Below are 57,671 nucleotides of genomic sequence, written 5' to 3' on the forward strand. Positions count from 1 at the left end.
ATAGAGTCCTTTATCCGCTTCAATCGTGAATTCTTGCGAACTATCTACAATAAGTCCAACCATTCCCTGAGTGTCGTATGTTCCATTTAAGTTTATATTGTTTTGAATATGGACAATAGAAGCACCGTCAGGGTTATTTTGCTTAGACATGATGTCCCATTCACTTCCATTTAACCAATTTGTTGGATTTGTCCAATCTCCATCAGATACAGTTTCATAGGGTAATGGAGCTCTTTGAAAATAAATATCCTTAAAATTATACATTTTAGCCCCTGTTACATCTAAAGCCACTGTTTTTTTGTCATCAAGAATATCATCTTGATACCCATCCATTTTATAGTATTTTACTAGGTTACTTCCTATAGTGGCAGAAATATCTGTTGGAATAATTTTACCGCTATTAAAATTATTGGCTTCATCAAGTTCTTGATATACCATTCTTTTTACTTCATTGGCAGTTAAAGCTTCATTAAAAATTCTAACTTCATCTATTTCGCCTTTAAAAAAGTTATTGTTTATTGACGATCTACCTATATTAAAATTTGATGCATCTGTAATTCCTCCTGAATTATCTCTTGCTTCTTCAACACCATTTATATATAAAATGGTTTCTCCTCCAGATGCTAAGGTTGTTGTAACAGTTATATGAGCCCAAATGCCATCGGTTAATGCTGTTGTTGATGAAATGGTTGTGCCTTCTACCACAGCGCTAACTATATTGGTAGCATCATTAACGATAATATATAAATCGTCTTGACCAGCAACTATTTGATTATTACTATTTGTATTAGTGCCATCCGTTTTAACAAACGCCATTAATGTAGCATCGCCAGTTGCTATGAGGTTATTGTCTTCAACATAATCATTTCGACCATCAAAATACAGACTATAACTATTGTCTAAATTTCTTGGAGTTCCAATAACGGTATCGTCACCATCCCTTGAAGCCATGATTCCATCACCATCTGCATCTATTGTGCTATCTAAAACACCTGCTGTATTTGGTAATCCTGCATAAATTTCAATAGTATCAATATCATAAATAGCAGTAGAATTGTTATACGGATCTCTATAATCAGGGATACCATCACTATCGGAATCTAGCGTATATAAAGGTCCAGTACCTTGGCTATTATTACCATAGGAATTGGCAAATGTTGTGTTGCCTTCATGAAAATCATAAATATCTAAAATACCATCTCCAAAGCCTTCTAAAATACCATCACCATCGGAATCCTTTTCCCTAAAAGTTTCTGTATCTGGACCGTTTCCTATGCCGTTTCCTGAAATATCTCCATCACCATTCTGAAATGTAGTATCATTGGTATTTATAGCCCCAGATTCATCTACATCCAATATGCCATCATTGTCACTATCAAGATCTAAATAATCAGGGATAAGATCACCATCTGTATCTATAATGGTTATTCCTTCAAGACTATCATGCATCCCATTGTTATTAACATCTAACCAGGTTGTAGCATTGGTTAAATTACCTCTACCTTCACTTAGACTTGCGGCAGTAGGATTTGCTTCAACTACATCGGGAATTCCATCATCATCACTGTCTAAATCAAATACATTAGCCACCAGGTCATCGTCTATATCACAAAGTGTTTGCCTTATTTCTATATCGTCTATTGCCAAATCATTTCCTAGGCCTCCAGCAGCATTATTAACAAACTCTACTATAAACGACGTTTCAGGTGTTGTGAATTGCTGTGAAAATTGTTGCCATACTGAAGTTGTACATGTATTATAAGAAGCATCTGCTGCATGTGGGTAAGTGCCCGTATGATCTCCAGGGGTAAATGTATCGCCGCACCTGGTAATATCTCCGGTATCAAAAGTTGCAATTAAAGTGCTTTTGTCTGATGTCCAAAAATTTACTGTTACATTGGGCAATAGTCTATGAGTAAAAAGACTAGCATTTCCACCATGTTCCCGATCAATAAAGTTTTGATCTGGTTCGTCAATATTTATAACCCAAAAACTATAGTTGATAGGTACATTTGCAAGTGTGCCAGTTATTTCGGTTTCGTAAAAAACACCTGGAACATTATCTGCGTTAAAAATAGCCATTCTGCCATTAGTATCTCCAGGGGTATGATCTTCAATTGGAGCCCAGGCATACCATGCCCAAGCAGCTATTGCGTTGATTGGTCCAACAGTTTCTCCATTTATACCAGTCGTAATTTGACTAGAAACAGTATATTCTCCATCATTTAAGCCTTCATAGGTATCACATTCGTCAGGTAATGTTGTTGAATTATTTCCATCTTCAATACAATAGGTCGTAGTCGCTGTGTATAAGGTACTAATAGCTGTACTCCTTGTAGTACCAGTGCCAAAAGTTTCGTTTAAAAATTTATAGTCTGCTTGAGAAGCACCACTTGATAATCTACACGTATTTTCTTCATCAGAATCAGGTATACCATCATTGTCATCATCAATGTCTACATCATCGTAAACACCATCACCATCACTATCAAAGAATACCTTATCTGCATCAGCAGTTAAATTTATCTGATAAGAAGCTTCATTGGCATCATCAGATGCAATATTTAAGACATCGGTTTGAATACCTACAGTCGGTGTTGTAAATGATACAACAATGTCTGCCGTTCCTCCAGCTGCAATTACTGTTCCTGATATTGGTGCGCTATCTATAGTGAAATCTGAAGGTCCAGTTAACGATATAGCTCCAAGTGTTAAACCCCCAGTTCCAGTATTGTTGATAACAAATGTTTTTGTAACTGTTTCCGATACTATTTGTGCGGTACCATAATCTGTATTATTTGATACCATTGGTGTATTTGTACCATCACCTATAATTGAAACACCAAGACCTGTAACATCTATTTCGGGAGTAGAAGGAACTATAATATTTACGATATAATCTTCAACTTCTCCATAATTAAAAGATTCACAAGAAGTAGGCATGTCATTATATTTCATAGAAACTCTCATTCTAGTATTGCCTGCCATTGCAGTAGCAGGGATTGTAAAAGATCCAGATACACTAGAGGCTGTAGTAGCTGCTAAAGACCATACTTGTTCTCCTGTATCGTTAAAGTCATCATCTTGATTATAATCTATCCAAACAGAATAGCCTTCAGAATATACAGTACCCGTCCAGGTAGGAGTAATGGTTATAGTATAACCAGTACTTGTATTTAAATTAGTTGATGGTACAGCTGTAAAATCTGTATATCCAGTTCCAGGCACAGCTGCAGAGTTGTTGTCTATTGTATTCAATTGTACTCTTCCAATGTATTCATCTGCAGTACTACTTCCGCTAGATGAACAATATTGAGAGAAAGAGAGATTTGTTGATAATAGCAAGAGAGAGAATATAACAAGCTTACTTTTTGAAAAAGTAACATTTTTCATGAGAGGTTAATTTTTAGCTTTGGGGGCTGTAATTTTGGTAATCAAATGTATATCAAAACTCTATGAAACGCAAAAAAATACGATAAAATGCATTTTTAATGTAAGTTATTGGTTTTCAGGTGCTTATTGGTGTTTTTTTTGTAATAGAAACACTAATTGTAAGTGTATATTTATGTGCTTGTAGGTTTATTATTATTGAATAATGTCAGGTAAACCTATTTATGGAACTTTAACCTATAATTTATCGTTAGATAAGCTATTTGTTATAAGATCCTTGACATTGAGTCTAAAAGAATAGAAGCATAAAAAATGTTTATTAATTAAGGATAAACTTTTTATCATAATTAAAATTTGCATAAATAGTATATTATTATAATATTTGTTCAAAATTTATTTAAATTAATTTTATACCATGAATTTATTTAGCAAAAAAACTATAGCTCTATTGTTTTTTATAGGATTTACTTTTCAGTCTTACACTCAGAATAGGTTACTAAAAGTAATGTCTTACGAAAGAAAGGATAATTCCGTATTATTTCATTGTGAAGATAATGAGTCTGTAAAATTAAGTATAGTAACTGACGATATTATTCGTGTTCAGGTATCTTCAAAAGGGAAATTTAATGAATCGACAATGATAAAATATGGGTTTGTTAAGGATGATTTTTCTACGGTAGATTTTCAAGTGAAGGAAGGTAAAGATGATTACCAAATACTAACTTCTTCGGTTACCGTTTTAGTATCGAAAGCTAACTTTGGACTAAAAGTATTAGATAAAAAAGGAAATCTTATAGTTAGAAATAACGAAAAATCAGGTATACAGTATGGAGAAGAAAATGTCTTAAATTTTGATATGCCATCCGATGAGCATTTTTTCGGATTTGGCTTTATGCGTGAAACGTTAGATGCTCGCGGAAAAAAACTAACTTTTAAAAGGGCTTATAGATGGAATGGGGCTACAGTGCCATTTTTTTTAAGTACCCGAGGGTATGCTTTTTATTCTAATAGTGTATTTAATCATGACTTCGATTTTACAAATAAAACTAATGGAGAAGCAGCAGATTATTATAGTATTACCACTAAAGGCGGTAGTATTGATTTTTACCTAATCTATGGGCCGTCTTTTCCTCAGATTTTAGATAAGTATACAAATCTTACTGGTAAAACTATGATGGTGCCTCGTTGGGCTTTTGGATTACAATACCGTCTTAGGTACCATGGAACACAAGAGGATTTGCTTGGAGTCGCTAAAGGGTTTAGAGAAAAAGAAATTCCATGTGATATAATGGCTTTAGAACCAGGGTGGGAAGAGGTGTCTTATGCTATGGATTGGAAATGGAGTCCTACGCGTTTCCCTACACCTAAGAAAATGATTGATGAGTTGAGCAGTATGGGATATAAAATGGATTTATGGGAGTCTGGTATTGCGCCTTATGTAAACATGACCGATCCAAAAGTAAGAAAGAAATGGTATGCGAAGCGAAAGCATATCGTTGATATGGGGGTACGTATGTTTAAGCAAGATGATCCATACCCCAGAAGTATTGTGAGTACGCAATTGCATGATCCTGAATTTACTAGATCTGAATTTAAGGATAAGTTGATGACTCCTGAAGAACTTAATAATGTATCTAATTCATTGTATACACAAACGCTGTTTAAAGAATTCAGAAAACAAACAAAAGAAAGAGCTATTGTAATGTTTCATGCATATAATGCCTCAGTGGCTTCGCATAGATGGCCGTTTCAATGGGCTGGAGATTTTCAGGCAGCAAATGGTCTTATAAATGCTAGTCTCTCTGGTCATGCAATGGTTAGTTACGATATTCGTAATCCACATCCAGCTGGTTGGCATCAAGGGTTTTTTACACCTTTTACTGTTGTTGATAGTTGGGCGTATTATAGAGAACCATGGTTGTATTCTGAAGCTATGGAGGAAAGCCATCGCTTATATGCCTGCTTACGTTCTAGGTTAGTGCCCTATTTCTATTCGTCTCTTTGGCAGTCGCATACTACGGCATTACCAATCGAGCGCCCTATGGTTCTTAATTATTCAGATGATCCAAATACCTATCAAATGAAATCTCAGTTTATGGTAGGGGATTGGTTTTTAGTTGGATTATCAGATGCGGATGATGCTCCTGCAAATGAAAAGGTTGATTTTTGGACTGGTGTTCAAAAAGGTAATGACGGAAAGGTATACCTTCCAAAAGGAAGATGGGTTGATTATTGGAATAGCAATGTCATAGATATTGAAAAAGCACAATGGGTAGATGCAAGTTGGCCAGAATATATGGGAGGTTCTTTATATGTTAAAGGCGGCGCTATTATTCCAATGGGGCAAGTGAAAAATTATATAGGAGAGACCAAAGATGAAATAGTTGTTTGGGACATATACCCGCATAATTCGTCATCTTATCAATTATATGAAGATGATGGTATTTCATATGATTATGAAAAAAGTAAATATGCGCTTACTGATATTGAATGTCATGAAAATGATAGTCAGGTAAAAATTAATATTTCTAAAAGAAAAGGGTTCTATAAGGGAATGCCTGAAAAGAGAAGTTTCTTGTTGAAAATACACACCCTATCAAAACCAAAAACAATTATTGTTGATGGAGAGGAATTAGCATATTTCGATAATGGAAATGATTTAATTTATAATATGGCTAAAAAAGGGTGGTATTATGATATTAAAGCCAAAAAAGTAATGGTTAAATTAGATACTGGGTGGAAGTATAGTTTAAAAAGTAAAGATGCCTTACAATTAGCCACAATCCCTGGTACACCTAAGTATGACATAATTGAATGGAATGCAACCCCAGAGGAAAAAGATAGAGAAGTCATAATGCAATTTTATGAAAAAGCAATGCCTATATTCTCATCAAATCAAGAAGGGTTGTTTGCCGATGGATTTAGTCAAGCTAAGTGTGAAATTAAATTTGCAGATACATCAGAATCAATTGGAAAGATAGATGTAGAATTAGAAGGTCCAGTTTTGTTTTCAAATAGAAAAACAAAAAACACTTTTGAAGTTCAGAAAGAAGAGGTTCGATTTAACTTAATTGCTAGAAATAATTCTGGAATAGCTAAAGTAAAAGTTTCAGGAGAGAACATTGAGACTAGATCTTTTGATTTCCCGATTTACGGAAAACCTGTTGAGTTAAAAGTAGAAAAAGAAGAATCTCTATGGATGGCAGATAGTCTTTCTACTATTAATGTTGTAGCTAAACTTCTAGATAAACATGGAAGCAGAGTACTTAATATCTTTACGCCTTTAACGGTTGAGCTGAAAGGAAAAGGATTGTTTGAGAACGGTATGAAAAAAGATACTATAGATTTTGTAGAAGGTAGGGCTGCGTATTCAATTCAATCTACTTTCGATTCAGGAAAAGTTGAAATTAAATCATCATATCCTAACATCCCTCATAAAACAATAACAGATAGTTCGGAGAAAGGAACGATGCAAGTGAAAATGAATCCGCCAACAATGCCTGCAAAATGGGTTCTTAATCAAGTGAGTGTATTTGTAGATTTTAAGATAGGTAATGAAGTGATTCGATCTGCAACAAATGAGGTAACATTAAATGTATACCATAAAAAAGGAAAACTTTTAGATACATATATTCAAAATGCTAAAAATGGTGGCGCAGTTTTTAAAGATATAAGTTTTTACAAGCGTCCAGCCGAATGTGTATTTGAAATTAAATGCAAAGGGTTTGAAACAGTAAAGCTTAATGTATTTGATAAACAGGAACCTAGTTATTAAAAGTGGAAAAATAATTAACGAATGAAAAAAGCATCAGAGCATAAAGTGCCATTGTATCATAAGGTATATGATTATTTGTTGGAGAAAATTAAAAATGAATACATTGCTGGTGATTTTTTGCCAACACAATCAGAAATTGCCATACAGACAGAGACGAGTCTTATTACGGTAAAAAGAGCTATAAAGGAACTGGAAGCTATAGGCTACCTTGAATCAAAAGCTGGAAAAGGCACTATTGTAAGGAAACCATCTGTTGTAGATAGTCATGTGGGGGTATCTAGCTGGACAGATTCTATTTCTGGATTGGGAAGTGTGCCTAGCACAGGTTGGATAAAAGTAAAAAAGAGGGTGCCAACCTCTTCTACGGCTGATAAACTAAAACTTAAGGCACGTGAAAGAACGGTACGTATAAAACGCTTAAGACTTATAGATGATAACCCTATTTGTTTGATGAATAACGAAATACCTTTGAGTTTGGTGCCTGGTATTCATGCTAAAGTTATAGATAAAGAATCCTTGTATAATTATTTAAAAGATGAATATGGGCTCATAGCCATAAGGGCAGAGGAAGAGGTGAGAGCAAGGGAAGCGACTGAATATGAAATCGAGATACTTCAATTAAAAACACCTATTGTTTTGGTAGTTAGAAGATTATCTTTTTTGTCTGATGATGTGCCTTTCGAACTATCTTCAATTATAGCTCCAGCTGAGTCCTATATTTATAAATCTCAACAAATAAACAGAACATTGGATCCTAAAGATTTAAATAAACTATTAACGAAGGTTAGTTAACCAACTTATTAAAAATACTTTTATGAACTTAGAATTCCCAGATCAACTGGACAAAATTAAAGAAGGATTAAGAAACCAAGAACCATTATTGAAAGAAGTAGCAAGTATCTATGCAGATGCTATAGCTTCGGGTGGTATGGTGCATGTTTATGCTAATGGGCATTCAAGACAATCTGTAGAAGAAACAGTAATTAGAATGGGAGCCTTAACAGGGTTTAACCCAATTTTAACAGATGCGATTATTACATTCAATGACGTTACGGGCCCAAATGGTATTCGTGTAGATCAATTCTATGAAAAAGTAGAAGGTATAGGGAAAGTGTTGTTAAAAGAAGTACAATTTGGAGCTAAAGATGTATTGGTTGTTGTCACAGCAACGGGTACTACAGCAGCAGCAGTAGATATGGCTTTAGAATTTAGCAAACAATATCCAGATTTGAAAATTGTTGGCATAGCATCCAAAGTACAATCTGCAGGTGCTGCTGTAAAACATAGCTCTGGAAAAAATTTGATTCATGTTATAGAAGAGAACCCTAATGGTTATTTTATTGATAATTCCATGCCTTATGGTGATTTGTCAGTGAAAATAGAAGGGAAGATGGCAGACTATCATGTTTGTCCTTTATCCACAGTAGGGGCAATTTCAGTAGCACAATGTTTGAATGAATTAACGGTTAGAGAATTGGATAGTAGAGGGATCAAGCATCACGTATTGCGTAATATGCATATTGCAGATACTACCGATAATTATGATGAATGGTTAGACGATCAAAGAAAGCGTTATGCCTTAGGAACATACAATCCAAATAGAGTAGAGCCAATAACTGAGTAATATGAAAAATAAAGTTTTCATCATCACAGGGGCTTCAGGTATTGCTGCCGAAACTATTAAAATGGTTTTAGAGCAAGGTGCTAAGGTCTTTTATATAGGTAGAGATGCTGAACGTTGTAAAGTATTTCAAGATGATTTGAAAAAGGAAGGGTTACATGCTGATTTTATTGCAGGTGATTTAGTAGATCCCGAAACGGCTCCTAAATTAGTTAGTGCCTGTATTGAAAAATACGGACGTATTGATGGTTTGTACAACGTCGCGGGTATTAGTGGGCGTCGATTTGGAGATGGCCCTATACATGAGTGTACAGAAGAAGGCTGGGAGGTAACCATGACCACAAATGTGACAACACAATATCGCATGTGTAGAGAGGTCGTAAAGCAAATGTTAAAACAAGAATGCGATGAAGATGGTTTGCGTGGTACGATTCTAAACATGTCCAGTATTTTAGGGATTTCACCAGAACCGAAATTCTTTAGTACCATCGGTTATGCTGCTGCTAAAGGTGCCATTATAAGTATGAGTACGTCTATGGCATCAAAATATGCGTTGGACAAAATCAGAGTAAATGTTATTGCCCCTGGTTTGGCATTAACGCGTATGAGTGCAAGAGCATCAAAAAATGATGACATTGTAAATTTCATGAAAGTAAAACAACCATTAATCGAAGGTGTTATGGACGCTAAAGACGTTGCAGAATCTTCGGTTTTTCTATTAAGCAATAAAAGTAAATCCATTACAGGAGAAGTCTTGAAAATTGACGCTGGGTGGAGTATTTCAAGTTAAAAAATAAATGAGTATGCAAACATATAGTAAAACATTAAACGTTGCAGATAGTTATGATATTGTTGTTGTAGGAGCAGGTTCCGCTGGCGCTACAGCAGCTATTGCAGCAGGTAGAACAGGGGCAAAAACACTTCTTTTAGAGCGCTTAGGATTTCTTGGAGGAACAAGTACTGCGGTATTGGATACGTTTTATGGGTATTATACTCCAGGCGAAAGATCTACCAGAGTCGTTGGAGGTATTGCTGATGATGTTGTAAAAGGATTAGGAACTTACAACGCATATTTAGAGCGTCCAAATTCTTTTGGAGCGGGTACGGGAGTAACCTATCACCCAGAATATTTAAAAGTCGTTTGGGAGCAATTGGTTAAAGGTGCTGGTTGTGATATTTTATTAAACGCTTGGGTTCAAGATACCGTTATCGAAGGAACTAAAATCACAGGATTGGTTGTGGCAACGAAAAGTGGATTACAATTCATTAAATGTAAACAAGTGATTGATGCTTCTGGTGATGCAGATATTTGTCATCAAGCAGGAATCCCATACGAATTAGCAGGTTTGGTAGATCCGGCACAAACATTAACAACGACTTTTAAAATGGTTAATGTTGATATGGCGAAGCGTAAAACAATTACAAAGCCAGAGATTAATGCATTGATGGAGAAAGCTGCTGCAACCGGAAACTTTAATTTGCCCCGTAAAGAAGGAAGTGATCATATTACTCCGGTTGACCATATGACAGCTACAATTATGACACGATTAACATCGTTCAGTAAAGATAAATATGGAAACGTTATAAACGCTGCAGATCCAAAATTATGGAGTGACGCTGAAATGAAAGGAAGGTTACAAGCGATAGAATATATCCGATTTTTAAAAGCATACGTTCCAGGTTATGAGAAATCTGAATTATCAACTTTTGGAGTACAAATCGGTGTTCGTGAAACCCGTCGCGTAGAGGGTCATTATAGATTAACGGCAGATGATGTTTTAGGAGCTAAAAAATTTGACGATCAAATCGGATTGTGTGGTGCACCCATGGAAGATCATCATGATGGAGAAGGTGTAAAATGGCAATACATTCCTAATAGTGAAGTGGTCGGGATTCCGTATAGAACTTTAGTACCTCAGGAAAGTAGTAACCTTTTAGTTGCAGGGCGTTGTTTCTCTGCAAATCACGTGGCACATAGTAGTGTACGATCTATGGCACAATGTATGACCATGGGAGAAGCCGCTGGTGTTGCAGCCTCTATGTCAATTAAAAATAATTGCGCTCCAATTGATATCGATACAGATGAGTTGAGAGGGATACTGAAAAATCAAGGCGCTATGGTAGATTCACCTTACGATAACTAAAAAGACATGATATTATGAACGATTATATCATAGCATGCGATGTCGGGGGAACTCGAATCAAAGCAGGAATCATAGACGCTGATGGAAATTTATCACACTCAGAAGAGGTCGATTCTCAAGCGCACCTTGGAACTGATGCATTACTCGAAGCGTTAAAAACACTGATCAAAAAACGTTTGCCTGTTTCAATAGGAAAAGGTAATTGTTTGGGGATAGGTTTAGGGCTTACGGGGCCAGTAGATTCAAATTTAGGCGTTATTTTATTACCTGGTAAGTTTGACGGATTGGAAGGTTTCCCTATTGTACCATTACTTAGAGAAGAATTCAAGCTTCCGGTTTTTGCTGAAAATGATGGCCGTTTGGCTGCTTATGCTGCAAAGTATTATGGAAATGCAAAAGATGTAGATTGGGCTGTAGTAATTACTTTGGGAACAGGTGTAGGCTCAGGAGTTATAATAAATGGTGAAATTCTTGTAGACCCTCATTTTAATTTCGGGATTCAAATAGGGCATTTAGTAATGGATGCGTCTAATAATAAGTTTTGTTTAACAGGAAACTATGGTACAGCAGAAACATTATGTTCTGCCACAGCATTAGTAAACCAAGTACGAACAGCCATCCAAAGGGGGATTCCTTCTTCGCTTTCAGAATTATATTTTCAAGACCCTTTAAAAATAGGATTTAAAGAAATTGCCGAGGCGTGCAGAGAAGGCGATGAATTGTGTTTGCGTGAATTGGAGATGTGGAAAGAACATTTAACGGTACTTTTAATAAATGCAACACATGCGTACGGACCTCAAAAAATCATATTAAGTGGAGGAGCTTCCTTGGCTTCTGATATTTTTCTGGATGATGTGCAAGAACGTGTTAATAAGCGTGTATTCAGGTTTCCGAAAAATGAAGGCGTACCAATAGAAATATCGATTATTCAAGAATATGCAGGGGTATATGGTGCTGCAGCAATGTTACATGAAAAACTAAAAAAACAATAGTGATGAAAGAATGGATTAAATTGACTTCCACAGAAATAAATGAACTAGACAGAAATATTCCTGTAATCGTTCCTGTAGGTTTGGTGGAAGCTCATGGACCACATTTAGCCGTAAGTGTAGATATAGATACAGCAGAATATTTTAGTAAAAAAGTAGCAGAAAATACTGGAGCTATACTGGCGCCTTGTATCCCTTATGGTTTTGCAGATGAAATGAGAGAATACCCAGGAACTTTAGGATTGACAGTGGAAACGTTTATGGCAACCATTCAAGATTTATGTCATTTATTTTGCAAACAAGGTTTTAAAAAAATCATTTTTATTACTGGTCATGGTGCAAATAAAACGGCTTGCGAATTAGCCTTCTTCAAAATATGGGAAAAACATCCAGATTTTAAAGGCATTTGTTGGAACTGGTGGAGCGATTGTGGTATCACAGGAATTCATCATGCAGATAAAGGCGAAACTGAAGTTGCTATAGCCGTTGGGACACCATCAAAAATGGATCGTGCCAAAGACTTTAAAGTAGAAAAACCTTGGTATAAAATCCGTTCGCGTTATGAATTAGATGCCGAATCGGGAGGTATTAATGGATACCCAACAGAAGCCGATATTGAAAATGGAAAACAAATACGAGATAAAGCTGTGGTAGAATTGACAAAGAAGGTTCAAAAAGCATTCGATTAAAAAATTATGAAACATTTTTTCGAACATAAAATACTACCTGCTATCACTATTGAAGATGAAACTAAAGCAGTAAAAATTGCTGAAGCTGTTATCGCTGGTGGTCTAAATATCATGGAAGTTCCTTTTCGAACTGAAGCTGCTGCTAGATGCATTAGAAAGATTGTTGATGCTTTTCCAAACTTACATGTTGGAGCAGGAACTTTATTAACACCAGAACAAGTAGTTTTAGCTAAGGAAAGTGGTTCAGCATTTGGGTTGGCTCCTGGATTTAATAAAGCAGTAGTACAGCAAGCTATAGATCTCAATTTCCCTTTTATTCCTGGAGTCATGACGCCTTCAGAGGTAGAATTAGCGTTAGAAATGGAATGTAAAGTGCAAAAGTTGTTTCCGGCTTCTCAAGTAGGAGGCATTAATATGTTAAAAGCTTTAGCAGGCCCTTACGGGCATACAGGTGTTGCTTTTATTCCTATGGGAGGTGTATCTCTTAAAAATATGGATGAATTTTTAGCCATGCAAAATGTCATTGCTATAGGCGGCTCTTGGTTGGCTACCAAACAGTTAATTGCAGATGGAGATTATAGTACAATTACAAAAAATATTAGTAAAGCAATAGGGGTTGCAGTGCATTAAGGTATATAGTAGTAGGGGCACCCTGTTATTTAGAATATTTAAGATAAATTATAACGCTTTTTATTATCAATAAAGTTAGAATGAACAGACCAAAATTAGCAATTTTATGGATTGTCGTAATATTTGTGCAATATGGCCATGCTCAAAATTCTAAAGTATTAGGTAATGCTAGTTTCCAATTTTCAGACAATACAATTACAGTGTCTACAGGTAAAGTTGAACGAAAATGGCGTTGGACAGGAGCTGGATTTTTGACTACCAGTTATAAAAACCTGTTATCAGGAAAAGAGTGGGCTACTTTAAAAAAATCAGATGCTAAATATGAGAGCCAGCCAATTAATATAAACAGTCGTAAAACATGGACTCAATCTGATCGAGTTCATAATAGCGATTGGGATCTTCCTACGAAGATTGACTCAAATTCCGAGGCTAAACTTCTTTCGTTGAATTGTCTAGAAACAGATGATGAACACTTTACTTCTAATCATTTATTGGTTACTGCTCATATGGTTTACGATAGTGGTTTAGAACTTAAATACTTGATTCGAGTGTATCCAAACGCCACAGGGATTTGGACTGCTATCGAGGTAAAGGCTTTAGATTCTTTTTCATCAGATGGTATACCAGAAGACATAAATACCAGAAAGTATTATGGTTCTAGACAGCCAATTAAAATTGCTAGGACTGAATATATACCTGTTGATTTTTCTTTGCCCAACCAAAGACGATATTGGGGCCTTTATAACGATCCTGGAAACCGTGTTAATACCAAAGATATGGTAAAGGAAAAGGTCGTACAAGGTTGGCCTATTTTTCAAGATGAACAAAATACCTGGGCTAATGGAGTATCTATTGAATCGGATGGAGAAGGCCTGATTTTGGTTAAAGAATCTAATAAGACAGTTAATAAATATGGGCATCAAACTGGATCTTTTTTCTGTACACCAATAGGTGTGGAAGTTACAGGATGGGGTTTGAAACCTAGTGAGATTACCTCAGAATTTAGAAGGACATGGGGGACTTGGTCTATACTCTATTCAGGAGGGGAAGACAACATGGAGTTCGCTTTAAAGCAATTTGATCGTATACGTTACCCCGTAAATTTAGAAAGGGATATGCATATTCTTATTGATACTTGGGGTAGTGATTTACAAAATGATGAGTATAAGAAGATTTATGGTCGAGAGAATTCCAAGTTTCCAGTTATTGAAAAAGAGATTAAATCGGCTTCAGATCTTGGGATTGATATTGTGCGTATTGATGATGGCTGGCAAGAAGGTGGAACAATGAGTAAAAATTCATGGCATCCCAATACAAAGGTCGGTTACGATGCCAATTGGGGTAAAATAAAAAAAATATCGACAGATTACAATGTTCAGATAGGTCTGTGGGCTGCAGTTCGCTATATTACAGCCGAAGAATTAATCAGTAATCAAAAGAAGTTGGGTGTAGCTACTTGGAAATTCGATTTTGACAAGTTAGAAAATTGGGAATCTTTTAATGCTCGTATAAAAGGGATTCGAAAATTCATAAAAGAAACTAATTATACCACTCAAGTTTCTTGGTGTCCGGAATATGACGATCAACGCTACGGATGGTATAATAAAAATCGTGAGTATGGTCCTATGTACTTTCAAAATATTCAAAACAATTTACCACATCATATAGTTTATGTGCCATATATTACACTTCGACATCATTGGATGATGTCAAAATATTATAATATGAATGCGCTTCAATGTCATTGGCAAAACCCATCAAGAACTAACCCTAAATATTCTGATGCCTATTTGCACGGTCAATCCTATGCCGCTATGTCTGCGTTTATGTCTGCTCCTTCATGCTTTATGTTAACACAATTTTTAAAACCAGAAGAAAGAGATGAATTGAGAGAAGTGATTAGTGTTTATAAAGCACATCGCAAGGAAATATTTAACTCTTTTGTTTTTCCAATTGGAGATGAACCTAATAATGCTTCATGGACAGGATTTCAAATAGCCAATAAAGAAAACAATATAGGATATCTCATGATTTTTAGAGAACTTCATAATATTGAAGAGAAAAAAATAATGAAACTTAAGTTTTTAGATAGCAAGAAAATAAAAATAAAAGATTTAGAACGATCAGGAAGCAAAGAAATTCTTATGAATGTCGAAAATGGAAATATAGAATTGAATATTCCAAAATCTGCCGACTATCGCTTTTTTCGATATGAAATATTAGATAATTAAAGTATGGGATATCTAAATTTTAAACATCTGTTTTTTACTAAAACGCATTATCATAACAACATTCTTAAAAAGTATGTTTTCTCAATTTCGAAATATGTATCTATGGTCAAATAAAGTATTGCTATTTCTTATAATGTATTGGGTAATGACCAATTTGTTATGCTATTTTGATTTAATAGATACCAATATTATTTATCAATCATAAATATCTTTGAGTTTTAAAAGGCTTCATTTTTTCGATATAGAATACTTAGACCAATAACCTTATAAAATTATGGAAAACACTAAACATTTTAACTTTAAATATATTTTGTCCATCTCTATGATATCTGCTCTTGGGGGACTGCTTTTTGGTTACGATTGGGTAGTAATTGGTGGAGCAAAACCTTTTTATGAAAGGTTTTTTGGTATTTCTGAAATACCACATCTTCAAGGTTGGGCAATGGGAAGTGCTTTAATAGGGTGTATTGTTGGAGCAGCTATAGCTGGTAAAGTCACGGAACGTTTTGGTAGAAAAAAACCTTTAGGTCTTGCCGCTTTTTTGTTTGTTGTTTCTGCGGCAGGAACAGGTTGGTTTAATGATTTTAATTTATTTATTGTCTTTAGAGTTTTGGGGGGATTAGGTATTGGCCTGGCTTCTACAATTTCACCCATGTATATAGCCGAAGTATCGCCATCTATTTATAGAGGACGTTTAGTATCGCTTAACCAATTAGCTATAGTAATAGGGATATTGGCAGCGCAATTTATAAACTTTTTTATTGCAGATGTAGTTCCTGATAATATGACCGATTTAGAAATAATGAATTCATGGAATGGACAAACGGGTTGGAGATGGATGTTTTGGGCAGAATTAGTTCCTGCATTTTTGTTTTTTGTACTGATTTTTGGTATTCCTGAAAGCCCGAGGTGGTTGTCAAAAAATAAAAAAATGGATTTATCAAAGAAAGTATTATTAAGTATTGGAGGTAAAGACTATGCAGAAGATGTTCAAAAAGAAATTAACGAAACATTACAAGAAACTGCAAGTGCTTTGAGCTTAAAAAAACTGTTTAAAGGGAAGAATAGAAGCTTGATTATTATAGGTATTATATTGGCTTTTTTACAACAATGGTGTGGTATTAATGTGGTTTTTAATTATGCGGAAGAAGTATTTGCCAGTGCTGGTTATGGGGTGAGTGATGCACTATTCAATATCATTTTAACCGGGATTGTAAATCTTGTATTTACATTAATTGCTATGCAGGTTATAGATCGTTGGGGAAGGAAAAGTCTTTGGCTAATGGGGTCTTTAGGCCTATGTACTCTGTATGTTTTTATTGGATTGTTCTATTTTTTCGAGCTAAAAGGCTTCGCTTTGGTTGTGTTAATTGTAGCAGCGATTGCTGTTTATGCACTTACATTAGCCCCAGTATTTTGGGTATTGGCCTCAGAAATTTTTCCTAATAAAATTAGAGGAGCAGCTATGTCAATAACGACAACTTCCTTATGGTTAGCTTGTTTTTTATTAACGTATAGCTTTCCTATTCTTAATAAAACTATGGGAACTTATGGTACCTTCTGGGTATATGCAGGAATATGCGTATTATGCTTTTTGTTTGTGAAATATAAAATTCCAGAAACTAAAAATAAAACATTGGAAGAGATTGAAGACCTTTGGTAACCCTTTAATAATCAAAAAGAATTTCTATTGACTTTGCCTCAGGGTTTGCATAGAAATTGTTATTCCCATGAAATTATAGATTCGCGAATCTATGAGTAATTAGATTAGTATGGTTCTGTTTTTAAGATTTTAAGAGGGTAGGTTTAAAGATACTCCTTTTATTTAAAAAGTAAGTTGTAATAAAATAAAAGGAACACATGTTATCATGCGCTCCTCTTCACTAAAAAACTAACTCAATTCACCATACTAACTTAAATAACTAAATGAGATGTTTTCTAAAATAAAAACTTAACTGTATAAGATATGAAAATCTTAAATTATATAAATAATATCCTTAAAAAGGATATTTCCCCTATTTCAGAACATATTTAGTTTAATCTTTTTTAAGTCTATAAGATGAAGGCGATTTCCCCATTGTATTTTTGAATACGCGTGTAAAATAATAAGGATCTTCATAGCCTATAGTTCTTGCTATTTCATTAATCCTTAATGTACTATAGTCTAATAAGTGACATGCTTTTTGTATTCTTAAAAATGTTAAGTGCTCTATTGGAGTATGGTCTGTATGTTTTTTAAAAAGTAGGCAGAAATGAGAAACAGAAAAGCCGCAGTGAATAGCTAAATCGCGTACTGTAATATTTTGATTTAAATTGTCTTTCATATATATAGTAGCTTTGGATATGGGGTCTTTTCTGTATATCTTTCTATTTTTTCTGTATAGGGATAAATATTTTAAAGACCCTAATAAGTTAATAAGTATCACACTACTATACTCTAGGTTGTTTAAAGAAAGTCCCGCTTCTAACGTGTAATAAATTTCTTCAAACAAATGAAACTGGTCTTCTAATTTTGTATTAATATCATTATTTAAAATGCGAGGGTAGTTATATGGTAAAATGAAATGATCGGTGTTTTCTCCTCCGAAATGTATCCAATAAATACTCCATGGCTTATCATGATTTGATGCGTATTTATGAGTAGTGTTAGGAGGTATAATGTGATATTGATTTTTATGAATAAAGTTCCGTTTCCCATTTATTTCTATCCAACCTGAACCTTTTACACATAAAATAAGAATATATTCCGAACAGCCTTGACCTCTTTCTCTATAGTGATATTTTGCATTGGGGAAAAAACCTACGTCTGTTACATATAATCCCCTTGTAAAAGTGTGTTTTTTTAAAATTTTAATTGATTTTTTTGGGATAACCAATATCTTTTCTCCAGTAAAACTATCCTTTTTTCTCATAAAAATTTTTTTAAAAATAAGAAAATAATTTAGTATTATCGTAAAAATGTCTATGTCTAATTTAGATGTTGAATACTAATTTTACAAAATTATCAATTAAGAGTATTCATTAAAAAAGTAAAAATATACTATAGAGTATGGAAGTGAAAGTTTGGTCCGAAAAAGTTGTAATTCCCACGTATGAAATTGGTGAGCCTGAAAAAAATCCAATATTCTTAGAAAAACGAGTATATCAAGGCAGTAGCGGGAAAATGTATCCTAATCCTGCTATTGAGAAAATTCATGATGATAAAATAGATAAAGAATGGTTGGGTTGTTTTCTTGAAAATGACTTTCTGAAAATAATGATTTTGCCAGAATTAGGTGGACGTGTACAAATGGCATACGATAAAACTAAAAAGCGTCATTTTGTATATTATAATGAGGTTATAAAGCCCGCATTAGTAGGGTTGACAGGACCTTGGATTTCTGGTGGTATCGAATTTAATTGGCCGCAACATCACAGACCTAGTACTTACGAGCCTGTTGATTATAAAATAGAAGAACATTCAGATGGTAGTAAAACTGTATGGTGCAGTGAGATAGAACGTATGTTCGGTACTAAAGGAATGGCGGGTTTTAAACTGTATCCGGACAAAGCTTATTTAGAGATAAATGCTAAACTATATAACAGAACATCCTTACCTCAAACATTTCTGTGGTGGGCTAATCCTGCAGTTGCAGTAAATGATGATTACCAATCTGTTTTTCCGCCAGATGTAAATGCTGTATTCGATCACGGGAAACGCGATGTTTCAAAATTTCCTATTGCTACTGGAACCTATTATAAATTTGATTACTCGCCAGGAACAGATATATCAAGATATAAAAACATACCCGTGCCTACTTCATATATGGCAATAAAATCTAAGTATAATTTTGTAGGAGGTTATGAAAATGATAGTAAGGGGGGATTGCTTCACGTAGCAAATCATCATGTGTCACCTGGAAAAAAACAATGGACTTGGGGTGATGGTGATTTTGGGAGAGCTTGGGATAGGAACTTAACAGATAATAATGGCCCTTATATTGAATTAATGTGTGGCGTTTATACAGATAACCAGCCCGATTTTTCTTGGATTATGCCTTACGAAGAAAAGGCCTTTACGCAATATTTTATGCCCTATCAGGACTTAGGCGTTGTTAAGAATGCATCAAAAAATGCGATGCTAAACCTTGAATTTATAGGAGATAAAGCTGCGCTTAGTGTATATGCAACAGGAATTTATAAGCATGTATCTATAAAGGTTTTACAAGAGAATAAAGAGTTGTTGAATGATAAATTCGATTTTAAACCTGGCGTTACATATTTTAAAGACCTTACAATAGATGCAGCGGTTTCTCAAGACAGCTACTATGTTTCAGTTGTTTCAGAAGAAGGTGAATTGCTTATCGATTGGGCACCAGAAAAGAAGGAGTTTGATGATATTCCAGAAGCAGCAAAAGCAGCGAAAGCTCCAAAAGAAATTTCAACCATCGAAGAACTTTATTTAAATGGTCAACATTTAGAGCAATATAGACATGCCACTTATAGCCCTACAGATTATTATCAAGAAGCTTTAAATAGAGATCCTGAGGATATTCGTTGTAATAATGCCATGGGATTATTATCATTTCGTAATGGGAAATTCAGGGAATCAGAAACGTATTTTCTAAAAGCCTATCAGAAACAGATTTTAAGAAACCCCAACCCTTATGATGGTGAACCTCTTTTTAATTTAGGCTTGTCATTGCGATATCAAGGGAAGAGCCAGCAAGCCTATGAAGCTTTTTATAAATCCATTTGGAATACTAACTTTATGGATAGCGGCTATTTCCAAATAGCCCAAATAGAAGCTCAAAATAAAGAATGGAACTTAAGCTTAGAATCCATAGATAAATCCTTAATTCGAAATTGGCATAACCACAAAGCTAGGCATTTAAAAGCGGCAATTCTAAGGAAAAACAATAATATAATCGAAGCTAAAAAACTAATTGATGCATCACTTGAATTGGATGCTTTTAATTTTGGACTCTATTTTGAAAAGTTTTTGCTAGGAGATTCTACTGCTAAAAATGATATGATAGAATTAATGCGAGGTAATATTCAAAATTATATTGAAATCTCGTTGGATTACCATTGGGCAGGAATGTATGCTGAAGCCATCGAACTATTAAATGCTGGTATAGAACAAGAAGCTGATATTTACCCTATGGCTTTATATTATAAAGCTTGGTTTTTAGATAAATCTGGTGAAAGAAGTAAAGCAATAACTGTAGTAAAAGAATCGGAAATGTGTTTACCGGACTATTGCTTTCCAAATAGATTGGAATCTGTGTTGGCTTTGCAATTCGCTATGAAAGTGAATCCTGATGGAGCAAAAGCGCCTTATTATTTAGGTAATTTTTGGTATGATAAACGTCAGTATCAAGAGGCTTTACAATGTTGGGAAACATCTATTGAAAACGACACCAATTTTCCAACAGTTTATAGAAATTTAGCGCTTGCTTACTTCAATAAATTTAACAAGGAGGAAAAAGCACTGCATGCTCTAGAAACAGCATTTAAATTAAACAAGCAAGATGCTAGAATTTTTATGGAATTAGATCAACTCTATAAAAAACTTAATAAAACAGTTGATTTTAGGCTACATTTCCTTGAAGAACATATAGAATTGGTAAAGCAACGCGATGATTTATATATTGAATGGGTTTATTTAAATATTTTAAAAAGAGATTTTTTAAAAGCATTCAATTTAATTATGGAAAGGAAATTTCACCCATGGGAAGGCGGAGAAGGAAAGATAACAAAAGCCTATACAGTATGTCTTGTTAATTTGAGTAAGATCTCTATTGAGAATAAAGAGTTTGATAAGGCTATAGATCTGCTTCATAAAGCAAAAACTTACCCACCTAATTTAGGAGAAGGAAAATTACAAGGAGCACAAGAAAATGATATTGATTTTTGGTTAGGTTGTGCCTATGAAGGAATGGGTGAATTTGAAGAAGCTAAAACGTATTGGGAGCAAGCATCTAAGGGGTTAAGTGAGCCTTCAATAGCATGGTTTTATAATGATCAGCAACCAGATACTATATTTTATCAAGGAATGGCTTTGATTAAACTTAAAGAAAATAAAGAAGCAACCAAGAGGTTTGATAAACTAATTAATTTTGGTAAAGAGCATATGAATGATGCCGTTAAAATAGATTATTTTGCTGTATCACTCCCGGATTTATTAATTTGGGAAGAAGATTTAAATCAAAAAAATAAAACACATTGTAACTATCTTATGGCATTAGGGTATAAAGGGAAGAACATGAATAAAGAGTCTTTACAATGTTTTCGCAGTATATTAAAATATGATAATGCACATATAGGAATCTTGGAGAATTAAACCAATGTAGGATTAGGAATGTTAAAGGACGTTTTTAATTAAGAACTATGACCGTCTTATATGAGGCGAACAATTTTTGCACCATTTTGAACTTATAATCGACTGCAAGTCTTTGCTTTCTTATGTAATTTTAAAAAAGCATATCTAAGATTATCTAATTCCCAAATCGATTTTTTTTGTTGTTATTATGAATAATCAATCAATTATATTAAATAGTGATAGAGTTTTAGTTGAACGTCTTAAAGATGGTGAAATAAAAGCTTTTGAAGAGTTATTTAATAAATATAATAAGAATCTATATGGTTTCGCATTGGGGTATTTAAAATCCCCAGTTGAAACAGAAGGAGTTGTTCAAGATGTTTTTTCTAAAGTTTGGGAAAAAAGAAGTTCTTTAAAACCAGAATGCAGTTTTAAGTCTTATATCTTCACTATAGCTTTTAACTTTATAAAAAAGATATTTATAAAGAGAAATAAAATTAGAACATATTTAAATTCAAAAGAACAGTTAATTGATTTTGATCAATCGACCTTGGGGCAAATTGATTATAATTTTATGATGGAACGAATTATGGAATTGATTTCAAAAATGCCTCCTCGTAGAAGAGAGACGTTTATAAAAAGTCGTTTTGATGGTCTTTCTGTTAAAGAAGTAGCAAAAGAAATGAATATTAGTCCAAAAACTGTAGAAAATCAAATTACTTCAGCTCTAAAGTTTATAAAAGCCAATTGGGACTATAAACAAATAGACGAAAACGTACAAATAACATAATTTTTTTCTAGATCAATAGGGGGATATTTGAGATTAAGGATATTATACTAGTATAATAGCTTTAGAGCTTTAAAGTTACATAGCTTTTAATGAAACCAAATATTGATAAGAAAAAAATTACCAATTATTTCTCTGGAAATTATTCTGATGAAGATAGTTTGTATGTAGAAAAACTGTTCTGTGATGAAGAAATGGAAGCAGAATTGAAGGCATTTCTTGAGCAAAACTGGAATGAATATCAAAATCCACAAGAGTTGTATAAACATGAGTTAGATCATATTTTCCTCAGGCTTTATGATGAAATACAACGAAAAAAAAGTAACAGTTCACATAAAAAAATCTTTGTTAAAGTTTGGAAAGCGTATGCTCACATAGCAGCTATATTAATACTTCCAATAGCATTAATGTATACGTTGTATTTTAATGAAGTAAAAGTAGGATATACAAATGAGCCTTCTTATGCAGAAGTAAGTGCCCCTTTAGGATCTAGAGTTCAGTTTACGCTTCCAGATGGTAGTATAGGTTGGCTAAATAGTGGTTCTAAAATAAAATATCCAGTTGAGTTTGGGGACACAAGAGATGTAGAATTAGTTGGAGAAGCTTGGTTTGACGTAAAAAAGAATCCTAATAAGCCTTTTAATGTCATGGCATCAAGTGTCAATATATCTGTTTTAGGGACGCAATTCAATGTTTCAGCCTATCAAAACGAAAAAGTAGATGTTGTTTTAGAAACAGGTAAAGTAAAGTTAAAACAACAGAATATAAGCGAAGAACTTGAGATGGTTCCTCAAGATAGAGTTGTTATAGATACTAAAGATAACAGTGTTAGTAAAACTAGGCTAGAAGAGGCTTATAAGTATTCTGGTTGGAAAGAAGGAAAGCTTATTTTTAGAAACGATCCTATTAATGAAGTCGCAAAAAGACTGGGTAGGTGGTATAATGTATCAGTTCATATAGAGAATAAAAACAATAAAGATTTACGTTTAAGAGCCACGTTTGTGGACGAAGATATCGAAGAAGTGCTCCGCTTATTGAAGGTAAGTTTACCGATTGACTACAAAATAGGACATAGAGAAAAAGATAAAGACAACCAATTTCAAAAACGTAAAATAATGATTTCAATCCAATAGAAATAAACATAACCACAAACTAATTAAACAATATAAAGCCTATGGTATAAATAAACTAAAAAAAACAGGAATGTGGTTGCAACACATCCCTGTTATAATGTATTAGCAGAGTTAACAAATTAAAAACTACTAAACAGACAAAATTATGAAAAAAAACTCAGAACGGTGTGATTTTAAATCATATCGTATTAAAAATATCTTAAGAATTATGAAAATATCTGTATTCTTATTTTTTACAACGATTACAAGTGTTTTTGCAAACGATTCATATTCTCAAGATAAGCGCTTGACATTAAACATGACCAATGTTAAATTGGGAGAAGTTTTTGATGTTATTGAGAACAACAGCCAATTTTATTTTCTTATTAACCAAGACTTAATTGATGAAGATAGAATTGTGAGCATCAATGTAAAAAAGAAAAGGATAAGTAACATATTAAATATATTGTTAAAGAACAAACAAATTGAATATGTTATTCACGATAAACAGATAGTTTTTACAAAACCTGGACATCGAAAATTAGAAAAGACACCAAATATGGGAGTTACATCTAATGGTTTTTCTACGAACATAGAAACGTCTCTTGTAAACATAAAAACAGCTCAAACCTATACTATTAAAGGAAGAGTAACAGACGCTACTGAACAGCCACTTCCAGGAGTTAATGTTTTGGTAAAAAATACGAATGTTGGAACTCAAACCGATTTTGATGGAAATTATTCTCTCAATATCCCCCAAGGAGCTAGTCATCTGGTGTTTTCATATTTAGGACAGAGAACACAAGAAATTGCTATTACAGGTCAAACTGTTATTAATGTTGCTTTAGAGGAAGATACAGCGAGACTTGATGAGGTGGTAGTAATAGGTTATGGTACGGCCAAAAGAAGTGATCTTACAGGTTCTGTGGCTTCTATTTCTAGTGAAGATATTATGGAGCAACCAAATAATGACATTGTAAGCTCATTGCAGGGTAGAGCAGCTGGTGTACAAATTTATACGGGAGATAGCTCTCCTGGTGGAGGTATAAGTATTAGGGTTCGAGGCACATCTACCATTACGGGTTCTACAGAACCATTATATATTATAGATGGTTTTCCTGTAAGTAGTTCCAATCGTGATATAAACATAGGCGGAGGTATTGGTGAAGGTCAAGCTGAAGGTAGTACGGTAAGTGATGTGTTTCCTAATGCATTATCTATGATTAATCCTGCAGATATTGCCAATATCGAAATATTAAAAGATGCAGCAGCTACAGCTATTTACGGTAGTAGAGGTGCTAACGGTGTTATTATAATTACTACTAAAAGAGGACGTTCAGGAAAATCCAAATTGAGTGTTAATTACTCGGTAGGTGTTAGTTCACTTGCTAATAAACTTAATAGACTTGATGGTAATCTAAGAGGACAGATAGATAATGAAAATGAAATCAGGGATGGTGCTGACCCAGCTGATGTTAGATGGAATGGCGCCGACGAATTTCACCCTATACCTGGAAATGCTGAATCGTTTGATTGGCAAGATATTGTATATAGGCAAGCAATATCACAGAATGTGTCGCTTTCATTTAGTGGCGGGAATGAAAATACGAAGTATCTCTTATCAGCAAATGTAATTGATAAGGAAGGTATTATGAGAGAGACTGGTTTTAAGGATTATCAGCTTAGAATGAATCTTGATAATGCCGTAGGGTCTTTCCTTAATTTAAAATCTAGTATATTGTTAAGTACTTCTGAAAGAAGGCAAGCCCCAGGTGCTGGTTCAGGTTTTGGTGCTAATGTGGTTAGAGACATTTTGAGTGCACATCCATTGATAAACCCAGAGTGGCGTGATCCAACTAATCCTGGAGTTTGGTACACAGATCCTTTAAGACAAGGTTCAGGTACTTTCTCTAATCCGCTTAAATTGTTACAGGATATTGATGATAAACTTATTAGAAATAGATTACTGGGTAACATTTCGGCAACATTTAATTTAACAAAATCTTTAAAATTAGTCGGTAATGCCGGTATTGATTATTCGGATGGGACAAGAAAAATTTACACAAAGAGTAGTTTAACATTAAGTGGTTCTGTAGTAGAAGGAGGAGATGCTAGATTAAATACAAATGAATTAGTTCGTTCAAATGTGAATGCATATTTTGCATGGGACAATACGTTTAATGACCATAATTTTAATGCAGTAGTTGGAGCAGAAAACACAACCACAACGATCTCAAATGTGAATCTTTCTGCCAGAGGTTTTGCAACAGATGATTTATTAACAGAAAATTTTTCTGGTGGAAATTCAGAAACGTTCAATATAATTAATAATAAAAACAAAAGAGACCTTGTTGGTTTTTTTGGTAGATTAAATTATAATTATAAAAACAAATACTATGTAAGTTTAAATGCCAGACAAGATGGTTCTTCAGTATTTGGTCCTAAGAATAAATGGGGGTTTTTTCCTTCTGTAGCATTAGCATGGAAGCCTACTGAAGAAGCGTTTTTAAAAAACCAAGAGCTTATCTCTAATTTAAAAATGAGAGTAAGTATTGGGCAAACTGGTAATGGGGATTTATCACCTTATTCTTCGCAAGGGCTATGGACTATTCGAAGTGATCGCTATAGTTTTGGTGGTCAAGCTGTAAACGGAGTTGAATTATCTAGAATAGATAATGAAAATTTGAAATGGGAAACTACAACCCAATATAATATAGGTTTTGATGCAAGGTTCTTAAATAACAGGTATGGATTTTCCTTTGATTATTATTTAAAAGATACAGAAGATTTAATATTGCCTGTTGTTATTCCCGAAACTTCTGGTTTTAGCAGTTCTATCCAAAATTTAGGTACGTTGAGGAATAGAGGGTTGGAGTTTTCTGCAGATGCTGTGATACTTGAAGGTGATTTTCACTGGGACATTAACGCAAACATTAGTTTTCAAAAAGTGTTTGCAACAGATGTTAAAGGAGGTACCAATATCGATCTCCGCACTGGTGATCCATATATAGAAGTTTTTGGTTTTCCTAGAAGAAATGGTCCGAGATTGTATGAAGGTCAAGACGCAGGGCAGTTATATGGCTTTGTTAGGGGTGGTGTTTTTGCAGATCAAGCGGAAGCAGATGCTGCTCCTGATCAAATTAATGGTAATCAGGAAGGTTATGTATGGTATCAGGATATAGATGGTAATGGGAGTATTGGTGATGAAGATCAAGTACCACTAGGTAAAATTACACCTGACTATTTTTATGGTTTTACCAATCGTTTTAGCTATAAGAGTTTTGATTTGTCCGTGTTCTTTCAAGGTGTGCAAGGAAATTCAATCATTGCCTTCTATGGTGGTGATGCGGGTGATCCAAGGGAAGCGAATTTTTGGACACCAGATAATAGAATTACGAATACGCCTATTAATGCCAGTGTAAATGGTACATTAAACAGCTTTCAAACAACCGATAGGAGAGTACAGGATGGTAGTTATTTAAGGCTTAAAAACATTAGATTAGGATATACATTGCCCCAAGACATAGGGATTTTTGGAGGTCTTAATATATTTTTAACTGCTACAAACTTATGGACTAATACAGATTACAGAGGGTATAATCCAGATGTGAGTTCTGGTGGAGCCACTCCATTTAGTGAAGGGTTCGATACTGGAATTTATCCATTAGCCAAAGAGGTTACATTAGGCTTAAATTTTAACTTTTAAATGTATTTTATCATGAAAAAAACATATATATATTCAATTGTTTTAATGGCTTTCGTCTTTTTTACAACAAGTTGTGAAGATAAATTAGAGGAAGAGTTGTTTAACAGTTATGGATCTTCAAATTTTCCTACGAATGAGACTGCAGAAATATTATTGGCAGAAGCTTATGCAGATTATGCGAGAGCATATAATAATCATAGAATGGGCTGGGCTATTGAAATGCCCACACCTGCCATGCAGTATAGATCACGTAGATCGTTACAACTAGTAAGACATAATCTGTCTACTTGGACTTGGAGTACTCAATTTGCTGATCCTGCATATTTTGAAATGTTAACCACCATTTTTTTTGGTGTTCGTACGGCTAATGATGCCATTGGTTTGATCTCTACTTTAGAAACAGACAATATAGAAAGAAGGGATGCTATGGTTGCAGAAGCAAAGGTGCTAAGGGCTTTGGCTTATTTTAATATGGTACGTTTATGGGGAGGTATGCCCATTATAGATAAAGCACAAACCCTTGATGATGATCTGTTCCCGGCTAGAGCTTCCATTCCTGAGACCTATGCCTTTATTGTACAAGGGTTACAAGAAGCTATTCCGGATTTGCCAACACGAAGCGGGTATATGGCACAAGGTATTCCTGCTGGTCACATAACCAAAGGAGTTGCACAGGGAATCTTGGCTAAAGTGTATCTAACTATGGCTGGTGATCCTTTAGGTGACGCATCCAACCTTCAAGAAGCTAGAAACCTTTTAGAAGCAATTATAAACTCTGGTGAATGGGGGCTTGTACAGTCTGCTACACCTTATAAAGACCTTTGGGACTGGCAAAATGAATTTAATAATGAGCGTATGTTCGATATCCAAAAAGAGAGTCAAGGACGTACTACAGGACAAAATTTAAGGATGATATTCGGGTATATGACCCCACCTTTAGTGTCCGAAGATATCTGGGCATCAGGTGCCAACCCTAACTCTCGTGGAGCAGGTTTGGATGGTATCCCGCCAGAGTATGCTAAATGGTATGAGTCTCACGATTCTGGACCAAGGTATCAATGGACTATAGTTACAGAATTTATCGCCCAAAGTAATTTTGGTAAATTTAGGGCAGGAGATTTATATCATATGGAAGATGGCAGGGATGGCCAGGCGCATATTGGTAAATATCGCGCGTTAGGTGCAGAGCTGGAAGATAGGTTTTACTGTCCAAACAATTTCCCTGTACTTAGATATGCAGATATTTTGTTGATGCACTCTGAAGTGACCAATGAGTTGGGCGCTGCAGATTATACAGGGATTAATGCCACAAGAGAAAGGGCTGGCCTTCCTGCATTATCAGGATTGTCGCAAGATGACTTTAGGGATGCTGTATTTCTAGAAAGGGAATTAGAATTAGCCTATGAGCAAAATTTACTGTTTGACATGAGGAGAAGAGGATTTGCCTATTGTCAAAGTAGGTTGAATGGATTTTTTCAACCCAATCAGAATGAAACGTCTCCAGGTGCAGGTGATGGTTATCAAGTAGATTATTCAATTACGAATCTTACAGAGCCACACAGGATGTTATACCCTTATCCACCACGGGAATTAGCTTCTAATCCGAATTTAGAACAGAACCCTGGTTACTAGAAAAAAAAATTTGGTAATTTAACTTAAAAAAAAGAGTTGTATACATACTAGTTGCAACTCTTTTTTAATAAAAATTCTAAAGAAGGCAACCTGTGTTCTTTAGTAGAATTGAGAATAAGGTTTTGTATTTAAGAGTGAATTTTACCAGTATAAGGAGTGATTCTTAAAATATAGATTAATTACTGACTTGGTTTATTGTAAATCTTATGACTTTATGCAAACCTAATAAGAAGAGACTATTTTGAGTTTAATAATTCAAAAAAGCATAGGCAATAATTAATTTAATTTGAAAATGACAAATGAGATTAAAAGTTATATTATACTTTGTTTTAATAGTAAGCTGTTCGCCAAAAAAAAATGCCAATAAGCAATTGGAGCTAAAATTATGGTACAAACAACCTGCAACTATTTGGGAGGAGGCTTTATCAATTGGTAATGGTAGGTTGGGCGCTATGGTTTATGGTGTACCGTCATCAGATACTATTCAATTTAATGAAGATACGTTTTGGGCAGGTGGGCCGGATACGTTTACAAAACCTGAAACATACAAAGTGTTACCGGAAATAAGGCAGTTGGTTTTTGATGGAAAATATAAAGAAGCCCAGAATCTTGTCAATGAAAAGTTTATAGGGCCTAAAATGATGCCTTTTTTGCCAATGGGAGATTTAGTGCTGGATATTAAAGGGCATGAAAACTATTCAAATTACAGGAGGGAACTTGATTTACGAACAGCAATAACTAAAGTTGAGTACGATGTTGATGATACTAAATTTACTCGTGAAGTTTTTGTTTCGTTTAGGAAACAAGCTATTATTGTTCATATGGAAGCCATAGGAACAAAAAAAATGGATTTTACAGTTTCTTTTGCGAATGATTTAGACGCCAAGTCTGAAGCTATTGATAATTCAACACTAAAGCTTTCCGGAAAAGCCCCAACCATTAATGGACGCGAAGGTAAAGTAACCTTTGCCTCTCTTTTGAAAATTAGAAATCATTCTGGAACAAATGAGATTCAGGGATCCAGCATAGTTGTAAATAACGCATCATCTGTTGATTTAATTCTGGTTGCAGCTACAAATTTTAGATCCTATAATGACTTATCGCGTAACCCCGATCTTATGTGTGAGCTTTATCATAGTGAGATGGAATTAGAAAGCTATGATCAGATAAAATATGACCATATTGATAAACATCAGGAATTATTTAATCGTGTGGAATTTAAGTTGCCTGAAACAAAAAACTCAGACTTACCAACAAACGAAAGGCTCGAATTATTTCAAAACTTTCCAGATCCCAGTTTGGTAGCATTGTATTATCAGTTTGGTAGATATTTACTAATGAGTAGTTCTAGGCCAGCTGGTCAGCCTGCAAATTTGCAAGGCTTGTGGAATAATAAAATTTTACTACCGCAGGACAGTAAGTACAATGCAAATATCAATTTCGAAATGAATTATTGGGCTGCTAATTCTGCTAATCTTAGAGAATGCGCCATGCCTCTCTATACATTTGTTAGAGATTTGTCTGAAACTGGAAAAATCACAGCAAAAAATAATTATAATGCCAACGGATGGGTACTTCATCACTATACCGATATTTGGCGATCAACATACCCTATTGATGGGACTGCTTGGGGTATTTGGCCGATAAGAGGCGCTTGGTTGTGTACCTATTTATGGGAGTACTATCAATATTCATTAGACGAAAATTTTTTAAAGCTTTTTTACCCGGTTATAAAAGAATCCGCTCAATTTTTTGTAGAAACGCTTGTAGAGCATCCGGAAAAAGGCTGGTTGGTTACGTGTCCAACAGTATCTTCAGAAAATAGGCTTTTTGATGAGAACATTAGTATCTGTGGAGGATCTTTTATAGATAACCAACTTTTAAGAGATTTATTTAAGAGTTGCATTCAAGCCTCAGAAATTTTAGGAATAGATAAAGAGTTTGCAGATACTTTAAAGGCCACCATTGTTCGTTTAGGACCTAATCAAATTGTAAAAGACGGTTATCTACAGGAATGCTTAGAGGACAGAGATATGAATATTCCAGAATTGAAACATAAGCATGTGAGTCATTTATATGGTCTTTTTCCAGGAAATCAGTTTACTAAAGAAGATACACCTGAATTATGGGAGGCTTGCAGGAAATCACTCGAAATGCAAGGAGATGAAGGCACAGGGAGTTCATTAGCATGGAAAATAAATTTATGGGCACATTTATATAATGGTAACCAGGCTTATATGCTTTTTAAAAAGTTACTTAAACCAACAAAATTTGGAGAACATGGTATCTCTGAAGGGACTTATCCAAACTTGTTTAATGCTAATTCTTCTTTTCAAATGGATGGAAATTTAGGCGCAGTTTCGGGAATAAATGAAATGCTATTACAAAATCGCAAGGATGAGATTATTCTATTGCCTGCACTACCATCAGAATGGGGAAAAGGAAGTATAGAAGGGATTCGTGCAAAAGGCGGATTCGAAGTTTCTATTGTGTGGAAAGAAGGAAAGCTTACCGCAGTAAGAATAATGTCAAAGAAAGGTAAACAATGTAATTTGAAATATGGTAAAAAAACATTTCAATTGGAAACCATAGCAGGGAAACATTATTTACTTGATGGTGATTTTCAAGTAAGAAAATAGATTGTTTTACGGTCTCTTTAAATGTATTAATCTGGATGGACTTATAACAAAGTCAGGGTATAATTAAAAAACTAAGTACCTTAAAGGTGCTTAAAAAAATAGTTGTTAGTTTAGTTTAAAATGGGGTTTGGTTCATAACAGGCCTCATTTTTTTAATAGAATTTGATTTATATTTTTAATGTGGAGAATACGTATCCTCTTTATTCAAAATAAGCCACTAGTTGATGGTACCTTTTTCTTCAAAAAAATCAATAATTATTGCGGGAAGCCTAAATGGATTATCTGTAAAAAATAATCTTTTTTTCTTATCAGTATAACTTTTTTAAAGAATATAGTCCAGTATTTTAGTGGAAATATCTATCTGTGTTTAGGCTTTTGAATATTAATTTTAAAAAAATAATGAATCATATTTTTGATGACATACCTGGAATTCTGTGGAAATGGGAACAGATTTCTGACGGGCTTGAAGTTGTGCTGCCAAAAGACCGTCCGTTTAAAGAGGCATATTGTTTAAGAATTCAATAATGCTTCATGTTTTTATAAAAAATCAGTATAGAATGAATAAAATTCAAACAGTTTCCAAATTATTTGGCTTTATGAAAATATTAAAAAAGTATTGTTTTAATCGCTCATTTTTAAAAATGGCCACCTTTTTTAGTTGCTCATTATTTCTAGTCGGTTATATGCAAGCACAGGGTGATCGAATAGTATATACAGGCACAATTTCATGTGAAGAAACAGGAAGGTTTTTAAAGGATGTGTACGTAAAAAATTTAAAAAGTGGAGAAACTACAATGACCGATGTCTACGGAAAATTTCAGATTGAAAGCACTTCGGCAGATCCAATCACTCTTGTTTTTGATAAACCTGGGTTCGCAGTATCCGAAATGAAAACTAAAAACACCCGGAAAAATATTGAAGTTAACTTAAAGCCTCTAGAAATTAGTGCAGCGTCACATAGAAAGCGAAAATATATTGAAAGTGAGCCTGCACAAAATACGTTGACACATATTGAAGAACCAAGGGATAAATTCAATTCTGAAGTAGGATGTAAACCTAAAAAACAGACCTATATAAAAGCCCCTTTTGAGAAGTTAGATACCTATGCTGTAAACGATTGGTGGAACAGAAAACCAAACCCAATAGTAGATTTGAAAGTAAATAGGAATAAAGTAATTGCATTTGGTATTTATACAGTAGCCAATAATACTCTAAAGCTTAGTGCACAACTTTACCCTTTATACCCCCACGAGGATAGAGTTATATTTCTAGATATATTGAATGATGGTTCTTGGAAGGAGATTCAGAAACAAAAAGTAAATGAAATTGGTTGGTCAGCATTGTTTAGGGTTGAAAATTGGGATGTCAGTAAGGATATTAAATATCGTTTTAGGCATGGAGAAAAAGCCGTGTGGAAAGGATGTGTTCGTGCTGTTCCCGATGATAAAAATGAGATTAAGGTAGCTGCTTTATCCTGTAATTCGAATAAGGATAGGGGTATGAGGGAAAATTATGTACGAAACATCAATGCGCTTGATCCAGACTTAGTGTTTTTTGCTGGAGATCAATCTTATGATCATCGACAACATACAGCAGCATGGTTGAAGTTTGGTTTGCAGTTTAGGGAAGTGTTTAGAAACAGACCTTGTGTTACTATTCCTGATGATCATGATATAGGGCAAGCTAATCTCTGGGGTGAATCTGGTAAAAGGGCAAGTACCCAATTAGGAGATGATGGCGGTTATTATCATCATCCAGAATATGTAAAAATGGTAGAAAGGTGTCAGACAGCTCATCTTCCAGATGCTTATGACCCAAGACCTATAAAACAAGGAATTGGTGTTTATTTTACATCTTATAACTTAGGTTTTGTTGACTTTGCCATTATTGAAGACCGAAAGTTTAAATCAGGACCTAAAGGAAAGATCCCTCAGCAAGGTCCGCGGCCTGATCATATAGATGACCCTAATTATAACCCTGAGTCTATAGATTTACCTGACCTTAAATTATTAGGAGATAGACAAATAGATTTCTTGAATTCATGGGCTGATAATAATGACCCTCAAATCCGAATGAAATCAGTGCTATCTCAAACAGGCTTTTGTGGAGCAGCACATCTATCAGGAAGGCAACAAGGAAGGCTTCATGCAGATATGGATTCTAATGGTTGGCCACAAACGGGTCGAAATGCGGCTCTTAGTGCGATAAAGCGAGCAAATGCTGTACACATTGCAGGAGATCAACATCTTGCTACTCTTATCCAGCATGGTATACATGAGTTTAGAGATGGCCCATGGGCCTTTATAGTACCTGCTATTGTTAATAATTACCATAGTCGTTGGTGGTGGCCGGAAGATGAAAAGGCAGGAAGTGGCCCTTCAATTAATGTATCATTACCTTGGACGGGAGATTACTTTGATGGCTTTAATAATAAAATTACTATGCATGCTTATGCTAACCCGGATACATTAGATAATGGAGCAGGGTTTGGCTTAATAAAATTTAATAGAGAAAGTAATGAGGTGACTTTTGAATGTTGGCCAAGAAGTGTTGATGTAACAGATCCACTGGCAAAACAATTTTCTGGTTGGCCAGTTAAAATAGCAATGGAGTAGTTAGAAATAAAATGTTTAGAAACGCTTTTCGTTACAAAAATTAGTATTTGTATGATACTAAATTCTATGCAATAGGAAGTTCAATTAAGTATAAAACGAAGTAACAGCCTCTGTTTTATAATTTGAACAATCTATGCACCAAACTGAAGAGTTTATGTCACTTATTTTATGGGGCATTTAGTAATTTTGAGTGTTTGGCTAAAACTTTTAAATCCAGCATTGGAGAATTATTTATATTAAATAGAAAATTAAAATAAATTTATGCAAATAAAACAACAAAATAAATTAGTTTATCTAAGCAGTCAGGTTTTGTTACTCTTGCTCGCTGTTTTATTTATTTCATGTGAAAAACAAAAAGAAGATAAAGAGGTTAAAGAAACTGAGGAGCAAGCAATCCAAAAGTTTGAGCCAACCATAGAATCACTTCAAAACTATGAGTGTCCAGAATGGTTTAGAGATGCCAAATTTGGAATATATATGCATTGGGGGGTATATTCAGTAGCAGAACAAGGTGAATGGTATGCGCGAAGATTATACGATGAAACCAGACCAGAATACCAATACCATCTAAAAACTTATGGACATCCTTCTAAATTTGGATATAAAGATTTTATTCCAATGTGGAAAGCCGAGAATTTTGATCCAGATACATTAGTAAGCTTATTTAAAAAAGCAGGTGCTAAATACTTTACGCCTTGTGCTGTGCATCATGATAATTTCGATTTATGGGATTCTAAATACCATCGTTGGAATGCTGCCAAAATGGGGCCTAAAAAAGATTTGGTAGGTATGTGGCGCGAAGCTACACTTAAACAAGGTTTACGATTTGGTGTAACAACACATTTATCACGAAGTTATAGTTGGATGAATCTTGCCAATCAATCCGATACCAAAGGATCTTTTAAAGATGTACCTTATGATGGTGATAACCCTGAATACGATGATTTTTATTTTAAAAAACATGAAGATAAACACCAAAGAGCTGCTATTAATCCGCCAAAAGAATGGCGTGATTTGTGGGCTAAAAGGATTAAAGATTTAATCGATAACTATCATCCAGATTTGTTGTATTTTGATTGTGCTGTTCCTTTTAGGGGAGATGATAAAGGAGAAACAGGCATGAATGTTATTTCTCATTTATATAACCATTCTATAGAGAGACATAATGGTAAACAAGAAGCCGTTATGAATATAAAAGAGCGCCCTTGGCAAGGGTTGTATGCCGAAGGTATGGCAACGTTAGATTTTGAAAGAGGGAAAGCAAGTGGTATTCTTAAAGATCCATGGCAAACAGATGATTCACTTGGTCCATGGGGTTACAAAAGAGGAGAAGATTATATGTCTGCTGATGCTACAATAGATAAATTGATAGACATTGTTAGCAAAAATGGGAATTTACTGTTAAATGTTCCTATCAAGGCAGATGGTACATTGGATAAAAAAACCACAGATATATTACTGGAAATAGGAGAGTGGTTGGTTATAAACGGTGAAGCTATTTATGGAACAAGACCTTGGTATATGTTTGGTTCTGGACCACATAATGATATCCCTCATAAAGTAATCAAATCACCTTATAATAAAAGAGACATTCGTTTTACGACCAAAGAAGATACTTTGTATGCTTTTGTATTAGATTGGCCGGGAGCTGGTAATGTTGTTGAATTACCAGATGTTACTTTGATGAATACCAGAATAGATGCAGTAGATTCAGTAGTAATGTTAGGGTATGACGGTAAAGTTGTATGGGAACAACATCCCGATGGACTACGTATTACAATGCCAGATAAAAAACCATGTGACAATGCTTATACATTTAAAATTGAATTCAAGAAATAGTGGTTTTAAATATAAAAAGATAATAAAATAATTTTTTAAAATATTAAAAATGAATAGAGTGCATACGATATTGTGTTTTGGATTGGCTGTTTTAATAGCTTCTTGTAATACAAAGAAAGATATCTCAGATAGCTCGGGAAAAGAAATTAAAAATGTGTCTTTAGCAGCGCTTCAACACGAATTTGTAAATACCCGTTACCAAGCTTATTTTCATTACAACATGTGCACCTTTAAAAACCTGCACGAAGATACTTATCAAGGTCGGTCAAATGGAAAAGAACCTGTAGAATGGTTTGCTCCTACGGGGTTGAAAATGGATGAATGGGTGAGAGCTGTAAAGGTAGCGCGTATGGAAGGTGGATGGCTGACTACTAAACACCATGGTGGATTTTGTTTGTGGGATAGTGAATTTACAGATTACGATGTAGCATCTACAAAAGACAAGACAGATATTGTTGGAGAGTTTGTAAAAGCGTTTCGTAAAGCAGGACTTAAAGTTGGACTTTATTATTCAATTTTAGACTATCACCACAGTGTTGAAAATGGAAAAACTTCAGCAAAAGATGTACAGTTCATAAAAAATCAAATAACAGAATTATTAACTAATTATGGACCAATAGACTATATCAATTTTGATGGTTGGAGTAGTTGGCCTACCACTCCGAGTTTTGATGATGTAAATTACGGTGAAATCTTAGCCTTAGTAAAAGAGCTTCAGCCTGAATGTTTGGTTATCTCTCATACGTATGAATCAAATTTATCGCACGCAGAGGTGCCTTTTGCAGATGCTGCAGGACGTAATTATCCGTACCATCCAGATTATTTAAGACCAACAGCTGCTTCAGATTTTCTGCAACGTAGTTGGTTTTGGGATAATTCAGAAGATATGAAGGTTAGAAAAAGTGTTGAATACATTTTGGGTAAACTAAACAGTTATAATTCTCATAATTCTGTATACATTTTAAATATATCACCAAATCCAGATGGAGGTATTGATGAAGACGTTTTTGTTCGTTTGAAAGAGGTGGCTGATGTCTGGGAAAAACCAGCAGATATTAAAATAGAAGATAATTGGGGGTATCAGTATAATATAGCAGAAAATTTAGCTTTTATGAAAGTTTGTGAACAATCTAGTCTACATGCTTTTATACGAGACAAAAGAGCGTATCCACGGGCAGAAATTGCTGTTGATGGTGTTACCGAAGGCAATTGTATGATGGAACAAACTTCTTGGACTTTAGAGGAAGAGCAACCGTGGTGGAGAGTAGATTTAGGAAAAACATATCCTGTTAAAGAAATTACAATTTTCAATAGGACTGATGCCGATACAGAACAATTAAAAGACTTCACAGTAACCTTGCACGATGCGGCTGGGAATGTATTGTGGAAGTCTGTTCAGAAAGATATACCAAATCCTATGGTTAGGATTAATGTACCTAATATTGAAGGTCGTTTTGTGAAAATTCAACTTAATGGAAATGGAGCTTTAGCTCTTGCTGAGGTCATCGTAAAGTAGCACTATAATTATTGATAAAAAAATTAAACTTAAAAAGCAATATATCTCTTTCATGAAAAAGTATTTACACCTAGTATTCGTACTACTTTGTAAGCTAAATACATTTGGTCAAACAGAAAAGCCAAATATTATTTTTATTCTAACCGACGATCAACGTTATGATATGTTGGGTTGTACAGGTAATGATTTAATTCAAACACCTCATATTGATAGTATAGCGGCCCAAGGCACATTGTTTACAAATGCTCATGTAACAAGTGCTATTTGTACACCTAGTAGGGCTTCTATATTCTTAAGTCAATTTGAACGTAAACATGGTGTGAATTTTAATTCGGGAACCAGTGTTTCAAATGAAGCCTGGGAGCAAGCTTACCCTGTAGTTTTAAGAAAACATGGTTATTATACGGGATATATTGGGAAAAACCATGTACCGGTAGGGAAGGAAGGTTATCAAACTGGTTATATGGAACAAACGTTTGATTATTGGTACGCAGGACATAAACATTTAGGCTTTTATCCAAAAGGAAGGCATTCCATTTTTAAAGCCGCTAATAGTGATACTCAAATAGAGATATTAGATGAAGGTGTTACCGACTTTTTTAGTAACGAACATAAATTAGAAGGTGCTAAGCATTTTATTGATGAGCGTCCATCCGACAAACCATTTTTTTTGAATATCTGTTTTAATTTACCTCACGATGCTGGAGCAGGTACAATGCGTATGTTAGAAACAGACCCTGATATTTATAAAACATTATATCGCGATTTGGATATCCCATTACCTAAAAATTATGTTGAACATGAACATATTGTAACCCCTAAACTACCACCTTCCATCCATTTTGCAGAAGAAATACAAACAGGATATTCTTATACTAAAAAACCAGACGAGGTAAAAGAGCGAACCATTCGACAAATGCAGGCTGTTACAGGAATTGATAAATTGGTTGGAAACCTTAGAGCTACTTTAAAAGAGAATAATTTAGATGGAAATACCATCATTATTTTTTCGTCAGATCATGGTTTATTTATGGGAGAATACGGTTTAGGAGGAAAATCATTGTGTTATGAGATATGTACACATGTTCCTTTAATTGTCTACAACCCAATAATAAAACCTAAAGCCCGTGGGCAAAAAAATGATCAGCTTGTTCAAAGTATTGATATTGCGCCTACCATATTGAGTTATGCTGGCATTGAAAAACCTGATTCATTTCAAGGGAAAGACCTGTCATTTATAATAAATGGTAAAGACAAACCTGTTCGTGATTTCCTTTATACCGAGAATCTATGGTCTACCCAATTTGGAAACCCCAGATGTGAATCTGTTCAAGATAAAACATGGAAATATATCCGTTATTACAAAAATGAAAACTTAAGAGCATCAGCCAAAATAGCAGCAGCAAAAATGCTAGATATACCTATGGGAGAGATGCTTTATAAACAGCACGATCCTGATATTGCTTTGTATCGAACTTTTATTGAAAACCCATTAAAAGGAGAACCTGCAGTATATGAAGAACTTTATAATTTAAAAGAAGATTCTGGTGAACTTAAAAATATAGCAGGAGATGCTAAGTATCGGTTAAAGTTGGAAGAAATGAGAAAAATCTGGGCAGAAAAGATAAAATATGCTCGTGGAGAAGGAAACCCCAAGGTATATAGATATACCAAAGACAGTAGCCTTGAAGATTAAAATATCTCAAGATAAACTCTAACAAGTTCCCCCGTGATTTTTAGTACTCAACTATTAAAACATATATATAAGACTATTTTTTTTATTGATAAGTATATCGGCTTTTTGCCAATCAAAAAAAGATGAATATCCTATTGCTAAAAATGTCCTAGAGGTTATGAAAAAAACTGCCGATTGGCAGTTAGAACATCCAACAAGCAAAGAGTTGTGGGTTTGGGAAAAAGTAGTTAAGGCATATTTTTTGTGATGCCACAAAATTTAAAAGCTTATTAGCCTAAAAGATTAGATTTGAGAATAATAAACAAAATAATACATAAATAAATTACAGATGAAACAACAAAAATTTTGGTTAGTTAGCATTCTTTTGATTATTGGAATAACAAATACAGTTTTTTCTCAAAAGGTAGCGAATAATGGTAATCAACCGCCACATTCATTTCCAGAATACAGCGAAAAATATACTAAAAATCAGTTAGCCCCTATTTTAGAACCAGGGAGCGTTTTTTATGTTTCTAATAGAGGTAACAATAAAAGCATAGGAACAAAAAAATCTCCTTTTAAAAGTATTGAAGCAGCCAGAGATGCCATTAGAAAACTAAAAGCATCAAAAGGGCTACCAAAAGGAGGGATTCATGTTATATTACTTGATGGAACCTACCATATTAATCAAACAATAAATTTGACACCTGAAGATTCGGGTACAGAAGAAGCTCCTATAGTATATAGAGGTATTAAACGTGGCAACGTAATTTTATCCGGAGGGTTAGAAATTGATACCAAGCGTTTCAAAATAGTTAAAGACAATGCGTTACTAAATCGTTTACACCCTAATGCTAAAGGAAAAGTAATAAGCATGGATCTTTCTAAAGATAATGTTTCAAGATATTTTCAGGGTGAAGGTAAATATGGGCAAATTGCCCTAGATGGTTATATGTTACAATTGGCACAGTGGCCAAACCGTGGATACAATCATATAAGTGAAATTGTTGAAGAAGGACCAACAACTCGCTGGCTAAAACCGGGAGAAAAACCTATGCCATTTACTAAAGAGAATCCAACAGGTGGGAAATTCATTTTTAAAGAAGCATTTTCTCCAGCTATAAGAAGCGAGTTTGAACGTACAGGAGATATACGTGCACAAGGTTATTTCCATAATGACTGGTATTTTCAGGATGAACCGGTTGGAAGTATTAAAAACAATGTAGTTCAACTTTTACACCATACAAGGTATGGTATTGTAAATAAGATTAAAACGGTACCAAGACGTGTAAGGCTATTTAATGTTTTAGCAGAATTGGATGAGCCAGGAGAATGGTATTTCGATAAAAAAGATCAGCGGCTTTACTTATGGCCCATAGAAGGGTTTAATCCTAAGGAATCAACATTAACGATTATAGGAAATCAAGCTGAGTCTGTTAATAAAAGTTTTGAACCCGTTCGAAAGCGTAAATCAAACAATAAAAATCAATCGTTATTAAGTTTGAACAACACAGAATACCTTACGTTTCGTGACTTTGTTATTGAAAATACCGGTGATTTAGCTGTTAAAATATCAGGAGGAAAATACAACCTTTTGGCAGGTAGTGATATACGGAACGGTTCAGGTAAAGGTGTTATTATAGAACACGGCACATACAATGGCATTACTGGTTGTGATTTTTATGATTTATATTCAGCTTTCAGTATTAAAGGAGGTGATTTTGTAACCATTACCCCTTCTTACAATTTTGCAACAAACAATGTTATTAGAAACTGCCGCCTTAGAGGTTATGGTGTTGTTGGCCTTTCAGGTGTTGGAATCTATTTTGCACACAACCTTTTACACAGTATGAATGGTGCTGTGATGTATGAAACTGTAGATATGTTAATGGAATATAATGAGTATTACAATATAGGTTACGAAATGGGCGACTTTAATGTGGCATATTGTGGGGCACAATGGTATACTATGAATAATGTGTTACGATATAATTTTGTACACCATCTTATTGAACCTGGGGGACACCCGATTACTGCTTTTAGAAATGATGATAATGGAGCAGGAATGAAAGTTTATGGTAATGTATTCTATCGTCCAGGTAGAGGGAGTTGCATTTTTCATGGTTTTTTAAATGATTTCCAAAACAATATAAATGTTGATGCTACAATTATGTGGTGGACTCTTAAAAAGCCAATCACACCCGAAGGGATAAAAGAAAGATGGGATGGTTTGGCAAAATTTGGTCGCGACCTGCCAAAAGGAGATAAAGGCGATTACATTTATATTATGGAGAGTGTGATTGGTAAAGATGGATGGAAAAAAGGGGCTTGGAAGGAAAAATTTCCTGAGTTAGAACAGGCTATCGATAAAAATCCATGGGCACAAACAGGTTGTAATGTTAACCTAAATTATGCATATAAAATTAAGCAACCATTTCATATTCATGGAGGTGATGGTACAGTTGAAGGATTGGAAAGTACTTATGAAGGAGCATTTGCAGATTTACCTAAAGATGAAGTTTTTGAATTTCCAAAACCAATTACTCCAGACGCTTTTAAAGACATCACAAAGCTTGATTTTTCTTTTAAAGATGGTTTTAAGCTCATGGAAGGTTTTAAACCTATTCCTTTTAATGACATCGGATTGGTAAAAGATGAATTTAGATTGAAAACTTTAGATAAAAACATTTATAGAAACGATGTATATGAACACTTTAAGAATGATAAGGGAGGTCGTTATAATGCAGAAATAGTAAATGCTAGATATCCTAAACCTAGCTATTTTAAATAGTGAAGTATTAAAAATAAAGATGGTATTTCGTTAAAATTTGATTAAATAGAAATTAGGTTCAGTTTTGATGGAATTAATTTTTAATTAGCCTAACCACTTGTTCACTCCTATAAATCATAGATAGAGGTGTCTCGTGAAATAGAGATATGCATTATGTATACAGTAATTACTGGTACAAATAAAGGTGTTTTTCTAATAAAACTATAAATAAAATGAAATCATTAAAATACAGATTCTTAAAACTTTTAGTAATTAGTCTATTTATTATTGGATGTAATAAAAAGACTAAAACTACAGATTATAAAATAGAAGAGGTTATTTCAAAAGTAGAGAATCAGTTAGATTATGGATATGGACTTGTCGAATCAAAAAACGATGGAAACTTAATAATGCCAAGGTCTGTAGAAGGTGATGAACTTCGTATGGTTTCCTCAAGCGATTGGACAAGTGGTTTTTTTCCGGGAGAATTGTGGTTGATGTATAACCTAACAGGTAATGAGGTTTGGAAGAGTCGTGCTAAAAAGTATACCGAATTGCTTGAAAAAGAGCAATACAATACAGGAACACATGATGTAGGCTTTATGATGTATTGTAGTTATGGAGAGGGCTACAAGGTCACAAATAGTTCCGATTATAAAAAAGTTTTAATTCAAACAGCTAAATCTTTGTCAAGCAGATATAATGAAAATGTAAAATGTATTAAATCTTGGGATCACAGTCCAGATTTATATCACTTTCCGGTAATTATTGATAATATGATGAATATGGAATTGTTGCTTTGGGCTAGCGAAGAGACTGGAGACAGTATATATATAAATATTGCTATAAATCATGCCAATACCACAATAAAAAATCACTTTAGACCTAATAACAGTTCATATCATGTTATAGACTACGCTCCAGAAACAGGCAAAGTGATTAAAAAAATCACAAATCAAGGTTATGCAGATGAGAGCATTTGGTCTCGTGGTCAAAGTTGGGGATTGTATGGTTTTACAGTAATGTACAGATACACTAAGGATAAGCGTTATTTAGAACAAGCTGAAAAAATTGCTAAATGTATCATGTCTTACCCGAATCTTCCTGATGATAAAATACCATATTGGGATATGGATGCCCCTAATATTCCAAAAGAACCAAGAGATGCATCGGCGGCGGCTATTACTGCTTCTGCTTTATATGAACTCATAAACTATACATCTGATAAAGATGCCTATTTAGAATTTGCTAATGGCATAATGAAATCACTTTCAAGTTCAAGTTATTTAAATACAGTAGGAGCCGATAATGGGTTTATACTTAGCCATTCAACAGGAAATATGCCAAGAAATTCTGAAATTGATGTGCCAATCAATTATGCAGATTATTATTTTTTGGAAGCCCTTTTACGAAAAAAGAAGTGAACTCATTTAGACTTTTTTGAGTTGTATAGCAGAGTTACGGAAGGAAAAAAAGACAAAAACAGAGCAGAAAACAGCAATTTTTTAGCAAATTGAAAAAGTCTAAATGAGTTCAGTATTAAATTAGTGATATAGATAAAATACGATGATAAGAAAAACAAATTATAGCGTAAAAGTTAATGTATTAAAAGTGGGACTTTTTATAATTGGCTTATTGTTTTGTGAATTTGCTGTTAAGGCTCAAAACAATAAGAATTTTTTAACCGAAAAAACGAATATTCAAAAAGTTTCAGAAGTACTTTTAAATACCGATCAATGGGCTTCAATTATTGAAAAAAAGATAAATTGGAATGATGCTCCAATAGCTTTTAGAGAAAACATTATTTCTGAAGCCGAAAGCTATCTAGGAACTCCTATTCCTTCATTATCTGCAACTTTAACTTTAGAATATTCTATTAATGGAAATCGTACCAATTATCAAACACCATGGTTTGAGCGACGTAACCGATTGACTAATGCAGTGTTAGCGGAGTGCATGGAAAGAAAAGGGCGTTTTTTAGATGATATTGTAGATGGTGTTTGGGCCATTTGTGAAGAAAGTTGGTGGGGGTTCCCTGCACATCATTACCAGTATGGACAGGTAGGATTACCTGATATTGAAGATGAATATGTAGATCTTTTTGCTGCTGAAACCGGGGTTTTATTAACTTGGACACATTTTCTACTTCAAAAAGAATTAGATAGTATTTCCCCTGTAATTAATAAACGTATTTCTCTTGAAATAGATCGAAGAATCTTAAAGCCTAATTTAGAACATGAAGATTTTCATTGGATGGGTTATAATGGAGAAAATCTCAACAATTGGACGCCATGGATTTGTTCCAATTGGCTTACATGTATATTGTTTTTAGAGAAGAATGATAAAAAAAGAGCAGCTTCTGTTTATAAAATTATGACATTACTAGATAGATTTTTAAAACCTTACCCAGTAGATGGTGCCTGCGATGAAGGACCGGCCTATTGGAATAGGGCAGGAGGTTCTTTATTTGACTGTCTAGATTTATTGGAAGAAGCGACCAATGGAGAGGTCGCTATATGGAATGAGACCCTTATTAAAAATATTGGAAAATATATTTACAAAGCACATATTAAAGAAGATTACTATGTGAATTTTGCAGATGCAACTGCTAAAGTTAAACCAGATGCAGCTTTAATTTATGAATATGGTAATAAAATTAACGATGTAACTTTGGTACAATTTGCAGCTTGGTTGGCCAAAAAAAATGCAGATATAGCATCTGATAATAAAAAACTAGATGGAAATAATCGTGTTTTAAATGGTAATATAGCACGGCAAATTAGAATGATTCAAACACATAAAAAGCTTAGAGAAGAAACACCAAGGGAACCTGTAGTTAGTGAATCCTGGTTTGCTAATTCTCAAATAATGATGATGAGAGAAGACCCTCATAATGGGAAGGGGTTTTATATAGCGGCTAAGGGAGGACATAATAGAGAAAGTCACAACCATAATGATGTTGGAAGTTTTATAGTTTATTATGATGGTAAACCGGTTTTAATAGATTTAGGACTTGAGACATATACAAAAAAGTCTTTTAGTAGTCAGCGTTATGAAATTTGGATTACCCAGTCGCAATACCATAATTTACCAACCATTAATGGTGAAATGCAATCAGCAGGTAGATCATTTAAGGCTACGAATGTAAATTATAATCCGCTAAAGTCTACTTATACTTTAGATATGGCGTCTGCATACCCAAAAACAGCATGTGTTAATAAATGGGAGCGAACCATTTATTTGGATAAAGAAGTGAAATCAGTAAACATTACTGATGTATATAAGCTATCTAAACTGATTAAGCCAAATGTTTTAAATTTTATGACAGATACCAAGCCTGAAAAAGGAAAGGGAAATACACTACACCTCTTTGCTTCTGGCAATGATAAAAAGAAAATTATAATGTCTTATCCCGAAACATTTAATGTAAATATTGAGCCATTAGAAGTAGCAGATCCTTTACTTAAAAATTCTTGGGGTGATAAGGTTTATAGAATTCAGTTGATACAAAAGAAAATGTACAAGGCTAGTGCTATTAATATTTCATTAATTTCTGAATAGGTGTTGGCTGAATAAAGTTTATTGAGGGTCATCGGTAACATAATCATTTGCAGCATATTTTTTAGTGAATTCTGAAGGAGTCATATCGTAAACCTGTTTAAAACATTTACTAAAGTATTTAGGATCATTAAACCCTGTTTTAATGCAAACCTCAGCAATCAATAAGCCTGAATTTTGTTTAATAATTTGCGTGGCTCTCTTTAACCTATAATCTCTTATAAACTCATTGGAAGACTGACCTGTTAACTGGGTTAACTTTCTATAAAGTCCTGAATGACTCATATTCATTTCTTCTTTAAATTTACTCGCATTAAAACTAGAATCATCAAAGTTTTTGTCTAAGACTTCGTATGCTTTTTTAATAAATAAATCATCGGTAGAATCTATATTTTTATCTTCAGGAATGAAGTTTACTTTTTTCTTTGATTTCTCTGATATTTTTTTGTTAGTTTCAATAATATTTGTAATTCTAGATTCCAGTATTTGTATACTAAAAGGTTTTTGAATATAATCTATTGCACCAATACTAAGTCCTTTGATCTTAAATTCATCTGATGACCAGGCACTTAAAAACAAAAAGGGAATATGATTGGTTTTTTCATTTGCTTTAATATGCTTACAAAACTCGATACCGTCCATTATGGGCATTAGTGTATCACTCAAAATTAAATCTGGAAAATGCTTTAATGCTTTAACAAGACCTTCTTTACCGTTAGGAGCTTCTATAACTTTAAACTTCACAGAAAGTGCTTCAACAATATATGCCCTAATATCAAAATCGTCTTCTACAACTAATACTTTTGGGGTATTTCTGTTATTGTTCTTTGTAATGATTTCAGCATGTGTATCTTCTTTTACTAAATTAATAGGTTTTAAAGGTGCTCTTTCTGGTGGATGATTTCTAATATTTTTTGGTTCATAGAGTTCCTTTTTAATAGGAATAGTAAATGAAAATGTAGAGCCCATATCAAGTTCACTATCAACACTTATCTTACCATGGTGTAGTTTTACCAATCTGTTAACATAATCTAAACCTATACCTGCTCCATTTGGATTTAGCGATTTTGCAGATTCTACTTGATAAAAACCTTCAAATATTTTAGACAATTTGTTTTTAGGAATACCAATGCCATCATCTTTTACACTAATGGTAATGTAATCTTTAGACTCCTCATCTGCGTAATTTAAAAGAATTTCAATATGACCTTTTTTAACAGTAAATTTAAAGGCATTAGAGAGTAAATTATATAGTATTTTTTCAATTTTATCTTCATCAACCCAGCCGATTAATTCTTCATTTTGATAATGGAATTTGAACGTGATTTCGTTTTGAATGGCAAATTCGTGAAATGCATTAGCTGTATCTTCTATGCATTTTATAATGTTTTGTTTGGATACTTGTAAACTTAATGTGTCACCGTCAAGTTTACTGATATCTAAAATTTGATCTGCCAAGCGTAACAAGCGAAAAACGTTTTTATCTATAAGTTGTAAGAAATGTAAATCTTTACCTTTTGTATCTTTTGTGTTTTTAATGAGTTGAGAGACCGGATCGGAAATTAAAGTTAATGGAGTACGCAATTCATGCGAAATGTAAGTGAAAAAACGAAATCTCATTTGGTTGAAATCTTCTTCACTTTTTAGTTTAAGTCTTTGCAGTTCATTTTCATTTTTTTGTTTTGTACTTATAATTGTGTATTTATTGTAATAATATAAAACAACAATCAAACTGATAAAAATAAAAGCCTTAAACCACCACGTGAAATAGAACGGTGGAGCAATAGAAATTTTTACCGATTTTATATTTCCGTTAGCATTATTGTTAATATTAATGGCTTTTACTTTAAATATATAATCTCCATGGTTAAGATTAGTGAAGCCTATGGATCTAGTGGTTCCGATGTTTACCCATTCGCTCATATAATTCTCTAAAATATAAGCATATTTATTACCTCCTTGGTTATTAAAATCTAATGCTGCAAAGTCTATAGAGAAATCTTTTTGGTTAGCTTTAAGGTTAATTTGTTTAATGCTTGTAATACTTTCACTTAAAGGAGAATTGGGAGTGTTTACATTAACATTTTTATTATCAATTTTTAATGAAGAAAATACAATTTCAGGGCTTTTTTTGCTTTTTGAAATACTGTCAGGATGAAATATAACCAATCCTTTTGATCCTCCAAAACCAATATAATTATTTGGTAAAATAACTGATGCTTTTGGTTGAAATTGTTTCGAGGGAAGCTTATAGGTATTACTGAAGTTTTCAAATGTTTGAGTCTGTTTATCGAATTTAACTAAACCTTCAAAAGTACTAACCCAAAAAACATCATCTCCAAGAGAAATCATACTTGAAACAAAATTGCTTGGTAAACCATCGTCTTCTGTGAAAAAAGTAAACTCTTGGTTGTTTAAATCTAAATACCCCATACCGCTTCCTTGAGAACAGAACCAAACAAGTTCTTCATTGTTTTCAATATAAACTTGACTTATAGGGAAAGATTCTAGTTTGTTGCTATAAAAATCTTTAAATGTTTCAGTTGTAGTATTAAAAATAGAAATACCTCCTACTGTAGCTAATACAAGATTATTGTTTTTTGTTACTTTTATATCTCTAACATTAATATTGCTATATTTTTTAAAGTTATTTTGATCTGGATTATAAAGGTTTAATCCAGTTTGGGTACCAATCCATAACTTTTTATTATTATCTTCAGCAAAACAATATATGTTGTTATTACTAATACTATTTATATCGTTAGAATTGTGTTTGTAATGAAAAAAACTTTTCTTATTGGGTGCTAATAGATTGATGCCTCCTGTATAAGTGCCAAACCACATATTGCCTTTAGAATCTTCAAAAATAGAAGTCACTGTATTAAAACTTAGAGATGATGGGTTATCTGCTTCGTGACAATAAGAAGTGTATAGCTTGTTTTTAGGATTGAAAACACTTATGCCTCCCCAAGTACCAAACCATAAATTGTTTTTATTATCATGAAGAACACTTCTAATTCGGCTTTCAATAATACTATTTTTGTCATGGGCTTGGTGCCTGATTAACTTAAAGACACTGTTTTTAGAAGTGTTGAAACAAACGCCACCTGCATAGGTTCCAACCCATAAAATACCTTCTCTATCTTCATATACCGAATATAATGAATTGGTTACCAGGCTTTGAATATGGTCTGGATTACGATTTATTGTTGTTAATGTATGGGATGATTTATCCATTTTACTTAATCCACCTCCATTAGTTGCTATCCAAAGGTTACCTTCTTTAGTTTGGAAAATATCAAATACATCATTGTGGGGAAGATTGCTGTTTTCTGTATTATAAGTTTTAAAATGAATGTCTCCCTTTTTAAGATAAGAAAGTCCACCTTGAACAGTACCTACCCAAAGATCTCCAGTGTTATTAATAGAAAGCGACTTAATAGTATTTCCTGCAACCGAATTTTTGTCATTCTCATCATGAAAATAACGGGTTATTTGTTTACTTTTCTTGTTAAGTTGGTTTAAACCATTTTGTGTTCCTATCCATAAACCAATACTATCATTTGCTAACGATAGTATTTCAGAATCTGATAATGAATTTGGAGTGTTTATAGAATGTCTATAATTATCTACTACACCGAGTTTAAGACTGTACAAAACAAGACCTTCAGAAGTGCCTAGCCATGAAAGTGAGTCATTCTCTTTTTCAATACAATATACTCTTATGGGGTTATTAAAGTTTTTGAATAAATCACATTGAGTCACTTTTTTACTAATTGGATTGTAGAGTTTCAATCCATTGTCTGTTCCAATCCAAAGTAAGCTATTTTTATCTTCGTATAAATCATAAACCTTTTTTCCGCTTAAAATTTTAGATTTATTTTGATTGATATCAATAACTTCGATATCATAACTGTTATATCTGTTAAGTCCGTCGTCTGTACCAAACCATAAATAGCCAGATTTGTCTTTTAAAATAGTATTTACAGTATTTTGAGATAAGCCATTTTCGGTTGTTAGGTTAAAAAAATCTGAAGAAGATTGGTCTTCAATATATTGAGCATTTGTTAAACAACAAAAGCCAAATGAAAAGAATAATAATAAAAAAAAATTATGCGACATCGTTAGGGGTTTAATAAACAGTTTTTCTCGCTAAATACCATTAATGTTAAATATAATCTTTTACTAATTGAGGTACTTTTATGTTTATATTTAAAATATAGGTAATGTAAAAACGGTAAGATAATAAAAATTTAGGTTTCATGAATTTATGTACTCTGATTCTATAATATTTGCAGCTTACAACATGTTTTTACCAAAATTAAGATCTAAATTAGGAACTCTATTCTTTATTTCTATAACACTTTCTTTACTTATTAAAGTTTCCCAAATATAGAGTTTTTTTAAGCCTGAAATTGATTCTAATGTTTTTAGGCTTTCATCACTAAGGTTTGTAAATTCTTCTTATTCTTTTAGTCTAAAACAAATTTTAGAAACAGGATGGATATCTAAATATAAGAGGCCTTGATGAAACTTGTTAGAAGCGTATAAAAAGATTGAACCAAATATTTGAGATGTAGATTAGTTTTACCTCCCTCCATCATTTAAACTTCTGACTAATAAATTCTAAATCTATCACCTTAATATTTTCTTTAATATAGAAAGTTGTATACTCTCATATTTTTATCAATTTATATTCTTCATATTCGTTTTGTAAGCGTTTTGTAAGCGTTTTGTGGGCTATTTATGCTTATATGAACAATTTCTTAACCATTTATAGTATTAAGTCGACCTATAATCTTTGATTATTCAAGTAATTTGGTTCTCTGAATTTATTATGAATATAAATATGAATATAAATATTTTATCCATGTAGGGGTAATTATTTTGTATAGGATATTAATTGTATTTGTTACCCTAAATTTTAAAGATTTTGTATATGTATAAAAATAAAATGATAATTGTTAAGATATGTTTATTGTCTGTTTTCTTTAGTGCCTGTTCTAAAGAAAAGAAAACAGATAATACCCTTATAAAAAGCCCAAACCTTGATTTTGAATTTGTTTTAAAAACCAATGATAGTTTATCAGGTATTTCTTATTCTGTAAGCTACAAAAATGAAGAAATTATTGGAGATTCTAAATTAGGTTTTGTTTTAAACACAGAGAGCCTTAAAAATAAACCATATCAAATTGCTAATGTAAGTCAAATCGAAAACTCTACAGTAGATTCTACTTGGCTACCTGTTTATGGTGAAAGAAATAAATACCCAGAAATATATAACGAATCTCTTTTTAGGCTTAGTGATGTTGACAATCAAGAAATCTTTAACTTAAGAGTAAGAGCTTATAATGAAGGTATAGCTTTTAGATATGAGTTTACAAATGAAGCTAGGAAAATTAATATTATACAAAAAGAAATAACAGAATTTTCTTTGCCACCAAAAGCGGTCGCTTGGGCATCATTACGGGCTCAAAGTGAAATATTAAAAATGCCTGTTTCTAGTATAAAAGAAGCTGTAGAAAGACCATTACTAGTTGAATTACAAGATTCTCTGTTTCTGGCAATTGGAGAAGCTGCTTTGGTTGATTATGCTCGAATGAAGTTTATTAATAAAGAAGGAAGTCCAGGAACTTTAGTCTCCGAACTTAGTAGTGAAGTTATTGTTGACTTACCGCTCAATACACCATGGCGTTTTATTATGGCAGCAGAGAAACCCGGACAGTTATTAGAACATAATTATCTTCTTTTAAATTTAAATGAACCAAATCAGTTAGAAGATACCTCGTGGATAAAACCAGGGAAAGTAATAAGAGAAACAACACTAACGACCAAAGGGGGTATAGCCTGTGTAGACTTTGCAGAAAAACATAACCTTCAATTTATTGAGTTTGATGCAGGATGGTATGGTAATGAATATGATGAAGCATCAGATGCAACAACTATAACTGTAGACCCAAAAAGATCTAAAGGCCCATTAGATTTATTAGAAGTAATTAAATATGCCAAGAGTAAAAATATTGGAGTAATTCTATATGTTAATAGAAGAGCATTAGAAAAACAATTGGACGATGTATTGCCTTTACTTAGTTCATGGGGAGTAAGTGGTATAAAATATGGATTTGTTAACGTAGGGCCTCAAAAATGGACAAGTTGGTTGCATGATGCTGTTCGAAAAGCAGCCGATTATAAATTAATGATAGATACTCATGATGAATATCGACCAACAGGGTATTCCAGAACCTATCCGAATTTTATGACACAAGAAGGCATAAGAGGTGATGAAGAATCTCCTGAGAATTCTATGGTAATTAATACCATTTTCACAAGAATGATAGCAGGAGCAGGAGATCAAACCAATTGCTATTTTGCACCACGAGTAACCGAAACGATGGGTTCCCATGTTTCTCAATTAGCTAAAGCCGTTTGTATTTATAGTCCATGGCAATTTCTGTATTGGTACGATAGACCTGAAGGTTCTGTAGCAGGAGCAGAAGGTGCAGGTGGAACTAAAGAATTTATAAAAGAAGTTCCTGAATTGGCATTTTATGACGCACTTCCTACAGTTTGGGATGATACTAAAGTTATTGATGGTTATCCAGGTGAATTTGCAGTTATAGCAAGAAGGAGCGGGAACGATTGGTTTATAGGTGCCTTAAATGGTGATATTCCGCGTGATATAAAAATCCCTTTAGATTTCTTGACAGAAGGAAAAACTTATGAGGCTACAATTTATTTTGATGATGATACCCTTACGTCACTGACTAAAGTTGGTATTGATACTAAAAAAGTAAGTATAAAAGATAATTTAGCTTTTAAGGTAAAAAATAAAAACGGTGTAGCAATTCATCTTAAAGCATTATAAAATTTAAAACTTAATTAAAAAAGTAGTATGACTAAAAATGTAGTAGCTTGTTTATTAACATTGTTGTTGTTTGTAAGCTGTAAGGAGAAAAATTCTTCAGAAAAGATAGAAGAAACAAAAGAGCAAATACAACCAAATATAGTATTTATTTTGGCGGACGATTTAGGGTTTGCAGATTTAGGATTTACAGGTAGTGATTTATACCAAACCCCCAATATAGATAAATTAGCGAGTCAGAGCATGTATTTTACAAAAGCACATTCTTCGCATCCAACTTGTCAACCAAGCCGTATTTCTTTAATTACAGGTAAGACACCAAGTAGATTAGGAGCCGTAAGTCATGGTAGTTTAGGAGGTGTAGATGGTAGTGGAATAGACATGAAACCAGAGGAAATTACTTATGGTGATTTTTTACAAAACGCTGGCTATACCACAGCACATATAGGTAAATGGCATATAGGACATGGTGATAATGGTCCTAAGGATAGAGGTTTTGATGTCGATATAGCATCAAATGAATTTTGCTGTCCTGGTAGCTACATCTACCCATATAAAAGCAAAGTACTTTCTGAAGAAAAAACTATAAAATCGGCTGTTCCGGATTTGGAATCATATTCACCCGAAACACATTTAACAGAAGCTTTATCGGCAGAAGCTGCCAATTTTATTGCAAACCAAAAGGGAAATAAAAAACCATTTTTTTTAAACTTATGGTATTATGCAGTGCATACACCTATGGAGGCTAATAAAGATAAAGTAGAAAAATACAAGAAATTAATCACTCCAGAAAACAAGCACAAACATGCTACTTATGCAGCCTTAGTCGAACATCTAGATGATGGCGTAGGAGCTGTTATTAAAGCACTTGAAGAAAATGGAATGGCAGATAATACCATTATAATATTTATGGGAGATAATGGAGGAGAACTGAGGTCTGGGATTACTAAAAATTATCCACTTCGAGGAGGAAAAGGGATGTTTTATGAAGGTGGTACACGTGTACCCATGTTTGTACATTGGCCAGGTGTTGTTAAGCCAGGTTCTGTTAATAATGAGCGTGTTGCAGGATGGGATATCTACCCAACATTGCTTTCTATGGCAAAAGTAGATAAGAGTATAGCACGCAATAAAAATTTAGATGGTGCAGATTTAACTCCATTATTAAAGGATACGAATGTGAAACTTGAAAACCGACAGTTTAATTGGGTGAAGTATGTGTCGCTAATTCATTATGAAAATAAAACTGAAAGAAACTGGCCAGGGAGAAGTATTATAAAAGATGAATGGAAGTTAATAGAATATTATAATATGCCTTATGATCTTGATAGACACCAATTCCTTTTGTTCAATCTTGCAGAAGATCCTTCGGAAAAAAATAATCTTGCAAGTGAAAATAAAGAAAAATTAGAAGAGCTTATTATGGCTATGGATAAATGGGGTAAAGATGTAAATGCACCAGAATATGATATGGAAAAATTCTATGGAGAAGTACATAGAGCAAGTTTAAAAAAATAACTTAAATTTTTAGTCATAAACTATTAAGAATAACTATCAAGTTTACTGCTTATATGTAATTATCATTTAGTTCACTAAGAGCATATTGATTTGCTATTTAATAAGCAACCTTACTCGGTATTAGCCAAAAAAACATTAAACACTAGAAAAATGTTAAAACGATTGATCTATTTAAGTTTTCTATTATTACCAATTCTGATCTCAGGACAGGTAAACAAGAAAATTTATCATAAAAACTGGATAGATTTCAACAAAAATGGAATTAAAGAGCCTTATGAAGATGCTAAGGCGTCTGTTGAAGAACGAATAGAAGATTTGTTATCCAGAATGACATTAGAGGAAAAAAGTTGTCAAATGGCTACGCTTTATGGCTTTGGACGTGTACTTAAAGATGAATTACCAACTCCAGATTGGAAAAACAAAATATGGAAAGATGGTATTGGAAATATCGATGAGCAACTTAATAATTTAGCATATCACCCTTCTGCTGTAACAGATAAAGCATGGCCACCTTCAAAACATGTAAAGTCATTAAATGAAATTCAAAAGTTTTTTGTGGAAAATACGCGTTTAGGAATCCCCGTAGATTTTACAAATGAAGGCATACGAGGGTTGTGTCACGAAAAAGCAACTAGTTTTCCTTCTCAAATTGGTATTGGGTCGACATGGAATAAAGATTTGGTAAGTCAAATTGGGCATATTACAGGTAAAGAAGCTAGACTATTGGGATATACAAATGTTTATGCTCCCATTCTTGATATAACAAGAGATCCAAGATGGGGAAGAACTGTAGAATGTTATAGTGAAGACCCCTATTTAACTGGTGAACTTGGTTTTAGGATGGTAACTGCTATACAAGAAGAACATGTTGTTTCTACACCAAAACACTTCGCTATTTACAGTGCTCCAAAAGGTGGGCGTGATGGTGACGCTAGAACAGATGCGCATATAACAGAAAGAGAAATGTTTTCATTATATCTACACCCTTTTAAAAGAGCAATAAAAGACGCAGGAGCTTTAGGTATTATGAGTTCTTATAATGATTATAATGGTATACCCGTAACATCTTCAAGTTATTTTTTAAGAGATATTCTTCGTAAATCTTGGGGGTTTAAAGGATATGTAGTGTCCGATAGTCGTGCGGTAGAGTTTATTGCTGATAAACACCATGTAGCCCAAGATCATAAAGAAGCAGTTTTAAAATCCGTAAATGCTGGTTTGAATATTAGAACAGATTTTACTATGCCAGAAGATTATATTATACCCGTAAGGGAATTAGTAAAAGAGGGTAAATTAAGCATGGATACTATTGACGATTGTGTACGTGATATTTTAAGAGTCAAGTTTTGGCAAGGTCTTTTCGATGCTCCATACGGGAAGAATTTTTCTAATGCAGATAAAACTGTAGGTAATGGTGATTCTCAAAAAATTTCTTATAATGCCTCATTAGAATCTATCGTTTTGTTGAAGAATGAAAAAAATATATTACCATTAGATTTCGATAAATATAAGTCGGTATTAGTAACAGGACCTAATGCTAAAGCTATAAATCATTCAGTAAGTAGATATGGACCATCTCATATAGATGTGGTTTCAGTTTACGATGGTATAAAGGAAAAGTTTCCAAAAGATGTTGAGATTAAATATGCTAAAGGATGTGATTTTTTTGACGAGAATTGGCCAGATTCCGAAATTATTTCAATGGCACCAACAGTTTCAGAGCAAGAAGAAATTGATAAGGCTGTAGAAATGGCAAAAACAGTAGGTTTAGCGATTATAGTAGTAGGTGATGATGAGGAGACAGTAGGAGAATCTAGATCAAGAACGTCTTTAGCACTCCCTGGAAATCAACAAAAACTAGTTGAAGCAATATATAATACAGGAACTCCTGTTGTTGTAGTGTTAATTAATGGTCGACCTTTAACTATAAATTGGATAAATAAATACGTTCCAGCTGTGGTTGAAGGTTGGTTTCAAGGTAAGTTTGGTGGCACAGCTATAGCAGATGTGCTAGTTGGAAACTATAATCCTGGAGGTAAACTACCTGTGTCATTTCCAAAAACTGTAGGTCAAGTACCAATGAATTTTCCATCAAAACCAGGAGCTCAAGCCAATCAACCTTCAAATGGACCAAATGGTTCAGGGAAAACACGTGTTGGAGGGTTTTTGTATCCCTTTGGTTATGGACTTAGCTATACAACATTTAAATATTCCAATTTAATAGTAGATTCTGGAATTAATAATGGGATAGGTAAAGTAAAAGTATCTGTAGATATTACAAATACAGGAAGTGTTAAAGGTGAAGAAGTAGTGCAACTTTATTTTTCTGATTTAGTATCTAGCGTTACTGTTTATGAAAAGCAATTAAGAGGCTTTGAAAGAATTAGTTTAGAACCAAATGAAACTAAAAATGTAAGCTTTATTTTAAAAGCAGATGATTTTGCACTCTATAATAAAGTTATGGAATTTGTTGTAGAACCAGGTGATTTTAAAATAATGATTGGTAGTTCTTCTGAAGACATTAGATTAGCACATAATATCACCATTAATGACTTACATGTATTAAGTAATACGATGAAAATATCAAAAGTAAAGAATTAAAAAATAATCTAGATAACAACAACATCTTAAAAATAAATTGGTAAAGTATAAATTGGGTATGAAAAATATAGTTATTGCAATAATATTAATATTATCATTGAAATCTTTTTCACAAAAAAAATATGAAGCAAATTGGGAATCTATCGATAGTAGACCAATTCCTTCGTGGTATACTGATGCTAAATTTGGAATTTTTATTCATTGGGGACCTTATTCTGTGCCTGCATTTTCTAAAGTTGGTGAATATTCAGAATGGTATTGGATGAATTTAGTAAATCCAAAGAGAATAAAAAATGGGCATAATGAAACTAAAGCATTCCATAATAAAGTGTATGGTGAAGATTTTACATACCCTGATTTTGTTCCTTTTTTTACAGCAGATATGTTTGATGCAGATCAATGGGCAGATATTATTAAAAAATCAGGAGCAAAATATACAGTATTGACTTCTAAACATCATGATGGTTATACACTTTGGCCAAGTAAAGAAGCCGATAAATCTTGGGGTAGGCCATGGAGCTCTACAAATACTCGCCCAGGAAGAGACCTTGTAGGCGAATTAACAACTGCAGTTCGTAAAACGGACGTAAAAATGGGGCTTTATTACTCCATTTATGAATGGTTTAACCCTTTGTATACCAGTGATGTGAATTTATATGTAGATAATCATATGGTTCCTCAATTTAAAGATTTAGTACAAAATTATGCTCCTTCTTTAATTTTTGTAGATGGAGAATGGGATTATCCGCATACAACATGGAAATCAACAGAATTACTTTCTTGGTTGTATAACGACTCAGCAAGTAAAGAAGATGTTGTAATTAACGACCGTTGGGGTAAAGAAACACGTCATCATCATGGTGGTTACTATACTACGGAATATGGTTCAGGAATGCCAAATGCTGATGTGCCTTGGGAAGAAAATAGAGGTATGGCACATTCATTTGGATTTAGTAAAACTGAAAATTTTGAAGATTATAACTCAACTCAACAGCTTATATACATGTTAGTTGATATTGTGAGTAGAGGAGGTAATTTTCTTTTGGACATAGGACCAACTGCAGATGG

General features: G+C 33.7%; 30 protein-coding genes (2 of these 30 cut by a window edge). 27 read left to right on the forward strand and 3 right to left on the reverse strand.

The genetic code is table 11. The annotated features are described in order from the left end of the window. On the reverse strand, window positions 1–3,393 hold the 5' portion of the coding sequence (locus tag Q4Q39_RS03935; RefSeq protein ID WP_303281063.1) for a DUF8693 domain-containing protein. Its footprint begins 1,659 nt before the window's first position; only the first 3,393 of its 5,052 coding nucleotides appear in the window; its start codon is at window positions 3,391–3,393; the stop codon falls past the left edge of the window. A 502-nt stretch (window positions 3,394–3,895) separates the two neighbouring features. Here Q4Q39_RS03935 and Q4Q39_RS03940 point away from each other — a divergent pair. The 10 genes from Q4Q39_RS03940 (at window position 3,896) to Q4Q39_RS03985 (ending at window position 17,132) form a co-directional block, all read left to right on the forward strand. Next, a complete protein-coding gene (locus Q4Q39_RS03940) occupies window positions 3,896–7,165 on the forward strand; it encodes a TIM-barrel domain-containing protein (protein WP_303281064.1) in 3,270 nt (1,089 codons plus the stop codon). Between the two features lie 21 nt (window positions 7,166–7,186). Then, window positions 7,187–7,957, forward strand: coding sequence for a GntR family transcriptional regulator (locus Q4Q39_RS03945; protein ID WP_303281065.1), 771 nt, complete (start codon window positions 7,187–7,189; stop codon window positions 7,955–7,957). A gap of 22 nt (window positions 7,958–7,979) precedes the next feature. Further along, window positions 7,980–8,789 (forward strand): sugar isomerase domain-containing protein, encoded by an 810-nt coding sequence (locus Q4Q39_RS03950; RefSeq protein WP_303281066.1) that lies wholly within the window; start codon window positions 7,980–7,982, stop codon window positions 8,787–8,789. 1 nt (window position 8,790) lies between these two features. Beyond that, complete coding sequence (locus Q4Q39_RS03955; protein WP_303281067.1) at window positions 8,791–9,576, forward strand: SDR family NAD(P)-dependent oxidoreductase; 786 nt, start codon at window positions 8,791–8,793, stop codon at window positions 9,574–9,576. Between the two features lie 13 nt (window positions 9,577–9,589). Further along, window positions 9,590–10,930 carry an FAD-dependent oxidoreductase gene (locus Q4Q39_RS03960; RefSeq protein ID WP_303281068.1) on the forward strand — a complete coding sequence of 447 codons (1,341 nt, stop codon included), beginning with the start codon at window positions 9,590–9,592 and terminating at the stop codon, window positions 10,928–10,930. 14 nt (window positions 10,931–10,944) lie between these two features. Continuing rightward, a complete protein-coding gene (locus Q4Q39_RS03965) occupies window positions 10,945–11,922 on the forward strand; it encodes an ROK family protein (RefSeq protein WP_303281069.1) in 978 nt (325 codons plus the stop codon). A gap of 2 nt (window positions 11,923–11,924) precedes the next feature. After that, window positions 11,925–12,608, forward strand: a complete 684-nt coding sequence (locus tag Q4Q39_RS03970; protein WP_303281070.1) for a creatininase family protein — start codon at window positions 11,925–11,927, stop codon at window positions 12,606–12,608. 6 nt (window positions 12,609–12,614) lie between these two features. Further along, window positions 12,615–13,238: a bifunctional 4-hydroxy-2-oxoglutarate aldolase/2-dehydro-3-deoxy-phosphogluconate aldolase gene (gene eda, locus Q4Q39_RS03975; RefSeq protein ID WP_303281071.1), complete on the forward strand. Its 624-nt coding sequence runs from the start codon at window positions 12,615–12,617 to the stop codon at window positions 13,236–13,238. A gap of 80 nt (window positions 13,239–13,318) precedes the next feature. After that, window positions 13,319–15,469 carry an alpha-galactosidase gene (locus Q4Q39_RS03980; RefSeq protein ID WP_303281072.1) on the forward strand — a complete coding sequence of 717 codons (2,151 nt, stop codon included), beginning with the start codon at window positions 13,319–13,321 and terminating at the stop codon, window positions 15,467–15,469. 274 nt (window positions 15,470–15,743) lie between these two features. Beyond that, the gene (locus Q4Q39_RS03985) at window positions 15,744–17,132 is read left to right on the forward strand and encodes a sugar porter family MFS transporter (RefSeq protein ID WP_303281074.1); all 1,389 of its coding nucleotides are present in this window, start codon (window positions 15,744–15,746) and stop codon (window positions 17,130–17,132) included. Between the two features lie 373 nt (window positions 17,133–17,505). On the opposite strand, the gene Q4Q39_RS03990 is transcribed toward Q4Q39_RS03985, so the two are convergent. Beyond that, window positions 17,506–18,381, reverse strand: coding sequence for an AraC family transcriptional regulator (locus tag Q4Q39_RS03990; RefSeq protein ID WP_303281075.1), 876 nt, complete (start codon window positions 18,379–18,381; stop codon window positions 17,506–17,508). 137 nt (window positions 18,382–18,518) lie between these two features. Here Q4Q39_RS03990 and Q4Q39_RS03995 point away from each other — a divergent pair, with 137 nt between their 5' ends. The 13 genes from Q4Q39_RS03995 (at window position 18,519) to Q4Q39_RS04055 (ending at window position 45,625) form a co-directional block, all read left to right on the forward strand. Continuing rightward, on the forward strand, window positions 18,519–21,794 hold the full coding sequence (locus Q4Q39_RS03995) for a tetratricopeptide repeat protein (RefSeq protein WP_303281076.1): 3,276 nt from the start codon (window positions 18,519–18,521) through the stop codon (window positions 21,792–21,794). 187 nt (window positions 21,795–21,981) lie between these two features. After that, entirely contained in the window at window positions 21,982–22,563 is a 582-nt protein-coding gene (locus tag Q4Q39_RS04000; protein ID WP_303281077.1) for an RNA polymerase sigma-70 factor, read from the forward strand. 89 nt (window positions 22,564–22,652) lie between these two features. Continuing rightward, a complete protein-coding gene (locus tag Q4Q39_RS04005; RefSeq protein ID WP_303281078.1) occupies window positions 22,653–23,693 on the forward strand; it encodes a FecR family protein in 1,041 nt (346 codons plus the stop codon). 145 nt (window positions 23,694–23,838) lie between these two features. Beyond that, a complete protein-coding gene (locus Q4Q39_RS04010; RefSeq protein ID WP_303281079.1) occupies window positions 23,839–27,378 on the forward strand; it encodes a TonB-dependent receptor in 3,540 nt (1,179 codons plus the stop codon). Between the two features lie 12 nt (window positions 27,379–27,390). Then, entirely contained in the window at window positions 27,391–29,010 is a 1,620-nt protein-coding gene (locus tag Q4Q39_RS04015; RefSeq protein ID WP_303281080.1) for a RagB/SusD family nutrient uptake outer membrane protein, read from the forward strand. A gap of 299 nt (window positions 29,011–29,309) precedes the next feature. Next, entirely contained in the window at window positions 29,310–31,649 is a 2,340-nt protein-coding gene (locus tag Q4Q39_RS04020; protein ID WP_303281081.1) for a glycoside hydrolase family 95 protein, read from the forward strand. A gap of 557 nt (window positions 31,650–32,206) precedes the next feature. Continuing rightward, complete coding sequence (locus Q4Q39_RS04025) at window positions 32,207–34,264, forward strand: alkaline phosphatase D family protein (protein WP_303281082.1); 2,058 nt, start codon at window positions 32,207–32,209, stop codon at window positions 34,262–34,264. Between the two features lie 261 nt (window positions 34,265–34,525). Further along, entirely contained in the window at window positions 34,526–36,103 is a 1,578-nt protein-coding gene (locus Q4Q39_RS04030; protein WP_303281083.1) for an alpha-L-fucosidase, read from the forward strand. A gap of 49 nt (window positions 36,104–36,152) precedes the next feature. Continuing rightward, window positions 36,153–37,619, forward strand: a complete 1,467-nt coding sequence (locus Q4Q39_RS04035; protein WP_303281084.1) for an alpha-L-fucosidase — start codon at window positions 36,153–36,155, stop codon at window positions 37,617–37,619. 52 nt (window positions 37,620–37,671) lie between these two features. Next, window positions 37,672–39,315: a sulfatase-like hydrolase/transferase gene (locus Q4Q39_RS04040; protein ID WP_303281085.1), complete on the forward strand. Its 1,644-nt coding sequence runs from the start codon at window positions 37,672–37,674 to the stop codon at window positions 39,313–39,315. A gap of 328 nt (window positions 39,316–39,643) precedes the next feature. Further along, complete coding sequence (locus Q4Q39_RS04045; RefSeq protein ID WP_303281086.1) at window positions 39,644–42,085, forward strand: right-handed parallel beta-helix repeat-containing protein; 2,442 nt, start codon at window positions 39,644–39,646, stop codon at window positions 42,083–42,085. Window positions 42,086–42,297: 212 nt separating this feature from the next. Beyond that, a complete protein-coding gene (locus Q4Q39_RS04050) occupies window positions 42,298–43,488 on the forward strand; it encodes a glycoside hydrolase family 88 protein (protein WP_303281087.1) in 1,191 nt (396 codons plus the stop codon). Between the two features lie 142 nt (window positions 43,489–43,630). Further along, window positions 43,631–45,625 (forward strand): heparinase II/III domain-containing protein, encoded by a 1,995-nt coding sequence (locus tag Q4Q39_RS04055; protein ID WP_303281088.1) that lies wholly within the window; start codon window positions 43,631–43,633, stop codon window positions 45,623–45,625. Window positions 45,626–45,643: 18 nt separating this feature from the next. Here the strand turns inward: Q4Q39_RS04055 and Q4Q39_RS04060 are convergent, their stop codons facing one another. Next, window positions 45,644–49,744, reverse strand: a complete 4,101-nt coding sequence (locus Q4Q39_RS04060) for a hybrid sensor histidine kinase/response regulator transcription factor (RefSeq protein ID WP_303281089.1) — start codon at window positions 49,742–49,744, stop codon at window positions 45,644–45,646. A gap of 817 nt (window positions 49,745–50,561) precedes the next feature. Between Q4Q39_RS04060 and Q4Q39_RS04065 the strand changes: the two genes are divergently transcribed. From Q4Q39_RS04065 to Q4Q39_RS04080, 4 genes are all read left to right on the forward strand, one after another. Further along, entirely contained in the window at window positions 50,562–52,487 is a 1,926-nt protein-coding gene (locus Q4Q39_RS04065; RefSeq protein ID WP_303281090.1) for a glycoside hydrolase family 97 protein, read from the forward strand. Between the two features lie 27 nt (window positions 52,488–52,514). Continuing rightward, on the forward strand, window positions 52,515–54,002 hold the full coding sequence (locus tag Q4Q39_RS04070; protein WP_303281092.1) for a sulfatase: 1,488 nt from the start codon (window positions 52,515–52,517) through the stop codon (window positions 54,000–54,002). 150 nt (window positions 54,003–54,152) lie between these two features. Continuing rightward, a complete protein-coding gene (locus Q4Q39_RS04075) occupies window positions 54,153–56,603 on the forward strand; it encodes a glycoside hydrolase family 3 N-terminal domain-containing protein (RefSeq protein WP_303281093.1) in 2,451 nt (816 codons plus the stop codon). Between the two features lie 58 nt (window positions 56,604–56,661). Beyond that, window positions 56,662–57,671: the 5' portion of an alpha-L-fucosidase gene (locus Q4Q39_RS04080; RefSeq protein WP_303281094.1), read on the forward strand. 451 nt of this gene lie beyond the right edge of the window; 1,010 of the gene's 1,461 nt are visible here — the first part of the coding sequence; the start codon lies at window positions 56,662–56,664; its stop codon lies off the right edge, out of view.

The sequence above is a fragment of the Flavivirga amylovorans genome, assembly GCF_030540875.1.
In the GTDB taxonomy this organism is placed as follows: domain Bacteria; phylum Bacteroidota; class Bacteroidia; order Flavobacteriales; family Flavobacteriaceae; genus Flavivirga; species Flavivirga amylovorans.

Coding starts and splice junctions, on each gene's coding strand:
- Q4Q39_RS04050 (WP_303281087.1), top strand. CDS start 42,298: ATGAAATCATTAAAATACAGATTCTTAAAACTTTTAGTAATTAGTCTA.
- Q4Q39_RS03965 (WP_303281069.1), top strand. CDS start 10,945: ATGAACGATTATATCATAGCATGCGATGTCGGGGGAACTCGAATCAAA.
- Q4Q39_RS04035 (WP_303281084.1), top strand. CDS start 36,153: ATGAATAGAGTGCATACGATATTGTGTTTTGGATTGGCTGTTTTAATA.
- Q4Q39_RS04070 (WP_303281092.1), top strand. CDS start 52,515: ATGACTAAAAATGTAGTAGCTTGTTTATTAACATTGTTGTTGTTTGTA.
- Q4Q39_RS03950 (WP_303281066.1), top strand. CDS start 7,980: ATGAACTTAGAATTCCCAGATCAACTGGACAAAATTAAAGAAGGATTA.
- Q4Q39_RS03940 (WP_303281064.1), top strand. CDS start 3,896: ATGTCTTACGAAAGAAAGGATAATTCCGTATTATTTCATTGTGAAGAT.
- Q4Q39_RS04010 (WP_303281079.1), top strand. CDS start 23,839: ATGAAAAAAAACTCAGAACGGTGTGATTTTAAATCATATCGTATTAAA.
- Q4Q39_RS03960 (WP_303281068.1), top strand. CDS start 9,590: ATGCAAACATATAGTAAAACATTAAACGTTGCAGATAGTTATGATATT.
- Q4Q39_RS03990 (WP_303281075.1), bottom strand. CDS start 18,381: ATGAGAAAAAAGGATAGTTTTACTGGAGAAAAGATATTGGTTATCCCA.
- Q4Q39_RS04060 (WP_303281089.1), bottom strand. CDS start 49,744: ATGTCGCATAATTTTTTTTTATTATTATTCTTTTCATTTGGCTTTTGT.
- Q4Q39_RS03955 (WP_303281067.1), top strand. CDS start 8,791: ATGAAAAATAAAGTTTTCATCATCACAGGGGCTTCAGGTATTGCTGCC.
- Q4Q39_RS03995 (WP_303281076.1), top strand. CDS start 18,519: ATGGAAGTGAAAGTTTGGTCCGAAAAAGTTGTAATTCCCACGTATGAA.
- Q4Q39_RS04000 (WP_303281077.1), top strand. CDS start 21,982: ATGAATAATCAATCAATTATATTAAATAGTGATAGAGTTTTAGTTGAA.
- Q4Q39_RS04005 (WP_303281078.1), top strand. CDS start 22,653: ATGAAACCAAATATTGATAAGAAAAAAATTACCAATTATTTCTCTGGA.
- Q4Q39_RS04030 (WP_303281083.1), top strand. CDS start 34,526: ATGCAAATAAAACAACAAAATAAATTAGTTTATCTAAGCAGTCAGGTT.
- Q4Q39_RS04020 (WP_303281081.1), top strand. CDS start 29,310: ATGAGATTAAAAGTTATATTATACTTTGTTTTAATAGTAAGCTGTTCG.
- Q4Q39_RS04045 (WP_303281086.1), top strand. CDS start 39,644: ATGAAACAACAAAAATTTTGGTTAGTTAGCATTCTTTTGATTATTGGA.
- Q4Q39_RS03970 (WP_303281070.1), top strand. CDS start 11,925: ATGAAAGAATGGATTAAATTGACTTCCACAGAAATAAATGAACTAGAC.
- Q4Q39_RS04055 (WP_303281088.1), top strand. CDS start 43,631: ATGATAAGAAAAACAAATTATAGCGTAAAAGTTAATGTATTAAAAGTG.
- Q4Q39_RS03945 (WP_303281065.1), top strand. CDS start 7,187: ATGAAAAAAGCATCAGAGCATAAAGTGCCATTGTATCATAAGGTATAT.
- Q4Q39_RS03980 (WP_303281072.1), top strand. CDS start 13,319: ATGAACAGACCAAAATTAGCAATTTTATGGATTGTCGTAATATTTGTG.
- Q4Q39_RS04075 (WP_303281093.1), top strand. CDS start 54,153: ATGTTAAAACGATTGATCTATTTAAGTTTTCTATTATTACCAATTCTG.
- Q4Q39_RS03985 (WP_303281074.1), top strand. CDS start 15,744: ATGGAAAACACTAAACATTTTAACTTTAAATATATTTTGTCCATCTCT.
- Q4Q39_RS04040 (WP_303281085.1), top strand. CDS start 37,672: ATGAAAAAGTATTTACACCTAGTATTCGTACTACTTTGTAAGCTAAAT.
- Q4Q39_RS04025 (WP_303281082.1), top strand. CDS start 32,207: ATGAATAAAATTCAAACAGTTTCCAAATTATTTGGCTTTATGAAAATA.
- Q4Q39_RS04065 (WP_303281090.1), top strand. CDS start 50,562: ATGTATAAAAATAAAATGATAATTGTTAAGATATGTTTATTGTCTGTT.
- Q4Q39_RS04015 (WP_303281080.1), top strand. CDS start 27,391: ATGAAAAAAACATATATATATTCAATTGTTTTAATGGCTTTCGTCTTT.
- eda (WP_303281071.1), top strand. CDS start 12,615: ATGAAACATTTTTTCGAACATAAAATACTACCTGCTATCACTATTGAA.